This is a genomic window from Christiangramia oceanisediminis (genome assembly GCF_022570735.2).
GTDB lineage: Bacteria > Bacteroidota > Bacteroidia > Flavobacteriales > Flavobacteriaceae > Christiangramia > Christiangramia oceanisediminis.
In genome coordinates, this window is sequence record NZ_JANCNS010000001.1 from 1,382,064 (window position 1) to 1,439,734 (window position 57,671).

The window sequence follows — 57,671 nt, forward strand, 5'->3', positions numbered from 1 at the left end:
AGCAGTGGTATCCATGGCCTTTTCAGCAGATTCTTCCGCATCCTGTTCCGTTCTGCAGGAAAAGATTGAGAAAATGCTAAGGAAAATGATGAATTTCTTCATGTTTTAATTTCAGCTTCTTACAAAGTTATTGATTATTTGCCGTTTTAACTTGCGAAAATCGAATTGTTGATTTCCTAAAAAGTAACCCGAAGAAAATTAGTTTATTGCGATTTCCGGCCTATAATTAAATATATTTGCAAAAAATTTAATGTATGGCGCGAAAAATTTTGATCATTGGTGCTTGCGGGCAAATTGGGACAGAATTAACGATGAAGTTAAGAGAGATGCATGGCAACGAAAATGTGGTTGCCAGTGACATCAGGGAAGGAAGCAGGGAACTGATGCAATCTGGCCCTTTTGAAATTCTGAACGCTACCGATGAGCCTCATATTCGTGAGATCGTTGAAAAATATGATATCAGGGAAGTTTACCTAATGGCCGCCATGCTGAGCGCCACAGCCGAAAAAGCGCCTATGAAAGCCTGGGACCTGAATATGGATTCCCTTTTTCACATTCTGAAACTGGGAAGAGAAGGGATGCTGGATAAGATCTTCTGGCCTTCCAGTATCGCGGTTTTTGGACCTTCCACGCCAAAAGAGGGGACTCCCCAGACCACCATTATGGAACCTACCACCGTTTACGGGATAAGTAAACAAACCGGGGAAAGATGGTGTGAGTATTTTCACAGGAAATTCGGGGTAGACGTACGAAGTATCAGGTATCCCGGGATCATCAGTTATAAAACCCTGCCTGGTGGTGGAACTACAGATTATGCCATCGAGATCTTTCATGAAGCCCTCAAGAATTCAGAATATACCAGTTTCCTTGCAAAGGATGCTGCCTTGCCAATGATGTACATGGATGATGCCATCAAGGCTACCATCGATATCATGGAAGCTCCCGCTGAAAAGATAAAGGTAAGATCGTCCTACAATCTTGCGGCGATTAGCTTTACTCCTGAAATTCTTGCGGAAGAGATCAAAAAACATATCGAAGACTTTAAAATATCTTACGAGCCTGATTTTCGCCAGAGCATAGCAGAATCCTGGCCTTCCAGCATAGATGACTCGGCTGCCCGCGAAGACTGGGGTTGGGAACACGAGTTTGATCTGGAAAAAATGACAGAGGAGATGCTCAAGGGAGTTCAGGAAAGCCTGAAGGAGAACGCCTGAAAAAGTATTAAAAAAGATAAGGTCTAAAATAAGAAATGCCCCACGCTGCAGCGTGGGGCATTTTTACTCGGTACTCAGAAAAAATTATATTATTCGATCACGCGTACTTCTGTAGCGTTCACTCCTTTTCTTCCTTCTGTTTCTTCGTACTCAACTCTGTCACCTTCCTGGATAGTTTCTCCATTCAAGCCGGTTACGTGTACGAAAATGTCTCTTTTGGTGTCGTCGTTGGTAATGAATCCATAACCTTTTGATTCATTAAAAAATTTAACTGTGCCTTGCATAAAAATAATAAATTAATAAAGCACAAACATACAGGTAAAAAATTTAGAATCGACTGAAAATCAGAATTTTTTGTAAAATTTTTTTGATTATCTTTTAATCAATTCCCCTGTCTCTCATTTTTTTCATGTTCTCTTCAGATAGGGTATAGTCCTTCAGTCTCTTACCTTTCCAACGCACATATAGGAATATGGGCATGAAGATAAACGCACTCACGAGAACCGAAATTCCTATGATTCTGTCACCTGTTAGAATCTCACCCGTCAGGCGAAAATAGAATCCAACTCCAATGGCAATTAGAATGGAAATTCCCAGGATCTTCATAAATAGCTTCATTTTACCAGTATTTTTTTGATTTTTCTATCAAACCGTAACTTCGATCAATTTCTTACGGTAGGCCGTTAGCATTTTAGATTTGGAAATAAAACCTACATATTTTCCCTCTTTGACCACCGGAAGATTCCAGGCATCGCTTTCCTGGAACTTTTGCATGATATTTTTCATGCGATCTGTATCGAGGTCGATGATCTCAGGCGCCTGTTGCATGATGTCCTGAACTTTTACCTCATCATACAACTTTTCATTGAACATGATGGGGCGAATATCATCTAAAAGTATAATACCCATGAAATTACGATTTTCATCGACCACGGGAAAAATATTTCGGGAAGATTTTACCACTCCCTGGTGGATCACATCTCCAAGGTTCATATTGATATCCAGAGGAATGAAATTCTTTTCGATGACCTGGGAAATGTTCATCAGGGTGAGAACTGTATGGTCCTTATCATGGGTTAACAGGTCTCCTCTTTGAGCGAGTTCCATGGTGTAGACCGAATGTGGCTGGAATTTACTGGTGATCATATACGATATCGCCGCTGTGATCATGAGGGGAATGAACAGCTCATAACCATGGGTGAGCTCAGCGATCAGGAAAATTGCGGTAAGGGGGGCATGCAGCACTCCGGCCATGAGGCCAGCCATACCCACAAGTGTGAAATTACTAACCGAAATTTGATTATTGAACAATCCCAGGTTGTTAAGTAGTAATGCAAAACCGTGACCCATGGCACTCCCCATGAACATCACAGGTGCAAAGATACCGCCAATTCCTCCAGCACTAAGTGTAAGTGAGGTGGCAATGATCTTAAAGATCACCAAACCTGTTAACAGGAAGATGACCACCCAGATGTTTTCCAGGTAAGCATTAAAAAGATTGGTACCAAGGGCCTCCAGGTAATTTTCCTGAAGTAAATTGTTTACCACGCTGTAACCCTCACCATATAGGGGTGGTATAAAAAATATGATGAGTCCCAGCAGTAAACCGGATGTAAGGAGCCTGAGGATCTTAGACCGAATCCTGAACATTATTTTCATCAGGCTAAAATGAACCCAGGTGAAATAAATAGAACAGACCGCCGCCAGTGTACCCAGCAACATATAATAGGGGACTTCGGAAATGGTGAAAGCGTCCTCTAGGTAAAAAGGCAAAATGATGTCACTTCCGTAGAAGAAATAGGAGGTAAGCACAGCAGAGACCGACGCGATAAGCAAGGGCAATAACGAGGCCAGTGTTAGGTCCAGGCTAAACACTTCGATGGCGAATATGATCGCAGCGACCGGAGCATTAAAAATGGAAGACATCGCGCCCGCAGCGGCACATCCAATTAACAGGGTCCTGGTGGTTTGATTTAACAGGAAAAGTCTTGAAAGATTTGAACCTATGGAAGCACCGGTTGCTACCGTGGGTGCCTCGAGACCTACCGATCCTCCAAATCCCACCGTTATCGGTGCGGTAATAAGGGAGGAATACATCTGGAAACGTTTCATGATCCCCTTTTGCCGCGAAATAGCGTATAGAGTGGAAGGGATCCCCTGTCCAATCTTTTTTCGGATTATGAATTTAAAGATCAGGTAAACGATCAAAAGCCCGATCACAGGAAAAATGAAATAAAAGGCGTTGTGATAGCTTATAAACGTATCACCTTTTAGCAGAACCTGAATAAAATGGGTAAGGTTCTTAATGGTAACAGCACAGATCCCGGCTATAAAACCTATAATGGCACTGATGATCATCAGGAACTGCCGATGCGAAAGATTCCTGGATTTCCAGTTCAGGAATTTATGCAACAAAGATCTGCGGAATTTTGGCACTATTCAGGGAATTAGCCTGTGAATATAAAAAATCCCGCGATAAGCGGGATGTGATATTTATAATTTCAATTGAAGATGTAATTCGTCTAATTGCTCTTTGTCCAGGTTGGCCGGGGCATCGATCATTACATCGCGTCCTGCGTTATTTTTAGGGAATGCAATGAAGTCCCTGATGCTTTCCTGACCACCAAGAATGGCAACCAGCCTGTCAAAACCAAAGGCGATACCTCCGTGCGGCGGAGCTCCATACTGGAAGGCATCCATTAAAAATCCAAATTGCTCTTTCGCCTCTTCAGGTGTAAATCCAAGATATTTGAACATTTGAGACTGGGTTTCTTTGTCATGAATCCTGATTGATCCTCCGCCAATTTCGTTTCCGTTCAAAACAAGGTCGTATGCATTAGCGCGTACTTTTCCTGGCTCTGTTTCCAGAAGCGCGAAATCTTCCTTTTTAGGGGAGGTAAATGGATGGTGCATCGCATGGAATCTTTCGGTTTCCTCATCCCATTCCAGCAATGGAAAATCAACAACCCATAGCGGGGCGAATTCATCAGCTTTTCTTAAGCCAAGTTCATTCCCCAGGTGCATTCTAAGTGCGCTAAGTTGAGTTCGCGTCTTAGTGGCATCTCCGGCCATTACCAGGATAAGATCTCCCGGATTTGCTCCGGTGGCTTCTGCCCAGGCTTTAAGGTCTTCTTCAGTATAGAATTTATCTACTGAGGATTTCAGGCTTCCATCTTCGTTATATTTTGCCCATACCAGTCCGTTTGCACCAACCTGAGGTCTTTTAACCCATGAAATAAGGTTGTCTATCTCTTTCCTGGTAAACGAAGCGGCTCCTGGAACGGCGATCCCAACTACCAGTTCCTGCTGGTCGAATACATTGAAACCTTTGTTTTTAGCAAGTTCATTCAATTCTGCGAATTCCATCCCGAACCTGATGTCTGGCTTATCATTCCCGTATTTTCTCATGGCCTCTTCGTAGGTCATACGTGGGAAATCGGAAACTTCAACTCCTTTTATTTCTTTCAGTAGATGCCTGGTAATGCCTTCAAAAATGTTTAGAATGTCTTCCTGCTCCACAAAAGCCATTTCGCAGTCGATCTGGGTAAATTCCGGCTGGCGGTCGGCACGAAGGTCTTCATCGCGGAAGCACTTCACGATCTGGAAATATTTATCCATTCCACCCACCATCAACAATTGTTTGAAGGTTTGAGGAGATTGCGGAAGGGCATAAAACTGGCCTTCGTTCATCCTGCTAGGTACCACGAAATCACGGGCACCTTCTGGAGTGGATTTTATCAAATAGGGAGTTTCAATTTCGATGAAACCCTTGTTAGAAAGGTAATTCCTTACTTTCATGCCCACCTGGTGGCGGAACATTAGCTTGTTCTTCACCGGATTTCGTCTAATGTCAAGGTACCGGTATTTCATTCTAAGGTCCTCTCCACCATCTGTATCATCTTCAATGGTAAAAGGTGGTGTTTTAGAAGAATTGAGGATCTTGAAATCCTCAACCAGGACTTCAATCTCGCCGGTGGCGATATTCGGGTTTTTAGACTCCCGTTCAATTACTGTTCCCTCAACCTGAATAACAAATTCACGAGCCAGGCTTCCGGCCTTTTCCATAAGCTCTTTAGAAGATCGTTCTTCATCAAATATCAACTGGGTGATGCCGTAGCGATCACGAAGATCAACCCAGATCATAAATCCCTTGTTCCTAACCTTTTGAACCCATCCGGATAGGGTTACTTTATTTTCAATTTGCTGAGCATTGAGTTCACCGCAGGTATGACTTCTGTACATGTTATTCTTTAATAATTTAGAATGGGCACAAAAGTAAGAAGTTAAACAGTTTTACTGAACCTTTGGAGCTTAAAAATTATCTCATTTTCCGCTGATCTTCGGTTTAGGTTAAATCATAAAAAATGTAAATCAGCTAAAAAGCGCTCCAATGTTAACTTAATGTTACCTAAATATTGATTGTTTGTAAACTTTCGTTATATTTGTAAGTATAAGGTTAACAAAAGAAGCTATGAAGACTATAAAAAATATCATATTAGGGGCACTGTTCGTATGCGGAAGTGCTGCTATTGGACAGAACGAAGCTCCTAAACCTGTTTTTGAAAAGCAGGGTGATCTAATTAAAGGAACATTTTATTATGAAGACGGAAGTATTAGACAGGAAGGTACGTACAAGGATGGAAAACTCCATGGAGAGTGGGTTTCTTACGACCAAAACGGTGAAAAGACAGCCATCGCAACTTACCACCAGGGAGAAAAAGACGGAAAATGGTTTTTTTGGAATGGTGATAAACTTACTGAAGTAGATTATGATAACAGCGTGATCGCTGCGGTTAACAGTTGGAAAAGCGAAAGCGCCATCGTTAAGAACTAATCGAGCTTAGATATATAAAAAAACCCCGCCAATTGGCGGGGTTTTTTTATTTTATCAGGCTTCTACGAGTTTTTGTTCTTTTTTCTGCTCCTGCTCAGATTTCGGCTTTTTGAACTTTAATTTAGCTCTGTTCACCAGGTAGAACATCACTGGTACCACAACCAGGGTAAGGAAAGTGGCGAATACCAGTCCGAAGATCACGGTCCAGGCCAGTGGTCCCCAGAAGATCACGTTGTCTCCTCCAATATAGATTGCCGGATCATAATCTGTGATCAGGCCAAAGAAGTCAATATTCAGACCTACAGCCAGGGGGATCAATCCCAGTACAGTGGTGATCGCAGTTAGAAGAACCGGCCTTAGCCTGGATTTTCCGCCTGCGACGATCACATCAAAATACTGCTTACGCGTTAACATTTCATCCTCTTCCAGGCCTAATTCGATCTTTTTCCGGTCTATAAGTATCTGGGTGTAATCGATCAATACAATCGCATTGTTCACCACGATACCCGCGAGGGAAATGATTCCCATCATGGTCATGATGATGATGAAATCCATCTGGAAGATGATAAGACCCAGGAAAACGCCCACCAGGCTCAGCACCACCGCCATTAAAATAATGATAGGTTTGGATACCGAGTTAAATTGTGCTACAAGTATCAAAAGGATCCCGCCAATTGCGATCAAAAGCGCTTTTAACAGGAAGTCCATGTTCTTTTGCTGCTCTTCCTGTTCTCCTGTAAAGGAAAGGCTCATGCTTTCCGGAAGATCGTAGCTCTTTAAGGCAGTTTGGAGCTGCTCCACGATCTGGTTTCCGTTATAGCCCTGCAACACATTCGAATAAATCGTAATTACCTTTTTGAGGTCCTTTCGTTTTATAGAACTGAAGGAGGAACTAACATTCGTTTCTACCAGTGAAGAAATTGGTACCTGCTTGATCTGGCCGGAATTCTGGTCTCTGAACGTGATAGGCTGATTAAACAGGGCGCTTTCGTTATACCTGTATTCTTCACCAAAGCGAACGTTCACCTCGTAGTCATCTTCACCTTCCTTATAAGTGGAAACTTCTTCCCCATAGATCGCTCTACGCAGGGTTTGTCCAACCTGTGAAGTGGAAATACCTAATTGTCCAGCTTTTTTGCGGTCTACCCGAACATCCAACTCGGGTTTGGATTTGTTCACATCTATATTGAGTTCCTCGATACCCGGGATATTTAGATCATTGATGTAGGAACGAATGTTCTCGGCTTCGGCGAGCATCTGCTCGTAATCTTCACCCTTTATCTCAATATTGATCGGGTAACCTGCAGGTGGACCTGCGGCATCTTTTTCAACTATAATCGAAGCTCCGGGGAACTGGCTTACGGCTTCCCGAACTTCACTTAGAACCTGGGAACTTGGAACACCTCGCCGCTCCTTGAATTCTCTCATGACTATGGTAACCTTACCTTTGTGAGGCATGGCGTTTTGCTGGCCTCCATCGGTTTGAGGGTTTCCGGCACCTTCACCAACCTGTGAGATCACAGATTCCACCATAAAGTTATAGCCGTCCTCGTCCTTGTACTTTTCAACAACCTCGAAGATCTGCTTTTCAACTTTTTTAGTGAGCTCATTGGTTTTCTTGATATCGGTACCTTCAGGATATTCGATATAAGTGATCACCTGTTTGGGTTGGTTTTCCGGGAAGAATAAAACATTTGGCTGAACGAGTCCAACCAGGATAAACGAAACTATCAATAACAGAACGGTTCCGAAGAAAAAGCCGTAAGCCTTTCTTCCACGAAGTGCGAACTTCAAAAATCGTTCATAATTAGATTCCAGCTTTTTCAATGCCTTGAACTGGAAATAATCCACAGCCCTTGAAAGAACATATTTATAGAACCACAGCAAAATGACGCCTAATAACAGCAGGTTTCCCAGTGCTCTTAAGATTCCCATGGAGATCATATAACCGGCTGTTAGAAGAATAAATCCTATTCCTCCCATAATAATACTGGTCCTGATCATTTTTCTTTTGGAGATGCGTCCTTCTTCGGTCTTCATGAACTGCGAGGTTAACATCGAGTTGATGATGAGGGCCACAAAAAGGGAGGAGCCCAGGACTATGGAAAGAGTAATCGGGAAGATTACCATGAATTTACCAATCGTACCCGGCCAGAGTCCCAGCGGGAAGAAGGCCATAAGGGTAGTAGCCGTGGATGCGATAATTGGCCAGGCAATTTCACCCAGCCCCTGTTTTGCCGCCTTGATTCGTGGCATGCCCTGGTCCATAAGGCTATACACGTTCTCTACCACCACAATACCGTTATCTACCAGCATCCCCAGCCCCATTACCAGTGCGAACAGCACCATAGTGTTAAGGGTATATCCCAAACTTGACAGGATCACGTAAGACAGGAACATAGATAACGGAATCGCAAGTCCAACGAACAGGGAGTTCCTGAAACCAAGGAAGAACATCAGTACAAGAACCACCAGGATCACCCCAAAGATGATATTGTTCACCAGGTCGTTCACCTGGTTTCGTGTATCTGTAGAAAGATCGTTCGTAAGGCTAATATGAAGGGATTCCGGAAGGTATTCTTCCTGTTCGGTCTTGATGATCTCCTTGATCATGTCTACCGCTTCGATCATGTTCTTGCCGCTGCGTTTCTTTACATCCAGCATTACAACCGGCTCGCCATATTCTCTTGCATAAGTGGTTGGATCTTTTTCCTGAAAATTGATGTCTGCAATGTCTTTCAGAAAAATATTTCCACCGTCCTGTTTTACCACTACGTTTTCCAGTTCTTTAGGATTTTCGATCTCCCCTATGATCCGGATGTTCTTCTGGACTCCGCTGGTAATGATGTTTCCTCCTGAAATGGTTCGGTTTTCAGCGCTAACCGCGTTGATGATATCCTGGAAACTCACTTTGGAAGCGCTCATTTTGTAGATATCCACTGCAATTTCCACTTCCATTTCTTCAGCTCCGCGAATACTCGCCTCCTTGATCTGCGGAAGCAATTCGATCTTTTCCTGAAGGTATTCGGCATAGTCCTTTAATTGCTGCACCGTATAATCTCCAGTTAGGTTGATGTTCAGGATTGGCTGCTCTTCTGAAATGTTGAGATCAAAAACGTTTGGTTCAACTTTGGCGCCGTTATCCAGGGTAGGCCAGGTGGTTTCGGCCTTCACCATATCTACCTTATCCTTGATCTTTTGTTTTGCAACGTCTACATTTATATCTTCCTCGAATTCCACGATCACCAGGGAATAATCCTGCAGGGTGGTGGAAGAGATCTCTCGCACGCCGCCAACATCATTGAATTCTTCTTCCAAAGGCTCGGTAATGAACTTTTCAACATCCTCTGCCGAGTTACCCGGGTTGATCGAGCTTACGTAAATCTTGGTTTCGATGATCTCTGGGAATGACTCCCGCGGCATACTGTAATATGATAACAATCCACCAACAAGCAGGATCCCTATGATGACGTAGACCGTCATCTTATTGTCGATCGCCCAGGAGGAGAGTTTAAATTCTCTATCTATCTTATTCATTCTCCATTGCTTTTTTGGTTCTCACTTCCTGTCCTTCCCTGAGATTTTTGGCTCCTTCGGTAATAAGGATATCTCCAGATTCGAGTCCGCTTTTCACTTCGATGGAATCGTCATAAGTATATCCAACTTCTATCACCGCTTTTTCAGCTTCGCCACCATTTCCAGAATCTTTAGGGTTTAAAATATAAACCAGGCTTTCTCCCAGGGAATTCTTTTGAATGGTATTCTCTGGAATCACGATCGCATTTTCTGATGTATAATCGTTCAGCTTTATGGTCGCGATCTGGTTTGGTTTTATTAAGTTCTTTTCGTTGGGGATCTTGACCTCGATCCTGAATGTTCTGTTAGAAGGATTGATATTGTTCCCAACAAGGCTAACTTCTCCATCGAATTCCTTTCCTACCGAAGAGATAAGGATTTTCACATCGGTACCTTTCTCGATCTTGCTGAGGTAGTTTTCAGGAACATCGGCCTCTACATACATATTATCCAGGCTTATCAACCTGAAAAGCATATTTTGTCCCGGGCCAACAACTTCTCCCTGCTCGCTCATTACGTCATCTATCACACCGCTAAATGGTGCTTTTACTACCGTTTTCGCCAGCTGGGATTCCAGCCTTTTAACAGAACTCTGCAGGGCTTCATAATTGGTCCTGGCTTCCAGGTATTGAATTTCAGACCCGATATTCTGGTTCCAGAGACGTTCCTGTTTTTCGAATGTAGTTTTGGCAAGTTGCGCCTGCGCCTGTAATTCTGATAGCTGGTTGCGTAAACCTCCGTCATCTATGGTTGCCAGAACCTGTCCTTTAGTAACGCGGTCTCCTTCATCAACCTTCACGCTGGTTAAGATTCCAGAATATTCCGGGTAGATCACAATGTTCTCATCGGTTGCCACGTTACCCTGAACTTCTGCATAATGCTTAAAAGTGGTTGTATTTAGGGTGTCTACACTTACAAGGGTGTAATTCCTGTTCTTATCCAGTTTTTTTATGGCCTCATCCAACTGGTCTATTTCTTTTGAAAGCTGGCTTTGTTCGTCGCTAAGCTCAGACTTCTTGGCTCTTATCTGGGCAAGATCGCCTGTTTCTATGATATCCTCGATAGATTGGTCCTGCTTGTCTCCACAAGCGATAAAAAGACCAAAAATACCAGTTAACAGAATTAATTTTTTCATGGGATGTATAGGATATTTAGTTTTCATTGTCATAGGTTCTAGTGTCTAGTAAATTTTCCAATTGGACTTTGGCAGTGATCACTTCCAGCATTGCCTGGAGGTAGTTTTGCTGAGCCGAGTATAATTGTCTTTGAGCTTCGTTGAGTTCAAAACTGCTGGCGATCCCTTCGAAGAATTTGACCTCGTTTTTCTTTTCAATTCGTTCTGCCAGTTCAAGGTTGCGAATGGCATTCTCATAATTCTCAAGGCTGAACTCATATTCGTTCTTGGCCATATTGATCTGCCTTTTTACTTCATTCTCGGTACGTTCCAGGTCCAGAAGTGCCTGTTCGTACTCGATCTCTCGTTGCTGGGTGAGTGAGCTTCTCATTCCGCTACTGAAAATGGGGATGTTAAGGCTTACCCCAAGAATGGACTGCCCAAAATATTCCTGGTCGTTGTTAAAGAACGTAAAGTCGTCGCTAAAGCCCTGGTAACCGTAGTTAACGAAACCGCTTAAGGTAGGCAGCGCCTTAGCTTTTTGTAATCTAACCTGGATAGCTGCAGATTCAGCAGTGTTCTTGGCAATGCGGTAATCGATGTTCTCTTCGATCGGGATCTGCTTGTTGAGAAGAGACAGGTCGTAATATTGCATGGTGAGTTCGTTGAGTTCTTCTTCCAGCCTTACTTCGGTCTCTACCGGGATTCCCAGGCTAAGGTTCAGCATTTCATAAGCGATCTCGCGCATTCTTCGGCTTCGCTGAAGATTATTTTTAAGACCTATGAGGGTGATTTCCAGCTGCTCCACGTCTTCCTGCTCTGTTAGGCCATTCTCGTAGATCTTTTTAGTGTCTTCATAATTTTTCTCAAGGGCGCTAACATTATTTTCCAGGATTTCAACGCTTTCCTCGTTCAGCAACACATTTCCATAAGCGTTGATTACGGCTTCCTTGATTTGAAGGTCGGTCTTGGTCTTCGCATTTTTGGAGATCTGCAGCAGGGTCTTGACCGATTGGATCCCTACGATATAGGAGCCGTCAAAAATAAGCTGTCTCCAGGTTGCCGTGGCGTTCACACTTTGTTTGGTTCCAAACCTAACCGGGATAAAACCTTCGGGTGCGTTTACCGGAACATCATTACGCTGTGCCCCGTCAAAATACTCTTCGACCACATCGATGGTGCTTTGTGTATTATCAAAAGCAGCGGCTGGTAATAGCGTTACTGGCTGTTGTAAATAATTCTGGTAGTCAACCGCACCATCAATTTGCGGCAATCCCTGTGAGATGATCTCCCATTTTTGCTGAAGGGATTTATCTACATCTTTTTGGGCTATTTGCGACTGATAATTATTTTCCAGCGCAAACTCTATAGCTTCCCGGAGCGTGAACCGGTAACCCGTTAAACTGTCTTCCTGGGCAGTAAGGCCTCCAAACGTAAGGCCAAGAAAACTTAATATCAGGAGTGTTCTATTTTTCATTCTGAATGTATTCTTCTAAATTCTTTAATCCTTTGGGAGTGCAAATGGCGCGTAAGTGATAGTTGAGAAACATATCGGCCAGGTCTTTTTCACTAAAATGTTCCACTGGAAAAATGTTCTTATCCTTCACGCCCATCATGCCAACAAAATGAATCCGGCATACAAAGGGGATATTGATGTCTTCCCTGTAATCCCCTGATGCAATACCACGGCTTATATTCTCTCCTACGCAACTTTGCAATACATTAAACTGCTCATTGATGAGGTTATGGAAAATCTTGGGGTAATACTTTTTTAGCTGAAAATGGGGAGATGTCTTTTCACCTTTCAAATGCTGATTGACGAATTTCTTGATCTCGAAATTTTCTACCACCGGATTCAGGTTCTTTTCGATCACCTTGTCGATACCTTTGGAGATGGTATCCAGTAAATGGGAGCTCGAAGCCTGAACTAATTTAGACTTGGTCGCAAAATGTGCGTATATGGTTTTTTTGGACATTCCCAGTTTTTCGGCAATATCATCCATAGTAACACTCTTGAAACCATAAGTAAGAAACATATCGGTAGATGTTTCCAGGATTTTATCTTTCACTACTTAAAATTTTGCGCAAAAATAAGGCGAGGAAACTTTATAAACAAAATAAGTTTCCTAAGTTTTAAGTTTATTTAACTTTTGCTTAAAATTTGAAATATTCTCAATTATGGTATTTTAGCTGAAAATTTTTTGATTCATGCTCTCTATTCCCCAGTACAGACAGGCTATAACTGATTATTTACACGAAAAAGTTCAGGTTAAAGAGCCGGTTAACCTGTATGAGCCTATGGTCTATATTCTTGAACAGGGAGGTAAGCGACTAAGGCCGGTGCTGGTTCTAATGGCTACTGAGATCTTCGAATGCGATTATAAAAAGGCCCTGGATGCTGCACTCGCGATAGAGATATTTCATAATTTTTCACTGGTGCACGATGATATTATGGATGATGCTCCTATACGCAGGGGAAAGGAAACCGTTCATGAAAAATGGGATCTTAACACGGGGATACTTTCTGGTGATGCCATGTTAATCAACGCTTATCAGCTCTTTGAAAGTTACGAGGGTGATACCTTTAAGGATCTTTCAAAACTTTTTACCAGAACGGCGATACAGGTTTGTGAAGGGCAACAGTACGACATCGATTTTGAGACTCGCGATAATGTAAGCATTGACGATTATCTTTTGATGATCGAATATAAAACGGCTGTGCTGGTTGGAGCTTCTCTTCAAATGGGTGCGATCGTTGCGGGAACCAGTCAGGAGTGCAGGGATGCTATTTACCAGTACGGAAGATTGCTTGGAATTGCATTTCAACTTCAGGATGATTACCTCGATGCTTTTGGTGATCCTGAAACCTTTGGAAAACAGGCAGGTGGTGATATCATTGAAAATAAGAAAACCTTTTTGTACTTAAAAACCCTGGAGCTTGCCAATCGCAGTGAAGCCCTCCAGCTGGAACATCTTTACAGCATCAACCCTCCCGATAATTCTGGAAAAATAGAGGCGGTAAAAGCACTTTTTGAAAGTTGTGGCGCTGCTGAACTTACCAAAAAGGAAATTGAGAACTATACTCGAATAGCCTTTGAGGTACTGGATAAGATTGAAATTTCTGAAAAGAAAAAAGAGCCCTTACGCAATTTTGGAAAGATGCTCATGGAGCGGCAGGTTTAAGGTTTTAATCAATATTCCTCGGTTTTTGATCAAAATAGCCTGTTAAAATTCCTATAATCCGATAGATAATTATCATAAAGCTTACAAGCTGTTTTTTTTAAATTCTGTATTTTTGCTAATGTTTTTAAAAACAAAAGAAACATTGGTTTCAATTCTATGGATAGATTTTCATTTCTAAATGCTGCTCATACTGCATATTTCGCAGAACTTTACCATCAATACTTAAAACACCCTGATAGTGTAGAGCCCAGTTGGAGGGCTTTTTTTCAAGGATTTGACTTCGGGATGCAACAAAATGGGGTCTCAGAAGAGGTCATGGCCGAAGCGCCAGTTGATTTCGAAGATGGAGAGATTCCCGAGCATGTTGTAAAAGAATTTAAGGTGATTCGTCTTATTGACGGTTACCGCACCCGAGGACATCTTTTTACCAAAACAAACCCTGTTCGGGAAAGAAGGAAATACAGTCCTACTCTGGATATTTCAAATTACGGCCTGGAAGAAGGCGATCTTGAAAAAACCTTTAACGCAGGGGATATTGTTGGCCTGGGGCCTGCCACGCTTAAGGAGATCATCAGGCATTTGGAGAAGATCTACTGTGACTCCATCGGTATCGAGTATATGTATATTCGTAAGCCGGAGGAGATCGAATGGATCCAGAATAAACTGAACGTTAACGAAAATCATCCCGATTTTGACGCCGCCCAGAAGAAGCAAATCTTAAAAAAGCTGAACGAGGCCGTATCATTCGAATCTTTTCTGCACACCAAATATGTTGGGCAGAAGCGATTTTCACTGGAAGGTGGAGAGAGTTTAATTCCTGCTTTGGACGCTCTTATCGAAAAAGCGGCTGAGCTTGGAGTAAAGGATTTTGTTATGGGAATGGCGCACCGGGGAAGGTTGAACACTCTTACCAACATTTTCGGAAAAAGTGCCAAGGATATTTTCAGTGAATTTGACGGGAAGGACTACGAACAGGATATTTTTGATGGAGATGTAAAATATCACCTGGGCTGGACCTCCTGCCGTACTACCGATAACGGGAACGAAATAAATATCAATATCGCACCTAATCCTTCTCATCTGGAAGCTGTGGGAGCAGTGGTTGAGGGGATCGCAAGGGCCAAGCAGGATCGTCATTACGATCGTGATAATTCAAAGGTCTTGCCCATTCTGGTTCATGGAGATGCCGCAATTGCTGGCCAGGGACTGGTTTACGAGATCGTACAGATGGCCCAGCTGGAAGGATACCAAACCGGAGGGACTATACATATCGTGGTGAATAACCAGATTGGTTTTACCACAAACTACCTGGATGCTAGAAGTTCTACTTACTGTACAGATGTGGGGAAAGTGACCCTTTCACCGGTACTTCATGTGAATGCTGATGACGCCGAAGCAGTAGTTCATGCTATTCTTTTTGCGCTTGATTTCAGGATGAAATTCAAAAGAGATGTTTTCATCGACCTTCTTGGATACAGGAAATACGGGCACAATGAAGGGGATGAGCCAAGATTTACCCAGCCAAAATTATATAAGGCGATCTCGAAACATGAGAATGCCCGTGATATATATGCTGAAAAACTCAAGAAAGCCGGAGTGATCGATGATGATTACCTGAAAGATCTTGAGAAAAAATATAAAGATTCCCTCGAAGAGAAACTCGAGGATTCCAGAAAGGAAGAAACCACCAGGATCACCCCGTTCATGGAGGATGAGTGGGAAGGTTTTGAGAATGTACAGGAAGATTCGATGATGAAAGAAATCGATACCACCTTCGATCTTGAAAAGTTGGATAAGGTAGCAGAGGCGATCTCGGAACTGCCGGAAGGCAAAAAGTTCATGAGAAAGATCAAGAAGCTGGTTGATGGTCGCAAGAAGATGTACTTCGAGGACAATAAACTGGACTGGGCGATGGCCGAACATCTTGCTTACGGATCGCTTATGACCGAAGGTTACAATGTTCGTATCACCGGCCAGGATGTGGAAAGAGGTACTTTCTCTCACAGGCATGCCATAGTAAAAGTTGAAGACAGTGAAGAAGAGATCATTCTTCACAACAATATAAAAGACAGGGAAGGAGATTTCTTTATTTATAATTCCCTGCTTTCAGAATACGGAGTGGTAGGATTTGATTATGGTTACGCTATGGCTAGCCCTACCACGCTGGCGATCTGGGAAGCTCAGTTCGGTGATTTCGTGAACGGAGCACAGATCATGATAGACCAGTATATTTCGGCAGCTGAAGATAAGTGGAAGCTTCAGAACGGACTGGTTATGCTTTTGCCACATGGTTATGAAGGACAGGGAGCTGAACACTCTTCAGCAAGAATGGAGCGATTCCTTCAGCTCTGTGCAAAAGATAATATGTATGTGGCCGATGTTACCACACCGGCGAACATGTTCCATATATTAAGGAGGCAGATGAAAGCCAAGTTCAGAAAACCGTTAATCATCTTCACTCCAAAAAGTTTGCTGCGTCATCCAAAGGTGATCTCTACTAAAGAAGAATTTGCGAATGGAAGCTTCCAAACGCTTATAGATGATTCAGAAGCCAAGGTAGATAAGATAAAAAGCCTGGTGTTCTGTACCGGTAAGTTTTATTATGACCTGCTGAAGCATCGTGAGGAGAATGAAAGGGAAGATGTCGCTCTGGTTCGAATTGAACAATTATTCCCATTGCCAACCTCAGGAATGAAGGAGATCATGGAGAAATATAAAAATGCCGAAGATGTGGTATGGGCGCAGGAAGAACCTAGAAATATGGGAGCTTATGCACACCTGCTACTACATTTCCCGGAGGCAAGACATTTTAGGGTTTGCAGCCGTAAGTTTTACGGGTCACCTGCTGCCGGTAGCGCCGTACGCTTTAAAAAGCGTCATGAACGTGTTATAAACAGTGTGTTTGACAAAGATCTGAACGAAGAAGAAAACAATTAAGAATTAAATTTCCTGAAATCAGGAACCAAAATAGACAACAATCATGGCCTTAGAAATGAAAGTTCCTTCACCCGGGGAATCCATCACTGAAGTGGAAATAGCCCAGTGGCTGGTAGAAGACGGGGATTACGTTGAAAAAGATCAGGCAATAGCCGAAGTAGATAGCGATAAAGCAACCCTTGAGCTTCCGGCTGAAGCCAGTGGTATTATCACTCTTAAAGCCGAAGAAGGCGATGTGGTAGAAGTTGGTGAGGTGGTTTGTTTGATCGATACCGAAGCTGATAAGCCTGGAGGTGGAGATGATGACGATTCAGATGATAAACCTGCTGAAGAGGAAGAAAAGGAGCGCCAGGAAGAGAAAGAGGATAAAAAGGACAGCGATAAGGCTGAACCAAAGACCGAAGAGCCTTCCAAATCAAGTACTCCCCAGCAAAAACAGGATTCTTACGCAAAAGGGAGTCCCTCTCCTGCAGCCAAGAAAATACTGGATGAGAAAGGTATCGATCCAAAAGAGGTTAAAGGTTCGGGTAAAGACGGCAGGGTGACCAAAGAAGATGCCGTTGAAGCCAAAGCTTCTATGGGATCACCAGGAAATGGTTCCAGAGCCGAGGAGCGTAAGAAAATGTCGATGTTCCGTCGCAAACTTGCAGAACGTTTAGTTAGTGCGAAGAACGATACGGCTATGTTGACTACTTTCAACGAGGTAGACATGAGTGCTATCTTCAGCCTTAGAAAGAAATACAAGGAAGAATTTAAAGAGAAACACGGGGTAAGCCTAGGTTTCATGTCTTTCTTCACACTTGCGGTGATACGTGCCCTTGAAGAATATCCGGCCGTGAATTCCATGATAGATGGAGATTATATGGTGAGTTATGATTACAAGGATATCAGTATCGCTGTTTCCGGTCCAAAAGGTCTTACCGTACCGGTAATTAGGAATGCTGAAAACCTTACTTTCCGTGGGGTGGAGGCAGAGGTTAAACGACTGGCTCTAAAAGCACGTGATGGAAAGATCACAGTAGATGAGATGACAGGAGGTACCTTTACTATAACCAACGGTGGAGTATTTGGATCAATGTTATCTACACCAATCATCAATCCACCACAGAGTGCTATCCTTGGGATGCATAATATCGTGGAAAGACCGGTAGCGGTAGATGGACATGTAGAGATCAGGCCAATAATGTATGTGGCGTTATCTTATGACCACCGAATCATAGACGGAAAAGAATCTGTTGGATTCCTGGTTGCGGTGAAGGAAGCTATCGAAAATCCTGAAGAACTACTGATGGATAATGATGTGAAAAGAGCGCTTGAACTGTAATTACACGAAGCCAGAAAAGAATAAAAAGGGTCTGCGAAAGCTGACCCTTTTTATTTCTAACAAAATTAAAACAAAACTAACAAACGAATAAGATTCAAAGCCAGGACTCCTGCAACCAGTGCGGCTAGGATTAGGAAAATGAACCGGTGAAAGAGTTTACTTTTAGTCATACCTGGAATTAAATTCGTAACCACTCAAAACTAATTATTTAAAGAATACAGGTCAAAGGGGATTTTTCCCCTAAATGCTATGTGAGCATTCACAGACTGTCTTCTTAACAAAATTATAGCTATACCGAAACCTTCATTTTAACAGCATATTAAAATGCTAATAATCAGCATTTTGTAAGTTTGACTAAACCAAAAAAAGAACTAAAAATGAAAAAGTATCTAATGATCCTGTTAGTGGCTATACTGGCTACTGCAGCTAGTGAAGATGACAATAAGAAGGTTCAGGAAGATCTGGATAAATTAATGAGCCAGAACGACAGTATTGAAAAAGTTCATTCCAATTTTGAGGACGTTCATCAGCAAATGACGAGTCAATACCAGGGTTTATCTCAAAGGCTTGAAGGAGCTGCAATAGAAGATTCCTCCATGTTGGAAAACCTGGCCGCACATGAAGTAATCTTACAAAAGCATGAAACCTGGATGAAATCTCACCAGGAAGTGATTTCGAGTCATAATGAGCTAAAGGCAGATTTTGAAACTATGACAGATGCAGAAAAAGAAGCCCAGATCTCAAAAATGAGAACAGACCATCAGAATATCATGATGGAGCATAAAACGATGAGAAGTGAACATGATAAGATGCAAAAGGATTTCGAAGATATAAGTAAACAACTGAGTGAGATGGAGACGAATTCTGAATCAACCTCATAAGCAAAAACAAAAAGTAAGTATTGATAAAAACCCGCCTTTGAGCGGGTTTTTATTTTCCTTATTTAAGGTAGATGCATTTGCTTTTATAGTCGATAATAGCCTTCCCGCGCTTGAGAAGATCAGCGCCTATAATTCCCTGTACCTTTTCAGCTTTATGATTAACAAGTGCTTCATTGACATGTTTTAGATCGAAAACCACCAGGTCTACTTTTTTCTTCTTCCAATCTTCGATCTCGAAGGTATTTTTTTGTGAGATCTGGGTAAGCATATTGGAGGCTCCGGCTCCGGCAGCCTTGATGTCACTGTCTTCTGAAAGTAACTCGAAGTGTTCTATGGCTTCGATGCCTACGCAAGTACTCGAAGCTCCGGTGTCTACCAGGAAAGTACCTTCAATCCCGTTGATCTTTGCATGAATTTCGAGGTGATTGGTTTTTGTAATGGTAAGTTTAAAGCGATGATATCCTTTATCTTTCAGAAGCTTTTTCAAAGACATTTTTCTTTTTCTACAAATATAGGATTTTCAATAGGTATGCTCTTATTATGGACCTGAAATAGTCATTCTTAAAAAATTAGTTCATTAATCGAATTCATATTTTTTGTAACTTAAGTGGTTCTAACCAAAAACTTAATAATATGAAAGGTTCATCAGGTAAACGCAGGTTGGTAAAGAGATACGTCTCTGATTTTATTTTTTCAGAAAAGACCAGGTTCGTCCTGGAAGGCACCAATTATCATTTCCCCAGTGATGAGCCGGCCGGGAAATTCATCAAGTTCAAATTTGAGAAAGATCCTGCCAGAAAGAAACGAAAACTCGTTTTTAAATGTATCTATAAAATGATGAAGAACTTTCAGTCTTCTCTTAATTGAATAAAGAAAGCTCCCTCACTTGAAGGAGCTTTTTTTGTATCTACCTTTTCCTATTAAAATGAAAAAAGGCATGTTATGAAGTTCAGGTTTTTGTTATTTTTCATTTCGATCTTGCTTTTTTCCTGTGCCCGCTCACAGGCAGAACAGGAATACAGACTGGTTGGCGGACCTTGCGAAGGTTGCGAGGCTGTGCTGGAATACGAAGAAGATCTAACGGCCGTTGATACCCTGCCTGAATTCAAAACGGCAGAAAAGAAGCTTAAAATCACCGGAACTATCTTCAGGCCCGATGGGAAAACTCCGGCCAGCGATGTGATCCTTTATATTCACCATACAAATGCCAGGGGAGTTTATCCTTCCAAAGACGGTGAAACCGGCTGGGCGGCCCGGCATGGTTATTTGCGAGGCTGGATAAAAACCGGAAAGGATGGTCGATTCACTTTTTATACGCAGATGCCAGGCGCATACCCTGATGGTAAAAATCCTGCTCATATCCATCCTATTGTCCTGGAACCAGATGGCCGATATTATTATCTGTCGGGCTATTTTTTTGAGGGAGATCCACTTCTAACAGAACATCATATGGAAGATCCGCCAAGAGGTAGTGACGGTGTGGTGAAATTGCAGGAGCAGGATGGAATGACTCTAATTGAAAGAAATTTTGTACTTGGAAAGGGTGTTCCAGGATATAACTAAATATTTTTATGTTCCATTTATAGTTAAGACTGTTTTCAAGACGTTTCGTAAAGTGTCTTACTATTTGCCTGGTTGATTTTGAAGTGTTTTTTAAGTCTTAAAAAGGGCATTTCAATAAGCCTGTACGATAACCAGCTAAGTAAGATAAGTATTATAAAATCGGTTAACAGTACCATATTTTGATTTTCGAATACTGGTTTTAATGAAGGAAGGATTCCCTGTAATTTGAATCTGATCATCCATGTGAAACTGGGAAGGATCTTATGATATAAATAAATGCCATAACTAATCTTACCAAAGAATATCAATGCAGGCTGATTCAGTAAAAATCTGAAAACAGGGCTGCCGGAATCTCTATTAAGATATATAAAGCTTATGCCCAGGGTTGCTATGATCGAATCTATAGTGCCCTGGGGAATGGGGATCCAGTAACCTTCTTCATAGAAGAGAAAATACAGGATATAATTGAACAAAACCAAAATGGATAAGACCTTTATCCATTTATAAAACCTGGGTAGTAGACTAACCTTATATACCGTGAACCAGGAAAGCATCGCGCCAAGACCAAGCGAGTCGAAGCACGAGGTCGTTAGAATCCTATTCCAGTCATAATCCATAAAAATGAATCGCGATCCCAGGCCAATAAGGATAAACGCGGAGATCATATGAATTAGGTATTTTCTCCTGATAAAAATGATGAGCCAGGGCCAGATTAGGTAAAATTGCTCCTCCACTGCCAGCGACCATAAATGGGATAACATCCCATCCCATTTTTCGTTTAAAATAAAATTGAAGTTGGTGGTATAGGTCAAATAATAAATGAAGTCTTCCTCTATATTGGTCTTTGTGTATTCATGAAGTAATAGCAGCGTAAATATCGTGAGATAGTAGATAGGAAATATCCTCAATACTCTACGGGCGTAAAAAGATCTTATGATGGTGCTGTTCGAAACCTCGCTTTTGTTTTTGTTTTGAAAAAGTATCGAGGTGATCAGGAATCCGCTTAGAACAAAGAAAATATTCACACCGGTTACCCCAATTGGAAATTGGTTGAGTGGAAAGCTCTTTGGTAACCAGTGGCTTATGATAACCAGTAAAACTGCAATGGCGCGTACACTGTCCAGTTGTTTGATATATTTCATCTATCTAAGGTCACGGCATTGGTAATGAAAATTCTTTTTTGGTAATTAGGAAACAAGCAGTTGAACTAATATAGGAAAAACCGGAAAATTGAATTTTAAAGCTGTTATTCGCTGCCTATTGAAGTTCAGAAATAAAAAACCCACCTTCTTAAAGGTGGGTCTAACAATTTAAAATTCAGGTGATTCCTAGAAGAAATCTTCCTGGTAGCTACCCTTTCTAGGTTTATAGCTTCCAGTCACGATCCCAATGAAATCAACGAGTGCCCAGATTCCAAGTCCGCCCAGCGTGAGAATGTAAAGCACGTTCCAGTACCATGGACTACCAAGGTACCATCTGTGTGCCGCTACGATCCCAGCAAAAAGCAATAGCAACATGGCTACACCCTGACTTTTTTCCCCATCCACTGCAGCTGGTGAAAAAAGGTCATCTCCTTCTTCAACTTCTACGCTCACCGTTTCGGAAGCAGCAAGTGTGCGTTGAACAGGAAATGATGCGTAGCTGGAATTCAAGGCTAACGCGAACATTAGAATGCTTAGAAAGAATTTTAATTTCATATTTAAACATTAACGGTTAGGTGTGCAAGCTAAATAAAATTCTAAAGCGAAGGCCTGAAAAATACTGACTCTTTTAATAATTTTATCGCATTAAATCAGGTGAGTTTGGCAACGTGCTGATTTTCAGATAAAGTGTGATTTTAGAGGATATATCCTATCTCTTCGAAAATGATATTTGATATATAAATGAAAGTATGTGTTAGACCTTTGAAGAAGGGATGGTAAAGGTAAAGCCAAGAAAATAGACCCGGAATTAATTGAAAAATCCCGTCTTAAGACGGGATTTATATGATTGGACGTAAGGCTGGATTCTAGAAGAAGCTGTCCTTATAGGATCCGTTTCTGGGTGCATATCTACCGGTTATAATACCAATGATATCTATGATCCACCAGATTCCCGCGCCACCTGCGGTAACGATAAACAGTAAGTTCCAGTACCACTTGCTGCCAAGATACCATTTGTGACCTGCTACAAATCCAAGGAAAATCGCGAGTAATAATGCCACTCCTTTACTTTTTTGGTTCTGGGCGGCTGCCGGGGAAAAAAGTTCTCCACCTTCATCTGCTTGAGCTGCTACATTTTCAGTGGCTGTTAAACTTCGTTGCACCGGAAAGGATGCATAACTTAGGTTAACGGCCAACGAAAAAACGAAAATCGAAAGTAATAGTTTTAGTTTCATAGTTGCCTTTTTAACGTTATGTTTATTAAATTAAGAAAAAAATACGGTTTGGGATACAGGAGTATTACACTATTAACATTTTTTATAGGTTTGTGGGGTTTTTCGCAGCAAAATTCTGATTTTATGGGAGTTATAAAACTCAATGACTCTTCTTTCATCTCCTATAGGATCGCTTTTGAAATTAAGAATGACAGTATCTCGGGTTACTCAATAACCGATATGGGAGGCCCTCATGAGACCAAATCCAATCTAGAAGGTTTTTACAATGAAGAAAGCCGGGAACTCAGTTTCCAGGAGGCCAATATCATTTATACCAAATCGCCTATTATTGAAAATGATTTCTGTTTTGTCAATTTCAAGGGTCGGGTCAAGGATATTTATGATGTAGAGGAGATCGAAGGGATCTTCAGAGGCTTATATAGCGATGGGCAGAGTTGCCTGGATGGCGATATCAAAATGGTTAGTATTGAAAAAATAAAAAAGAAAGCCGAAAAGGTCGACAGGAAAATTCAGAGGGTGAAACGCCTGGACGAAGATATCAAGAAAAAGGTAAGCCTTGCGAAGACCATGGACACCCTAAGTATGAACATCATTGCCAGTAATGAGAACCTGAACATACTTACCTCAGACGAGGAGATAGAGCTCACTATCTATGATGCCGGGAAAGAAGACGATGACCGGATAGACCTGATCATTAATGGAAAAAAAATATTAGAGAATTTCGTGGTGACCAGGGAAAAAAAGATCATTCCTATTAAATTGAAAGATGAACAAACCCAGATAGATGTGGTTGCTCTGAACGTTGGAACTTCGCCGCCTAATACGGTAAAGATTCACTTCGAGGATTCCAGGAACTATGTGACCACACTCACCAATTTGAAGGAGGGTGAGAAAGCAGGTATCAATATTGTAAAGCGCAAATAAAAAAAGCCCCCGCTTTCGCGAAGGCTTCTAATTTTATTTTAGATCTAAAACTTCAGATCTTTTTAGTACCTGTAATATTCAGGTTTGAAAGGTCCCTGGACCTCAACCCCAATATATTCAGCCTGGTCTGGTCTAAGCTCTGTAAGCTCAACACCAATTCTTTCCAGGTGAAGTTTTGCAACCTTTTCATCAAGATGTTTTGGAAGCATATAAACCTCATTCTTGTATTGATCTGTATTATTCCAAAGTTCGATTTGCGCAAGGGTCTGGTTGGTAAATGAGTTACTCATTACAAAACTTGGGTGACCAGTAGCACAACCAAGGTTTACCAGGCGACCTTCAGCCAGAAGAATAATGTCTTTCCCGTTGATGGTATATTTATCTACCTGAGGTTTGATCTCTACTTTTGTGTCTCCGTGATTCTGGTTCAACCAGGCAACAGCGATCTCATTATCAAAATGACCAATATTGGCAACAATAGTCTTGTCTTTCATCGCTTCAAAATGCTCCCCGCGAACTATATCTTTATTTCCAGTAGTAGTGATCACGATATCAGCTTTTGGAAGAACTGTTTCCAGTTTCTTCACTTCGAACCCGTCCATAGCTGCCTGAAGGGCACAGATAGGATCGATCTCGGTAACAGTTACGATAGAACCAGCTCCTTTAAAAGACTGGGCTGTTCCTTTTCCAACATCACCATAACCGCAAACAACTACTCGTTTACCGGCAAGCATCACATCTGTAGCACGACGAATCGCGTCTACCGCACTTTCACGACATCCGTATTTATTGTCAAATTTCGACTTGGTAACCGAATCGTTCACGTTGATCGCAGGCATAGGAAGCGTTCCTTTTTTCATGCGCTCATACAGTCTGTGAACTCCGGTGGTAGTTTCTTCTGAAAGTCCTTTGATACCTTTTCCAAGTTCAGGATATTCATCAAGCACCATATTGGTAAGGTCTCCACCGTCATCAAGGATCATGTTCAACGGCTTGCGTTCTTCTCCGAAGAAAAGAGTTTGCTCGATACACCAGTTGAATTCCTCTTCGGTCATTCCCTTCCAGGCATAAACCGAAATCCCTGCAGCAGCAATAGCAGCAGCGGCGTGATCCTGCGTAGAGAAGATATTACATGAACTCCAGGTAACTTCAGCACCAAGCTCCACTAGTGTTTCGATAAGCACGGCAGTCTGGATGGTCATATGTAAACATCCCGCAATTCTCGCTCCTTTTAAAGGTTTAGATTCTCCATATTCTTCACGAAGTGCCATCAAACCTGGCATTTCGGCTTCAGCAAGTTCGATCTCACGACGGCCGTATTCGGCCAGCTCAATATCTTTTACTTTATAGGCGGTATACGGTACTGTTTTAGTCGACATATTATTATATTTGAATATTAGCAATTTTGTGCCTGCAAAAATAAGGAAAAGCTTAGAAAATATATGCCTCTTTATAAAACAATAACAGTTGATGAACACACTAAAGTCTTCATTTGGAAGGTGGAAGAATCTTTGGAATGGCTTTCAAAGGATGTGGAACTAACCGATCACTGCCGCAGGCGTGTCCTCGGAATGAAGTCAGAAATACATCAGCGTGGTTTTATGAGTATCAGGCATTTGCTGGCCGAAGCAGGTTATACAGATCATGACCTGTATTATGATGATTATGGTAAGCCGCATTTAAGGGATGATAAATATATCTCGATCACTCACTCTTTCAATTTTACTGCGATCATCGTAAGTAACCGGGATGTAGGCATCGATATTGAAAAACAGCGGAACAAGATCCTGACCATCGCTAATAAATTCACACCACTGGATGAATATCATACCCTGGCCAATGAGGAGGCACTAATTCGGAAACTCACCATTGTCTGGGGTGCTAAAGAATCGGTTTATAAATTGATCGCCCAGCCAGGAGTTGGCTTTTTGCAGCACATCAATGTGACCGATTTTGATTTTGATGATCTTAAGACCACTACACACGTTAGATTTAATGGTCTTGACGCCTGGTTTGATGTAGCCTTTCTCGAATTCGAAAATTTCACCTGTGTCTATGCCATGCCTTCTAATTCTAATTTGACAGCCTGATGATCGAGGTGCAATCCTACCTGGAAGAGATCCGGCAGGCCAGCATTGAAAACCGGAAATTACTATCGGTTCTTGTAGATCCCGATAAATTCGATGAAAATAATGCTTCTGAATTCATTCAAAAATTACCAGCAGAAGCCAGCCATATTTTTGTTGGCGGGAGCACTGTAGAAAAAGGACGTACCTGTGAGGTGGTGAAAGTTATTAAGAATCTTAGCCAGTTACCGGTCATTCTTTTCCCCGGTGATCACTCCCAGATCTCTCCTTATGCCGATGCCCTGCTTTTTCTAAGTCTTATTTCCGGAAGAAACCCAGAATTCCTGATCGAACAACAGGTGCGATCGGTAGAAAAAATTAAGAATACGAATCTTGAAATTATTCCAACGGGTTATATCCTAATCGATGGGGGTAATGAGACCTCTGTTCAGAAGGTGAGTAAAACCATTCCATTGCATCAGGATCAAATCCCGCAAATCGTGAATACGGCACTGGCAGGTCAATATTCAGGAAAAAAGCTACTCTATCTCGAAGCAGGAAGTGGTGCGGTATTCCCGGTTTCTGCTGAAATTATTGAGAATGTAAAGTCAGCACTGGATATTCCGGTGATTGTAGGAGGAGGTATCCGCAGCATACAACAACTTCAGAAGGCGTATGAGGCGGGCGCCGATATGGTTGTGATCGGGACCGCTTTTGAAAATGGTTCTTTTCAAGGATAACTGTCATCCAGAGCGCAGTCGAAGGGTATTTTTGCTGAACTTTTGATCCTGCTCCATTCGACTGCAAGATTTTTTTCTGACAAAAAATCAGCAAAAACTCCACTTTTCTTTCAGTCATAAAAAAGCTTAATTTAAACCTGTATAATTCTTAATCAATAAGTTATGAAAGATGTAAATCCCGTGGTCTGGTTCGAGATCTATTGCAACGACCTGGAACGTGCTAAATCATTTTATGAAAAAGTATTTCAAACTACTTTATCCCCCCTGGGGAACCCTGTTCAGGATGACGATCTTAAAATGCTGGCTTTTCCCGGCGATATGGAAACCAAAGGAAAAACTTCGGGCGCGCTGGTACATACTAAAGGAATGGAAGCTGGAGGGAATAGTGTGGTGATCTATTTTTCAAGTGAAGATTGCAGCGTTGAAGAGAACAGGGTAAAGGATGCCGGCGGAGAAGTGCTTAGATCAAAAATGTCTATCGGTGAATTCGGATTTGTAAGTATTATTAAGGATTCTGAAGGGAATATGATCGGGATACATTCTATGGAATAAATGGGCACTTCGACAGGCTCAGTGCAGCAACTTTTTCGTCAGCCTAAACTATTTTCAGGGTCTCAGGAGATGCTCAAGCAGTTTCAGCATGATGTGAATATTCTTAATTGAACATTTCGACCTCATGTAAAAATCTCTTTCCTATTATTCAATTATCAATTGCCGGTTTCCATTCAGTTTTGGCTAAATTTGGATTGAAAATAGAATTATATGAAGATTTCAGTAGAACTAACCTTAACACCCATTCAGGATAATTACGAACCGGCGATCATCAATTTCATCAAAAAAATGCGTGAATCGGGGCTTACAGTAAAGGAAAATCCTCTTAGTACTCAGGTTTACGGCGATTATGATGAGGTGATGGGATTGTTGAACAAAGAGATCAAAAACGCTTTTGAAGCCATTGATCGTGGACTAATGTATGTGAAGATCGTAAAATCTGACCGCAGCGAGTATGCAGCCGATTTTTGATTTTTTCTTTGATCAGTATTCAGGATACCCAACTTTATACATAATTCTTGAGATCATTGCGGTGATCTTTGGTTTTTTATCGGTCTGGTATTCCAAGCAAAACAACATCCTTGTATACCCAACCGGTATTGTGAGTACGCTCATATTTGTATACCTGCTCTGGCAATGGGAATTGCTTGGGGATATGATGATCAACGCCTATTATTTCTCTATGAGTATTTATGGCTGGTACATCTGGACCCGCAAGGTAGATCCTAATCATTATACTCCTATTACTTCTACAACCCGGAAAGAGCAGGTGAAATCGGTATTTATTTTTATCGGGACATTGCTGTTCGTCTTCGCGGTCTATGAATATTTCGAAAAATGGAATAACTGGACCGCCTATGTAGATACTGTCACAACCGCGATTTTTTTCGTAGGAATGTGGCTGATGGCGAAGCGGAAGATCGAGAACTGGATCTACTGGATCATTGGGGACCTTATTTCGGTACCGCTGTATTTCTATAAAGGTCTTACCTTTACCAGTCTGCAATACCTGGCCTTCACCATTATTGCGATATATGGTTATCAAGCATGGAAGAAAAACTTGCGCAACGACCTGCGTCCTGCATAAAAATCGTCCTTTTTGGACCAGAATCTACCGGTAAGACCACCCTTTCTGAAGATCTTGCTGAATATTTCAATGCACCCATGGTGAAGGAATATATGCGGGAGTATCTACAGCAGGTATGGGAAACCGAAAAGCGCATCTGCGAACCCAGGGATATTATTCCTATCGCGGAAGGACAAATGGAAGCTGAAAACCAACTCGCGGAACAGGCAGATGAGCTGTTGATCTGTGATACAGACCTGCTGGAGCTAAAGGTGTATTCCGAAGCTTATTATGAGGGATACTGCGACCCCCAACTTCTTAAACATGCGTTAAACAATCGCTACGATCTCTACTTTTTAACGTATATTGATGTGCCCTGGACGCCAGATGATCTAAGGGACAGGCCGAACGATCGGGAAGCCATGTTTGACCGATTCAAAAGTTCGCTGGATCAATATCAAAAACCTTATTTCATTCTCAAGGGTGACCGGGAAAAACGCCTGAAAATGGCCGTGAATAAAATTAACCAACTTTTAAAAAGATAGAATCGTGAGTTTCACTGAAAAGGATGTTTTACAAATCAAGAAGAAAGGAATAACCACCGGGGAAGTAGAAGAGCAAATAGCCATATTCAAACGGGGAAACATCAAGGTAAATATTACGGAAGCTGCTACGGTAGGCAACGGGATCAGCAGGATTAGCGAGGAGGATAAGAAGAAATTACTTTCTGTTTATGAAGGAGAAAAGGAGCAGCACAGTATATTGAAATTCGTACCTGCCTCTGGTGCGGCAACCAGAATGTTCAAGGCCTTACATAATTTTGCAGATGAATTTGATCCTGAAAAACATGAATTAAGAGAATATCTCGATTCTACCGGGGATAAGGATCTTCAACGATTCTTCAGGCACCTGGAGAAGCTTCCTTTTTATGAGCATGCTTTAGAAAAGGCCCGGAATAACCATCCCGATTATGAAGAAAGAACTTCAGAGGTTCAAACACAATTACTGGTAAAAACAATTCTGGAATCCAATGGACTTTATTTGAGCAATCTACCAAAAGGCCTGGTTCCTTTTCATAAATACAACACCCATATTGCAACGGCTTTTGAGGAACATCTTATTGAAGCCGCCCGGTATATTAGCGTAAACGGGGTCGCGAAGGTGCATTTTACCGTTGCCGAGGAAGACGAAGAAAAGTTCAGATCTGAATGGAAGCAGGTAAAATCCAGGGTTGAGGATAAGACAGGTGTGAAATTCGAGATCGAATATTCATTCCAGGATCCCAAAACCGATACCATCGCCGTAGACAACGATTTCAATCCGTTCAGAACTCAGGAAGATAAGCTGTTTTTCAGGCCCGGTGGTCATGGGGCGCTAATCGAGAACCTGGACCGACTCAAAGAGGAGATCGTTTTTATCAAGAATATCGATAATGTGGTGACCGAATCCAACATCGGGAAAGTCGTGGAGTATAAAAAAATGCTTGGCGGAAAACTCTTCCAGGTGCAACGCAGTATTTTCCAGTATCTGAAAATGCTGGACACCGGGGATGTTACCAGGGATAAATTACATGAAATTCAAAGTTTTTTAAAGAAGGAGCTATTTCTGGAAACCGAATCTGAAAAAGAGATCACAGCCGAATACCTTAAAAATAAACTACACAGGCCTTTGCGTGTCTGCGGAATGGTCAAAAATGAAGGAGAGCCCGGCGGAGGTCCTTTCCTTGTAAAAGATAAGGATGGTGAGATCTCGCTTCAGATCATCGAGGGTGCCCAGATCGATAGCGACAATCCCGAACAGGCTAAGATCGCAAGAGAAGCGACTCATTTTAATCCTGTAGATATCGTTTGCAGCCTGAAGGATCACAACGGGAAATCCTTTGATCTTAACGAATATGTAGACGAAGACATGAGTTTTATTGCCGATAAAACTAAGGATGGGAAGCCACTGAAAGCCCTGGAAAGACCCGGTTTATGGAATGGCGGAATGGCAAAATGGAATACGATCTTTGTAGAAGTTCCCGTTGAAACGTTCAATCCGGTAAAGACGGTTTCAGACCTGTTGAAGGATTCCCACCAGCCGGCCTAATATGGAGGAAGCTATATTACTGAACGAGCTCGAGTTTAAAGCGGTGCGAAGTTCCGGACCCGGAGGGCAGCATGCGAATAAGACCGCGACCAAAGTTGAGCTTAGTTTTGATGTCCAGGCATCTGAAGCTCTTTCAGAACCCGAGAAAGAAAGGATAATTCGAAAACTCGCTTCCAGGATCAATAAAGAAGGGATTCTTAAAATGAGCAGCGAGGAATCACGAAGTCAGCATACCAACCGGGAGATCGTTATTCAGAATTTTATTGAAGAACTGAAGAAAGCCCTTAAAAGATCCAAGCCCAGGAAAAAAACAAAACCTACAAAAGCTTCCAGGATAAAAAGATTGAAAGCCAAAAAGAAAAAGTCTGAGATCAAGGCAAACCGAAAAGATCCGCTCAAGTAAGACGGGGAAAATTTCTACACTTTTTGGGGTTGCTCTACAGCGATACACAGTTATGAATGGGATCATAGAAATCACTAATATTCCTTAAAGCCTTATTTTTCAGTAACTAATCGAAAATGATTGGCCTTTCTTTCAAATGGTACAGTTTTTACAATAGTCTCTATAGGTTAGTATTGGGAATGGAATAAATTACTAACTAGTAATTATTCTGTTTTATAATTTAGATTTTCGGATTGAAAAGGCTCCTTTACGGGAGCCTTTTTCTATTTAGATAAACTAAGTAGCACAAAACAGCAATCACATGTGTGTTATTTTCCACATTTTTGACAGGTAAAATCTTAAAATTCTACATAATATTTTGTGAAAATGGAAGGTTGAATTTTAATAATGCACTGAATACAAGGCTTTATTGAGAATTGTGCAAATTCGGCATAATTATTTATCTATATAGTTCATCAATTCTTAAATGATAGAAATTATGAAAAAGTTTGTTTTAAGTATTATGTGTACCGGTGCGTTGTTCTTTGCAACCCAGAACATGAGCGCCCAAGTAGAGGAAGTAGAAGAGATTTCAACAGAGGTCGAAATGCAGGAGGAATATGCAAGTGTAGAGGTAAGTGAGCTTCCACAGGCGGTTAAGGATGCTATTGAAGCCGATTACAGCGGGGCAGTAGCTACTGAAGCCTGGATGAAGACCAAAGAGGGCAAAAAAGTATATAAGCTTAAACTCGATGTGGATGGTAAAACCGAAAAGGTTTATATAGATCAGGACGGTAACTGGATGAAAAAAGATAAAAATAAAGATACCAAATAATAAAGCCCTGTAGACCGAGAAACCAACTCCGGGCAGGCAGATGAATGAAATAATTGAGGGAATTCTACCCCGGCAGCAACAAACAAAAAGGTGGGCAACTTCAGGAATACCTGAACTATAAAGCTAACTAACAATAAACCTCCACTTTTTTGTTTGTTTTTAATGAAATTGGAAATCTGCAAAATGGAATTCAGGACAGGAATATCTGTCTTTAAAGGGAAGTTAAAATTAACTTCCCTTTTTTATGTTTTATTTTAAAATTTTATGATTTAAAGATTCTTACCTTTGCCGTGCTATAAAACTCGTGTATGTCTAAAGTTCTGGTAGTTGAAGACGATGTGGCCTTTGGTACCATGTTAAAAACCTTTCTAGAGAAAAGGGATTATCAGGTTAGTTTGGTTTATTCGGCTGCAGAGGCCTTCAGTAAAATATCAGCAAATAAGTTCGATCTGGTTCTAACCGATGTTCGGTTGCCTGATAATGACGGTTTGGAGATCCTTCAGAGAGTGAAGAATGAGAATCCTGCCACCCAGGTAATCGTCATGACTAGTTATGCCGAGATCAGTATGGCAGTAAAGGCGATGAAAGAAGGCGCCTTCGATTATGTTTCAAAACCTTTTAGACCGGAATCCATACTTCAGACAATAAATAATGCCCTGGAAAGTGGGGAGGTAATCGTGGAGCCTGCTAAGCCTAAAACGGTTAAGAGATCTGGTTCGACCTATCTGAATGATGATTCAGAAATGGTTAAAGGAGTTAGTGAAGCATCCAGGCGTCTCAATGATTATGTGGAACTGGTAGCACCCACCAATATGTCTGTTCTTATTACGGGTGAAAGTGGTACCGGAAAGGAGCAGATCGCCAAAAGCATACACCTTCAAAGCAAAAGAAGTTCAGCTCCATTCATCGCGGTAGACTGCGGTGCGATTCCAAAGGAGATCGCTTCCAGTGAATTCTTTGGCCATATAAAAGGTTCATTTACCGGGGCGATTAGTGATAAAACCGGGCATTTTGAAGCAGCTAACGGTGGAACATTATTTCTCGATGAGATTGGAAACCTTACTTATGAACTACAGGTACAGTTGCTGCGCGCACTTCAGGAAAGAAGGGTAAAACCAGTAGGGAGCAATACCGAGATACAGGTAGACATCAGGGTAGTCACAGCTACCAATGAAGACCTTTCACAGGCGGTAAAAGACGGAGAATTCAGGGAAGACCTTTATCACAGGCTGAACGAATTTTCGATCAAGGTACCGGCACTAAGAGAAAGAAAAGAAGATCTTATGCTATTTGCCAACCAGTTTCTGGATGAAGCGAATAAGGATCTTGAAAAGGATGTGGTTGGTTTTTCAGATGAAGCCATACATGCTTTTAAAAATTACAACTGGCCCGGGAATTTGCGGGAGTTGAAAAATATGGTGAAAAGGGCAGTTTTGCTTACCAGGGATGATTTAATCCCGTTAAAGGTTTTGCCACACGAGATCGCAACGGCTACTCGAAATAATGATAACGATTACGGCCTGTTCAAAAACAGGAATGAAGAACAGCTTATTCTGGACGCACTCGAAAAGACTGGCGGAAATAAAAGCAAAGCGGCACGAATGCTCTCCATAGACCGGAAAACCCTTTACAATAAACTGAAGCAATACGGTATTAAACTGTAGTTTCGGTTCTAAGATCAGCCATCAGGCTGTTCAATCGGTTTTTCAGGTCTTTGAATTCTGCAGGTTTTACTGGTTGCCTTTCCTCGATTTTCATAAGGATCTGAACGATACTCCTGGCTTTCATTTGCCGCAGCATAGGTAACATTCTATGAGCCAGTTTTCCCATTCTATCCTGGTCCTCATTTTTATAAGCCTGCTCGAGTTCTCTTAAACTTTCGCCGGCGCCTTCGAGAAATGCCTGTAAAATGGTTTGCATGGCGGCCTCATCCTGGCCTGAAAACTCGAAAATCTCACTAAGATCATAGGTATCACCTACCAGCTTTTCGCTTTTAGATTTTTCTATAGTATCCTCTTTGCGATATCTTATTTCCAGCAATTCAGCAATTGCCTTTTTTAGGTCCCCGGGTTTATAGGGTTTCAGAAGATTATTATTAAAGCCAACCCTGGAATAAACCTCTTTGGAAACATCGGTTCTGCCCGAAAGCGCAATTACGGGAAGGTCTTTTAATTCTTCCTGCTCACGGATGATCTCGATGAGATCGAATCCGTCGAGAACAGGCATTTGAATATCGGTAAGGATAATATCATATTCCTTTTCTGAAAGTTTCTCCAGGGCGATCTTCCCGTTGCTGGCAGTATCTATCTCGAATCCCATGGATTTAGCCAGTTCTACTGTGAGCGAAAGCTGTCCTGGCTCATCGTCTACGATAAGTGCGCTTAGACCTATATTTTCAAACTTTTTAGGCATGGTGATCTCTGGCTCCTGTTCTTCCTTTTCAATTTCTTCCCGTGCTCCTGAAAGTTTTTTAACCGGGATGGAAATAACGAATTCACTTCCCTTTCCAGGTTCACTATCCACTTTTATAGATCCTTCCAGAAGCTCTGTGAGCCTTTTAGTAATAGCAAGCCCCAGGCCAGAACCGCCAAAACGCTTTTCTATACTGCTGTTTTCCTGGGAGAATTCTTCGAAAATATTTTCCTGCATCGCTTTGGAAATGCCTATTCCCGTGTCTTTTACCTTCAGTTTTAGTATATGGTCATCGGCTTGTTTTTCAATAAGTTCGGCACTGATGAGAATGTGGCCTTTTTCGGTGAATTTCCACGCATTTGAGATCAAATTCGCCAGTATCTGTTTGATCCTGAATGGATCACCCTGTATTTGAGCATTTGTAGCCGGTGAGAACTCAACCTTTATTTCCACATCTTTGTTCTTCTCGGCAGGGATCACATTGTTGATGGTATCCTCGATCAGTTTTTTCGGATTAAATGAGATCTTTTCGATCAACATTTTCCCGGCTTCCAGCTTCGAAAGATCCAGCAGGTCATTAACAAGGTGTAGAATGAACTGTGATGATTTCTTGATCTGGGTGAGATAGTGTTTTTGCTTTTCATCCAGCCCTGTTTTCTGGATCAGATCGGTATATCCCATAACGGTGGTAAGCGGACTTCGAAGATCGTGTGTGATCGCCGCCATGAACTGTTCGCGCCTGGCTAGCAGGGATTCGGCAAACTCCTTTGCTTCTTCGAGTTCCATTCGGTATCGCTGACTTCTGGTTATATCCCCAATGATATTGATAATGAAGAAGATAATAATGATCGCGATGATGGAACCTCCAAAAATGATGATAGTTTGAGTCTCGTTCAGCATCTCCTGGAAAACCTGAGCCCGCTGTACCGAATTTTCACGTTCCTTTTGTTCAAGTCCAGAAAGCAATCTCCTTAACTGCTGGTTCACGATCATATCGTTGTTGAGCAGCTGATTTTCCTTCTGGATGACCTCATTCTGAAATTGACGGTTTGCAAATTCCAGGTCGGTAAGTACCCGTTTCACCGATTGCACCAGTGAATCCAGGCGCTGGCTCGTGATCTGCTCAGCATTGTCTTCGCGGGAATATTCCAGCCACTTAATAAGGACGTCTTTCTGGTAAGGTTTAAGATTTCTGAACCTGTTCTCGTAATTATAATCCTTGAAAGAGGCGTCAATATTTCGTAATTCGGCAAGAGCCTTTGAGTAATAATTGGTATTTCTGTCGGTATCACGAAGGGCTACCAGTTCCTTAAGGTTTTCGGTCTTTTTTTCCAGAAGTTTGGACATGCTGTCCACTTCGGTTTCCAAATCTATATCCTGGTAGGTCTGCTCCAGTTCCCTTAATTTATTGCGAATGGTATCTATCTGGGCATTATAGAGATCCAGTTCATCTTCGTTGCCGGTCTGTATCAAACGACGGCTTATATTTTCAGATTCGTTGAGGTCGGTAGAAATTTCACTAACCAGAATAAGTTGTTGGTTATTCTCGGTATTGGACTGTGCAATTTCTGAGTAGGCAATTACCTGGTTGTAGATATACCACACAGCCAAACCAGCCAGAATGGCTACGATAAGGTAACCAGCAACTACTTTAACCGTGATGTTGCGCTTGGTGTTGGACATTGCTGTAAAATTTAACCAAAATTAAGCCAATTCTGTGAAATCTGACGATTTGTATTGCTTTTCTGAAAAAGCATGTTACATTTGCGCAAAATCTCAAAGGGGTGCCATGTTTATGACATGGCTGAGATCATACCCAATGAACCTGGGCAGGTAATGCTGCCAAGGGAATGTGCGAAAGCACAGTGTATGCACTCCTGTTATTGCGCCATGCAGTATCAGGATTTTTTATTTTAAACCAAAACCAAAGAATAATCGCCCCTTTTATTCGTAAAAATCTTTACGGATGAAATTTGTATTATCTTTTTTGGGTCTTTTCTTTTTGACATTACAGGCCCAGTCCCAGGAATTTACCGTTTCTGGCACAGTTACCGAAAATGGCGTTCCTATTGAGGAAGCCTCAGTTTATGTGAGGAGTATAGGCTCCGGAACCCTTACCGATGAAAACGGAAATTACCAGATCAACCTCCAGGAAGGTGAATATGTACTGGTCTTTTCCTTCGGAAATCAAAAAATAAAAGAGATTGACCTGAACGGAGACATGGAAGTGAATGTTGATCTTTCCGGTGCCAGGGAATCTCTGGAGGAGGTCTTTTTATCCTCGGTTAGGGTGAATGCACAGTCACCTATTACCTACAGTAACTTAACCAATGAGGAGATCGAAGACCGGAACCTTGGGCAGGATATCCCGGTTTTGATGAGCTATATGCCCAACGTGGTGACCACAACCGATGCTGGAAACGGGGTAGGATACACAGGCATAAGGGTTCGTGGTAGCGACGCCACCCGTGTAAATGTTACCATTAACGGGATTCCTTATAACGATGCGGAAAGCCAGGGAACCTTTTGGGTGAACCTGGGGGATTTTGCCTCTTCAGTAGAGAACTTACAGCTTCAAAGAGGTGTTGGAACTTCTACCAATGGTGCTGGTGCCTTTGGAGCGAGTTTGAACATACTTACCGATTCCTATAAAAAGGAAGCCCAGGCCGAGCTTGCCAATAGTATTGGTTCCTATAATACTTTTAAACACACCCTTAAGTTCAGCACAGGACTTATCAATGACCACTGGGAAGTTGCCGGAAGGGCTTCAAAGATCAGAAGTGACGGGTATATTGACAGGGCGAGTTCAGATCTGAAATCTTATTTCCTGCAGGGGACCTATGTAGATGAAAATACGCTGGTGAAAGCGTTAGGATTTGGCGGAAGTGAACGTACCTACCAGGCCTGGTATGGGATAGATGCCGAAACCCTTGAAAATGACCGAACCTTCAACCCGGCTGGGATGTATACCGATGAGAATGGGAATACCCAGTTCTATGATAATCAAACCGATAATTATAAGCAGGATCACTACCAGCTGCTCTGGAACCAGGAGTACGGTGGTAACTGGTCTTCGAATATCGCGCTTCATTATACCTACGGAAGGGGTTATTATGAAGAATATAACGAGGATGCCGATCTAACTGAATTTGGTCTTCAGCCTTTCATCGCCAACGGGGAAGAGATGACCACTACAGATATAGTGGGTACGAAATGGCTGGATAATCATTTCTACGGAAGTGTTTTCAGCCTGAATTATCAAAACACTAACTGGGATATCACACTGGGTGGTGGCTGGAACAAGTATAAAGGAGATCATTTTGGAGAAGTGCTTTACACCAGATTTGCACGAAATAACGATCCTTACGAGCCGTATTACTTTAACCAGGCAGATAAAACCGATTTCAATATCTACGGAAAGGCCAATTTCGCCATCACCGAAAAACTGGCTGGTTATGCCGATCTGCAGTTAAGAACCATTAATTACGAGACAGATGGCTTGCTGGACGATCAAAGCAGGTTTTTGAATGAAGATAACTTTAGTTTTTTCAACCCGAAGGCTGGTTTAACTTATGAACTAAATAGCGCTAACCAGTTCTATTTTTCGTACGCAAGGGCTCACCGCGAACCCAGCCGTAACGATTATGAGAATGGTGACCCGGAGCCGGAAGAGCTGAACGATTTTGAGCTTGGATGGAGGATAAGTAAACCTTCATTTCAGATCAATTCCAACCTGTATTTTATGGATTACCAGAACCAGCTGGTGTTAACCGGTGGGATAGACGACGTGGGAGCATTTATAAGGGCTAATAGTGGTAACAGTTATAGGCTTGGACTGGAAATCGATGCTGCGTTCAGGCTTTCAGAAAAGTTCAGTGTCAGGCCAAATATCTCACTGAGCAGAAATAAAAATGTGGATTTTGTCTCCACTTTTAACGGAGAGCTGGTGAACTATGGAGATACCGATATTTCATACTCTCCAGAGATCGTAGCCGGAAATATGATCGAGTTCAGGCCGGTAAATGGCCTGGAGCTAAAGCTACTTACCAAATATGTGGGTGAGCAGTACATGAGCAATATTGAGGCTGAAAATTCCAGGCTGGATGCTTACTTCGTGAACGACTTCAATGTACAGTACAGTCTTGGTGATTTCTGGGAATTCAGGGAAGTGATCTTTACCGGGCTGGTGAACAACGTTTTTAACGAAAAGTATGTTTCCAACGGTTATTATTACACCTTTGATGTGCCTAATGAAGATTTGCCTTCAGGCGTGCAGACCTTAGATGGTGCCGGTTATTATCCGCAGGCGACCACCAACTTTTTGCTGGGGCTAAGCCTGAAACTTTAAATATTGTGTTTGAATTTGAAATGCCTCCTTTCCCCGGTCTAAATACCGGGAGAGGAGGTTTTTTAATTCCATACTTCTACGGTGTTACCCGATCTTTGAACCCGGTATGGCTTCATGGTATACTGGCCCTGACCTTCTGAAAGTTCACCCGTTATGATATTATAGGAATTCCCTTCGCAATCGCAGGTTGCGATGATCCCCTCGACCGTCATCCCGGAACATTGACTTGGCGGATGATTGGGATCGCTCAATTCAAATGCCGAAAACTGGGAGCCATTGATGTTGTAAACCACAACGCCTTTTACGCCCTGCTGGTAAGTCACAAATGAGTTTCCTGCGTACTGAAGATCGTTATATTGAGGCAGATTGAGATTATATTGGAGTCTTACCGTAAGATCCGGCAAATTGGGGTTATTCCTGAAATTGTCATCAGAATCTGAGCAGCTTAAGAGCATTAGAAAAACAAGTAAAACCAGATTGATTTTTTTCATCTTAAATCTTTGTGAGGCGAAAATAATATAATTGTTCCTAAAGATTAAATTTCATACATTTGTTAAAGGAAATCCCGCTGAGACTGGGATTTTTTCAGTTAATGACATTAGTTTAAACCTTCCGAACTAGGCTGTTAGATTCGGATTGATCCCGATCCAGGGAGTCTGAAATTTTACTAAAAATCATTATTAGCGATTTTAAGGAACAGGAATTTATTTCCTGGTTCCCGAGTATTAAAACGACAAAGTTATGAGTAAAGTATCTTATTATACCCCTGAAGGGTTGAAAAAGCTCAGAGATGAACTAAATCATCTTAAAGATGTGGAACGGCCAAAAGCTTCTCAGGCTATTGCTGAAGCCAGAGATAAAGGAGATCTAAGTGAAAATGCTGAATACGATGCTGCAAAAGAGGCTCAGGGCTTGCTGGAAATGAAAATATCGAAGCTGGAAGAAGTGGTTGCCAATGCACGGGTGATCGATGAATCTCAGTTAGATACTTCTAAGGTATTGGTTCACTCGCATGTGAAGATAAAGAATAAGACCAATGGCGCCGAAATGGAATACAAGCTGGTAGCTCAGAGTGAAGCCGACCTTAAGTCGGGAAAGATATCTGTAGATTCTCCTATTGGGAAAGGTCTTTTGGGTAAACAGGTTGGTGATACGGCCGAAATTGAAGTGCCTAACGGTACGGTAAAGTTCGAAGTGATCGAGATCTGGAGAGATTAGCAGTTCTGTCTTAATAAACTTTAATCCTTTTCTAACATCTATAATTTTAGATTTGAGAAAAGGATTTTTAATTTTAGTGAAAACCAACCAGTTATGTCAACATTATTCACCAAAATCATAAAGGGAGAGATCCCTTCGTACAAAGTTGCAGAGAATAGCCAGTTTTTGGCTTTTCTGGACATCAGGCCTAATGCAAAAGGGCATACCCTCTGTATTCCCAAAAAGGAAGTAGATAAGGTCTGGGACCTCGATGCCGAAGTATATCAGGAATTGATGCGATTTTCGCGTTGTGTGGCGATCGCGCTGGAAGAGATCGTACCGTGTAAACGGGTTGGAATGGCCGTAGTTGGGCTGGAAGTTCCACATGTTCATGTGCACCTCATTCCTTTGAATAAAATGAGTGATATGGACTTTTCCAACAATGTTGAAATGAGCGAGGAAGAATTTAAAGAACTTGCCGCAAAGATCGCCTCAAGAGTAGACCTGTGAGCACCGAAAAAGATTTCAAATTAAGTCTCGAGATTCGAATAGACTGGAGTGACCTGGATATGTATGAGCATGTGAACAATGTTTCATATATGAGATATCTTCAAAGCGGGAGGGTAAACTTTTGGGAAGCTAGCGGGATCCACGAATTTTATCGAAATTCAGACCAGGGTACCATGCTCGTATCCACAAAGTGCGATTTCAGAAAACCGCTCTTCTACCCGGGGAATGCGGTGATTAAAACCCGGCTGGACTTTATAGGCAATAAAAGCTTCGGGCTTGAGCATATCATCCTGAACGAAAAGAACGAGATCTGTGCAGAAGGAAAGGATGTGGTAGTTTGCTTTGATTTCAGCAAAAATGAAACCTTCGTCATTCCAGACTGGCTACGGGAAAAGATCTCAGAATATTAAACCTTTTTCAGGCTTATCTGGAAAGTGGAGCCTTTATTGATCTCACTTTTTGCCACTTTGATCTTGCCGCGGTGATACTCTTCAATGATCCGCTTTGCAAGGGAAAGGCCCAGTCCCCAACCTCTCTTCTTACTGGTTTGACCAGGTTCGAATATAGACCTAAACCGATTCTTTTCGATCCCTTTTCCCGTATCGCTGATATAGATATGCGCCTGTTTTTGGTCCTGTTTGATCTCGATTCGTAAACTACCTTTCCCTCTCATGGCATCGATCGCATTCTTCACCAGGTTTTCGATGGTCCAGCTGTAGAGTTGTTCATTCAGGTTCACATAGATGGGTTGCCTGGGTGTTTTAAGACTGAAGTCTATGAGGGTCGAACTTCGGGCCTTCAGGTATTCGAAGCTATTTCTGGTGGCTGCTACAATATCGGTTTCCGGAAGATTAGGTAGCGAGCCTATTTTTGAGAAACGCTCGGTAATGGTCTTTAAACGCTCTATATCCTTCTCCATTTCTTCTACATAAGAAGGATTCACGTTTTCAGCTTTCAGAATTTCGGTCCAGCCTATAAGTGAACTTAATGGTGTACCTATCTGGTGAGCGGTTTCCTTGGCCATCCCCGCCCATAATTTGTTTTGTTCACTGCTTTTAGTAGTGGTGTAGAAAAAATAGACTACTCCTACGAATAGAAAACCAATAAGGGTAAGGCCAATAGGATAATACTTGAGTTTATTCAGAGCCGGTGAATTGCCGTAATAGACATACTGGATTTGCCCGTCGCCAAGATCAATGTCTATAGGCTCATTTTCATCCCTAAGATCTTCAAAGTAATCCTGCAATCTTTCCCGGTCTTCCAGGATTTCAGGATCGATATTGGTGGTATACTCGATCTCGCCATGCTCATTGGTGTGAATGATAGGAATACTGGTGTTATTGTTCAGAATTTCCAGGACAAGGTCCAGGTCGGCATCTTCAGGGGCATGTGCCAGTTCTTCCTGGGCCTTGGCCCAGATGTTCATTTTAGCCCGTTCATCTTCTTTGAGTCGCTGGAAAAAGATGCTGGTGTTCCACAATACGAGAATGATGACCGCAAGACAGGATATAATGATAAACCAGCGGTTGAAGTTGCGCTCGTCGGGTAGATGCATGAATGATTCCGGCTTTTTAACGAAAATAAATATAAGCGTTTTAAATCTATTTTTATTGTGAGACATCGCTTTTCATTCCTTGGCTGTTTCTTTATCTTTGGCAAAAATCGAAATTATGCTCAGCCTGGAACCTAAAGACCTTAGCGTTGGAAAACTGCATCAATACCTGTTGGGAGCTGTTGGGCCCCGGCCTATTGCCTTTGCCAGCACTATAGATGAAAAAGGACGGCCAAATCTTTCGCCATTTAGCTTTTTCAATGTTTTTGGATCCAATCCGCCTGTATTGATCTTTTCTCCTGCAAGAAGGGGAAGGGATAATACCACGAAACATACCTTTGAAAATGCCAGGAAAGTAGATGAGGTAGTGATCAATATCGTGAATTTTGATATCGTTCAGCAAATGTCATTATCCAGTACAGAATATGCTGAAGGCGTTAACGAATTCGATAAGGCAGGTCTTACCATGCTGAAATCTGATCGGGTGAAACCATTCAGGGTTGCTGAATCTCCTGTACAATTCGAATGTAAGATCAAGGAAGTGGTGGAAACTGGATCTGAAGGAGGAGCGGGAAACCTGGTGATCTGTCATGTGGTAAAAATGCACATCAGGGAGGAGATCCTGGATGATAATGGCTACATAGACCAGTATAAGATAGACCAGGTGGCTAGAATGGGAGGGAACTGGTATACCAGGGCCCGTGAGGGAATGTTTGAAGTTCCAAAGCCGCTATCCACCCTGGGAATAGGAATTGATGCTATTCCTGAACATATCAGGACCAGCCGTGTTCTAACGGGGAATGATCTTGGTAAACTAGGAAATGTGGAGGCACTGCCAGAAAATGGTGAAATTGAAACTTTTCTGAATGAGAATAATGCAGAAGCATCTCTGGTTAAAGAAGGAAAAGTAGAAGAAATTCATAAGAGAGCTCAGGTATACTTGGAAAGGAATGAACCGGAAAATGCCTGGAAAATATTATTAGCAAAATAGAAGAAATGGAAGTACAAGGAAAGATCAAAATCATTGGAGAAACAAAAACCTTTGGAAACAATGGTTTTCAGAAGAGAGAGGTAGTGATTACTACAGAAGAGCAATACCCACAAACCTTAATGATAGAATTCGTTCAGGACAAGACCAGCCTTTTGGATAGTTATAAAGTTGGTCAGCCTGTAAAAATTGGGATTAACCTGAGGGGCCGCGAATGGGTAAGTCCGCAGGGGGAGACCAAATACTTTAATTCTATTCAGGGTTGGAGAATTGAAAATCTTGCCGCTCAGCAGCCAGGTGGGCAAAATGTGCCGCCACCAGACCAGTTCGAGCCTGCTAGCGATCTCAACGAGGAGGATTATGATGACCTTCCTTTCTAAAATTTGACGTTCTGAAGTGATTTCAGAATCTCAGGTTTAAATTATTTAGGCCATACAACTCCCAATGTTGGGATGACAGAAGAAAAAATTTAAGTCCGGTGCTTCCATGTAACCGGACTTTTATATTTTAAGGAGCATTAAAATCTACAGTTTTTGTATTTCATAGGACCAAATGATGAATTGCCCTCGGCCAGCCTGGCAGATGAGGATGGGTTGCTGGCAGCAGGCAGGGATTTAAGTCCTCAACGCCTTAAGGAGGCGTATAATAAGGGTATATTTCCATGGTATAGCGAAGGTCAGCCCGTGCTTTGGTGGTCGCCAGATCCGCGAATGGTGCTTTTTCCGGAAAATCTTAAGATCAGGAAAAGCATGAGGCCTTTATTGAAAAGAGAAAGATTCCGGGTAAGCTTTAACCATGAATTCGAAAGAGTGATCGATGAATGCGGGAAGATCGATCGGAAAGGCCAGGACGGCACCTGGATCACTCCTGAAATTAAAGAAAGTTACCTTCAGCTGCATCAGGAGGGCATTGCCATCTCGGTTGAAGTCTGGGATAACGAACAGCTTGCGGGTGGCCTGTATGGAGTCTATTTAAAGGAGAAAAAAATGTTCTGCGGCGAAAGTATGTTCTCCCGGGTGAGCAATGCTTCAAAATTCGGTTTTATCAGGCTGGTTCAGCATTTAGAAAAAGAGGGAGTGAGGATGATAGATTGCCAGGTTTATACCCGTCACCTGGAAAGTCTAGGCGCCGAGGAGATTTCAAGGAAAGAATTCCTGGAATACCTTAAATGATCATAAACTGATGTTCAGGCCGGTGTAAAAGAACAATTCGTGCCTGGTAATTTGATTATAATTGGCCAGGCGGTATTCAGTTCCCATATCCAATTTGGTGCCTTTGGCGAGTTCTCTCCCCAGGCTCAAGCCAATTCTTTGCTCCAGTCCCGGTTTACGGTCAGATCCAAAACTTAAAAGGGCTTCGGTATTTCCAACGAGGAAAAATTCATTTTGATCCAGTCGTTCTCCGCTTAAAGGCAGCTCTAAAGTAAACTGATATCGGGTCCTGTAGCTGGTAGTTGCCCGGAATCGTTGCTCAAACCGGAATCGTTGCGCCACTTTTAAAGCATTATACTTCCTGGACCTGCTGTATTGCTCGGTAAGTCTTATTTCGTCTGCAGAATTATCCTCAAGAAGTTCATTGAATCGATAACGGACTCCAAGACTTAACTTGCCGTAAAAACCAACCTCGTAACTAGTAAAATGACTTAATTCCAAAAACCTGGCGTCGAATAGTGTCTCACCTTCTGAATGGATCAGGTTACGGTTGGCGATTCCAAAATTGAAGGACCACCGGTTGGGCCTGTCAAGGTTCAGGCTAACATCTGGTTCAAGAAATGAGCTGAAATTCTGGGATTGAGCCTGGAAGCCCAGGGTCATAAAAAGGACAAGAAGACCAGTTCTAAAAAATGAGGTAGTCATAGGAATTCCTGATTATTTCACGTTCGCTCACAAAATTTCCATCGGAATCAAACAGCATTTCGAATTTCTTCAGTTTTCCGTCGTTCTTGGTGGCGACAATTAGCTCGTAATTATCTGGGGTGACATTTTCGTTTATACCACCTGGTAACACTGCTGAAGTATGTTTGTTTCCGGCGAGATACTGTGCCTGTATCTTTTCGATCTTGAACCTGTCATGTTGAGTTTCGAGGTAATTTTCAATTTTTTCAAGCAAATCCTTTTGGAGTTCCCTCTTTTTTAAAGTCACTTCAATATCTTCAAGTTTGCCGTTCTTATTGAACTCAACACTATACCTGTTTCCCTGAAATTTGAATTTGGATTCATAACTTTCCTTTTCACCATCTGTTTCGTAATAATTTCTCAACTTACGATGATTCTCTGGTAGATTATCCTGAATATATCTCTGAGCAGCTTTTGGCATTTCCAGTAGGTCAATATCTTTTTCCCGCTCAATCTTTTTGTCCTGCGAGAGTGCAAAAATGGGCAGAAAAAGTAAAAAGCTCAGTAACATTTGTTTCATAGGACTTCTATTTTGCTTCCAAGTTCCTTTATTCTTTCATGCCTGAAGCATTCTTTTTCATGATCGTTCACCATTCCGGTTGCCTGCATATGGGCGTAGATCACGGTAGATCCAACGAATTTAAAACCTCTTTTTTTAAGATCTTTGCTCAAAGTATCACTTACTTCAGTAGTTGAAGGGGCTTTTTTGTAATCTTCGATTTTGTTCTGCATGGGCTTGCCCTCTACAAACCGCCAGATATACTTGCAAAAACTACCAAATTCGTCCTGTATCTTCATAAAAGCCTGGGCGTTGGTAATGGTGGCCTTTATTTTCATCTGGTTCCTGATGATTCCAGCATTCTGCATTAATTCACTCACTTTCGGCTCTTTGTATTGTGCAATTTTCCGGTAATCGAAATTATCGAACGCTTCCCTGAAATTATTTCGTTTTCTCAAAACGGTAATCCAACTTAAGCCAGCCTGAAAGGTTTCAAGGATCAGGAATTCGAACATTTTGTCATCTTCCAGAACAGGTACTCCCCATTCCAGGTCGTGATAGGCCTCGTAAAGATCATCGCCTTCGCACCAACCGCATCTTTTGGGTTCTTGCATAGTATCAGGATTTAAAATAATAGGTAATAGTTCCAGGCTGTGAATCCCTGCCGGCAAGTTTTGTGAATTTTGCACCTGCCGAATATTCAAGGGCGCGTTCCAACAGGCATTCGTTAGTAGTATTGGAACTACGCCGATTAATAGAAGTGTCTATGACGTAACCACTGGCGTCAACGGTGATATTGACCACCACTTTACCTGGCGTGTCACAGGTATAAACAGGATTAGGGATTTTTACCGCATTTCTGCCCTTCAGCGAAAAAGAGATCGAACTATAATCGTAGGCCGCTGAAGCCTGCGATTGCTCCTTTTCGGAATTATCGCCATCAGATCGCTGTTGCTTTTTATCAGAATTCTTTTTGTTTACCGCAATGCGACCTTCAGAATCAGCTGTATTCTCATTTTCGGTTTCTTCCTGCTGTGCACTGTTCTTTTCGAAGATCTCGTTCAGCCTTTTATTAAAATCGGCTTCCCGGGTTTCTTTGTCCTGGTTGTAGGCCTGGTGGGTCTGTACATTCCTGCGGGATTTAGGTTGGGGTGTTTCTTCTTCTGGTTTAAGCTCTTCTTTTTCTTCCACCTTGAACTGTTCCAGGTCTACCAGCATTTCGGCGGTCTCCTGGTTCCCGCTGGCCAGCTTGAAATTGTACAATGCCAGTATCAAAACGGCAAAGGACAGCGTGGTAAGGATAAGCGCCTTGTGCTTATCGAAAAACTTATCGAAAAACTCCATATCTAATTAACAGTCAGGGGACTTAATTATTCTCTCGTGAAGGTAGCAATTTTTCGAAAGATTCGATGCTCATGGCATTTTCTACGGAAAAATCTCCAATGGCCGTTCTTCTTAAGGCTGAAAGATGGGCGCCACTGTTAAGGGCTTGCCCGAATTCGTTGGCAAGGCTCCTGATGTAGGTTCCCTTGCTGCAAACCACCCTGAAATGAACCTTCGGAAACTCCTGGGTTTTGATCTCGAATTCCGAAATATCCACCTTCCTTTTCTTAACCTCAACTTCCTTGCCTTCCCGGGCATATTCGTAAAGTCTTTTTCCGTCTTTTTTTAAAGCCGAGAAAACAGGCGGGGTTTGCTCAATTTCGCCGATGAATTTTTTGACTGTTTCCTGAAGCAGCTCTTCAGTGATATGATCTATGGGGAATTTCTGGTCAATTTCGGTCTCCAGGTCAAAGGAAGGCGTAGTAGCGCCAATGGTAAAAGTCCCGGTATATTCCTTTACCTGTCCCTGGAGCTCCGGAATGGTCTTGGTGGACTTCCCGGTACAGATGATCAGTAGACCGGTGGCAAGCGGATCCAGTGTCCCGGCATGGCCAACCTTGATCTTTTTGATCTTGCAGCTTCTTTTAATGAGCCACCTCACTTTATTCACGAGCTGGAAAGAGGTCCAGTTCAGGGGCTTATCGAAAAGGAGGGTTTCTCCGGTTTTAAAATCTTCCAGGCTGAATTCCTTATTGCGCATATGCAAAAATAATGGCCCCGAGCCCCACTACAAAACAATATACCGCAAACCAGGAAAGTTTGCTCTTTCTTACCAGGGCGATCATCCAGGTACAGGCAGCAAGACCGGCTACGAATGCGGCCACAAAACCGATGGCCAGGATAGAGAATTCGGTGGAGCTTTCCATTAGTTCGCCGCTAAGGAGGTCTTTAGCGATCTTTCCGAAAATAAGCGGAACAACCATCAGGAATGAAAATCTTGCAGCTTTGGTCTTGTCGTTGCCGAGCAGAACCGAGGTAGAGATCGTGGCACCGCTTCGGGAAATTCCCGGAAGCATGGCTATGGCCTGTGAAACCCCAATCACAAAGGCGTTGAGGTAACTCACTTTTTTGCCAGTGTCTTTTGCCTTATCTGCCAGCCAAAGGAGGAGTGCAGTGATCAAAAGCATAAAGCCTACAAAAAGTATATTTCCGCCAAATAAAGCTTCTAATTGCTCTTCGAACAATAAACCTACGATCACAGCAGGTATCATCGAGATAATGATCTTGAGTGAAAACTGGGTTTCCTCGTTCCATTTGAAGCTGAACAGGCCTTTGATGATATCAAAAACATCCTTTCTAAATACTACAAGCGTGCTCAAAGCGGTTGCGAAATGAAGCACGACGGTAAACATCAGGGATTCTTCAGGAACGCTGGTGTCTCCTAAAATAGCTTTTCCCAGTTCTAAATGTCCGCTGGATGAAACAGGTAAAAATTCGGTAAGTCCCTGGATGATCCCAAGGATGGCAGCATCAAATGCGTTCAATTCAATTATTTTTTATGGGGATTCAACAAGATAGCGTAGACCTCGATCCCGAATCCAATCAGGACAAGAGCAGGGGCAAGCCGGATTCTCTGAAAATTATAGATCGCGTCATTGAATTCATTAGGATCTTCGCTCCCGCCGCCAGACATCAGGATAAAACCCAGGGCAATGACTGCCAGGCCAATGAACATGAAGGTGTAGTTCTTTTTTCCGAATACGAATCCAGTATTGAAACTTCCTTTTTTTCTATTTTCTGCCATATTATTATTTTATGCCACGAATGCACCAATAAACTATAAAACAATTCTTTGATGCGTTAATCTTTCGGGTTCAAAATTAGCTAATATCGCCAACTTATTGCCTGAAACCTTGAGATAATTAATACATTGAGCCACGTGCCTGTCATTTAAGGCCGCGACCGATTTAATTTCCAGGATGATTTTATCGTATACCACAAAATCTGCGATGTATTGATGAGGTAGTGCTAATTCCTTATAAATTACCTGATATTTCTTCTCTCTTTCGAACGGAATTTTCCTGGATCTCAATTCGTATTCTATAGCATCGGAATAAACTGCTTCCAGAAATCCGCCGCCTAATTCATTATGAAAGTCAAAAAGAACACCTATCAATTCGTAACTTTCTTTTTTATAGGTGAGATTTGCCATAATGCCCAATAAAACATTCGTGAATTAGTGGCCTGATGAAATATTAGTAGTAAAGTTCATCAGTTTTCAGGTTCAGGAACCGTGTGGTCGCAAAATACGTACTTATCCAGGTTATCACAATTCCCATCAGGAAAATACCTATGAACAGGCCTGCAAGCAGTTTTACATCACCAAGGATATTTAATTCTGAAAAGCTGTTATTCAGGTAATAAAGCACTGCAGCCATTCCTATTAACGCAAGTGCCGCACCAATTAGTCCCAGTTTAACGCTTTGCCATATAAATGGCCTTCGTATGAAGCCTTTGGTGGCTCCCACCATCTGCATGGTTTTAATGATGAATCTTTTTGAATACACCGCCAGGCGTATGCTGCTGTTGATTAGCAATACCGCGATAAAGGTAAAAACGGCACTCGCGATCAACACCCAGAAACTGATCTTTTTGACATTATCATTCAAAAGGGCGATCAGGGGTTTGTCGTACACCACTTCGTCTACGAAGTTCTTGGAGGTTAGATCATTGGCGATCTTATCAACCTGTTCTGAAGAAACAAAATCGGCTTTCATATATACATCTATAGAATTCTGCAGCGGGTTATACCCGAGAAATTCCATAAAATCCTCCCCGATTTCCTTACTATGCGCCTCGGCCGCATCTTCTTTTGAAACATAGGTGGTAGATTTTGTGTAATCTGCCATGGCCAGGCTTTTCTTAAGCTGCTCGATCTCCACTTCCTTGGCGTTGTCTTTCAGGTAAACCGTAAGTGCGATCTGTTCCTTAAAATGATCGGCCACTTTTTTGGTATTTAAGACCAATAGGCCCAGCATTCCCAATAGGAATAGAACCAGTGAAATACTGATAACTACAGAAAAATAGGAAGATATGAGTCGGCGTTTCTGATACCTTTCAAAAGATGTGGTCATATAAAGACTTCAGATTTTGTGTAAAAATAAGAAAGTTCAGGTTTCTCGAAATTAAAACGTTCAAAGTTTTGAAAATATTGGGAAACGCTCTTTTTAATATGATAATGCCATGCTGAGCATGTGAAAGCAGGTCGTTAAAAAGAGCACTTCGACAAGCTCAGTGCGACAGAAGATTTTCGAATTGTATGTCAGGTCGAGCGGAGTCGAAACCTATTTTTCATGGATTGGCTGAAAAAGAGGACTTCGACAAGCTCAGTGCGACAGTTAATTCTCGAATGGTATGTCAGGTCGAGCGGAGTCGAGACCTATAACTTAAAATAAACCAGTTTTACGTGAGAGTCATGCTTAGCCTGTCGAAGCATGAGATTAATAAATGCACTTCGACAAGCTCAGTGGGACAGATAAGTCATAAATCTTTAGTCATTTCGAGCGAAGCGAGAAATCTATTTGATACGACCAGATTTCTCAGTCGTCCCGAAGCGCCGGGACTCCTTCGAAATGACTTAAAGGATTAGTGTCAGGTCGAGCGCCTGCCTGCCAGTAGGTAGGGAGTCGAGACCTATTATTGATGGATTGGCTGAAAAAGAGGACTTCGACAAGCTCAGTGCGACATTTAGATTGTAGATCTTTAGTCATTTCGAGCGAAGCGAGAAATCTATTTAATATGACCAGATTTCTAAGTCGTCCCGAATCGTCGGGACTTTTTCGAAATGACTTAAGGTTTAGTGTCAGGTCGAGCGCCTGCCTGCCAGTAGGTAGGGAGTCGAGACCTAAGACTGGCAGCAGCTTTATAATTGAGCCAGTTTCGAACATGGCTGATTTTCGATTGGCGACTTTAGAAATAAAGAGTCATGCTAAGCCTGTCGAAGCATGAGGCCTAGAAAAAAAGCACTTCGACAAGCTCAGTGGGACAGATAAGTCATAAATCTTTAGTCATTTCGAGCGAAGCGAGAAATCTATTTAATATGACCAGATTTCTAAGTCGTCCCGAAGCACCGGGACTCCTTCGAAATGACTTAAAGGATTAGTGTCAGGTCGAGCGCCTACCTACTGGCAGGCAGGCGCTCGAGGTGAACTTTGGATTCGTATTTGGAACTGTGGGTAAAACTATTTTTTGTTTCCTAAATTTGATAAAAACAGAAATATGGAAATCCTGGTTTACGGAGTTGGAGGAGTTGGCGGTTATTTCGGTGGAAGATTGGCTGATGCAGGGCTGAATGTAAGCATGGTCGCCCGCGGTGAGCATCTAAAAGCCATTCAGGAAAACGGACTCGAAGTTGAAAGCATCAAGGGTAATTTCAAAGTCAACCCAAAGATGGTGACTTCAGAAGTTTCTGAAGTTCCGAAACCAGATCTCATTATTTTGGGTATCAAATCGTGGCAAATTCCAGAGGTAGCCATCGAGCTTCGACCCATCATCGGTGAAAATACGATCATTCTTCCCTTGCAAAATGGAGCCGATAATTATGAAAAATTGGTGGAGATCCTTCCGCAGAGGAATATTCTGGCCGGGCTATGTTTTATCGTGAGTTTTGTGGAGAAGCCAGGAAAGATCAGGCATGCTTCCTATGAGCCAAAGATCGTGTTTGGTGAGAAGGATAATTCTAAATCTGAAAGAATCCTGAAAATCCATGATATCCTTGACGAAGCCGGGATCGAAAACAAGATTCCAGACAATATCGACCTGGAGATCTGGAAAAAGTTCCTGTTCATTTGTACGGTTAGTGGCATTGGTGGGTTGACTCGCGTTCCCATCGACAAAATTAGGGAAAGCGAATTTTTGTACGGGATGATGCGCGATTCGGCCAAAGAGATCATCGAGGTAGGTAAGGCGAAAGGAATTCCACTAGATAATGAACACCTGGAGATGGTCTTCGAGATCATCAACGGGCAGCCAAGGGGGACTACTGCCTCAACCCAGCGAGATATCATGAACGGCAAAGCTTCTGAACTTGAAAATTTCAATGGATATATCGTTCGGGAAGGAGCCAGACTTGGTGTAAAAACTCCTGTGAACCGCTATATCTACGAATGCCTGAAACCCATGGAAGAGGCCGCGCGTAGGTCTTCACAATAGAGCTTCCAATCATTCCTTATAAGTCCCTGAAAATTGTATTTTTGCAGGCGATTACTCTAAGAGGTCGCTGCGAGGCAATAAAATGACCGAGGCAGTCTCTTAAATTTCAGAGATTGCGTCGCTTTGCTCGCAATGACTCTTATGAATATTGATAATAGTAAGATAGAAGATGAGTTACCACTTTAACAAGATCGAAGAGAAATGGCAGAAATACTGGGCGAAGAACCAGACCTTCCAAGCCAAGAACGATTCAGATAAACCAAAATATTATGTGCTGGACATGTTTCCTTATCCTTCGGGAGCAGGACTCCATGTAGGGCACCCGCTGGGATATATTGCCAGCGACATTTATGCCCGTTTCAAAAGGCATAAAGGATTCAATGTGCTGCATCCACAGGGTTATGATAGTTTCGGACTTCCTGCTGAGCAGTATGCCATTCAAACCGGTCAGCACCCGGCGGTAACCACCGAAAATAATATTGCCCGTTACCGTGAACAGCTCGATAAGATCGGGTTTTCGTTTGATTGGAGTCGCGAGGTGAGAACCAGTGATCCCGATTATTATAAGTGGACGCAATGGATCTTTATTCAGCTTTTCGAGAGCTGGTATGATCTGGAAGCTGAAAAGTCCAGACCGATCACCGAGCTTGAAAAGACCTTTTCTTCGGAAGGTAACTCTAGAGTAAACGCGGCCTGCGATGATGATATTGAAGAATTTTCTGCGGAAGACTGGAAAACTTATTCAGAAGACGAAAAGGAACGAATTTTATTAAAATACAGGCTTACATACCTGGCGGAAGCCGAAGTGAACTGGTGTCCTCAACTCGGAACCGTGCTTGCGAACGACGAGATCGTGAATGGAGTTTCTGAAAGAGGTGGATACCCGGTGGTTCGAAAGAAAATGACCCAATGGAGTATGCGAATTTCGGCTTTTTCTGAAAGGCTGCTTCAGGATCTTAATAAGATCGACTGGACCGAAAGTCTGAAGGAGAGTCAGCGTAACTGGATCGGGAAATCGGTTGGTGCCATGGTTCATTTTAATCTTTATGGAGAGACCCTGAAACAGGTTCAGGGTGACGGTCCTGCTGAACTCGTTTCAGCATCTCAGCCAAAAATCTCTGTATTCACCACCCGTCCAGACACCATTTTCGGGGTTTCCTTTATGACGCTTGCGCCGGAACATGACCTGGTTGAAAAGATCACTACCGAAGATCAGAAGGCAGAAGTCCAGGCTTATATTGAAGCGACGGCGAAGCGAAGTGAACGTGAGCGTATGGCTGATGTAAAGACCATTAGTGGTGTTTTCACCGGTGCTTATGCCGAGCATCCATTCACTAAAGAACCGGTGCCTATCTGGATCGGTGACTATGTTTTGGCAGGCTACGGAACCGGCGCCGTAATGGCGGTGCCCTGTGGTGACCAGCGTGACCATGATTTTGCAAGGCATTTCGATCTGCCTATCCCAAATATTTTTGAAAACGTGGACGTTTCGCAGGAAGCTTATGCGGGAAAAGAGGGCACGGTGATCGCTAATTCAGATTTTCTAAGCGGACTCAAATATAAAGAAGCGCTTCAAAAAGTGATCCTGGAACTGGAAAAAACAGGTCATGGTTACGGAAAAACCAATTACCGGCTTAGGGATGCGGTCTTCAGCAGACAAAGATACTGGGGAGAGCCATTCCCGGTTTATTATGTGAATGGTCTTCCAAAGATGATCGATCCAAAGCATCTTCCGTTAAGACTGCCGGAGGTTGAAAAATATCTACCAACCGAAACCGGTGAACCGCCACTTGGTAATGCGTCCGATTGGGCCTGGGACACAAAAAATAACAAAGTTGTTTCCAATAAGATGCTGAAACAAGTTCAGCATGATGAAAAAGGGGATGTCACGCCGAGCGGAGTCGAGGCGCATGAAGATAACGGAGTTTATCCTTTAGAGCTGAATACCATGCCTGGTTGGGCTGGAAGCAGCTGGTACCTGTTCAGGTATATGGATGCCGGAAACCCGGATAAATTTGTTTCAGAAGAAGCCCAGAAATACTGGGAAAATGTAGACCTGTATATCGGAGGTAGCGAACATGCCACCGGACACTTGCTATATTCAAGGTTCTGGACCAAATTTCTGCATGACCGCGGTTACTTGACCGTTGAAGAGCCTTTCAAAAAACTGATCAACCAGGGGATGATCCTTGGGACCAGCGCTTTTGTTTACAGGCTGGAAGGAGAGAACGTATTTGTTTCTAAGAACCAGATCAAGGGAAATAATGTACAGCCTATTCATGCCGATGTTTCTCTGGTAAATGCCTCAGATGAACTGGATATTGAAGGCTTTAAGAAATGGCGTCCGGAATTTGCTGATGCTAAATTTCTGACCGAAGATGGGAAATATATCGTTGGCAGGGAAGTGGAGAAAATGTCCAAGTCTAAGTATAACGTGGTGAACCCTGATGATATCTGCGAGGATTATGGTGCCGATACTTTAAGAATGTACGAGATGTTCCTGGGTCCGCTGGAGCAGGCCAAGCCATGGAACACGGCTGGTATTACAGGAGTTCATAACTTCCTGAAAAAGCTTTGGAAATTATATCATAATGGTGAGGAATTCGCGGTTTCAGATGATAAGGCTTCAGCCGATTCGTTGAAGACATTTCACAAGACCATCAAGAAAGTAACAGAGGACATTGAAGAATTCAGTTTCAATACTTCTGTTTCAACTTTTATGATCTGCGTGAATGAATTAACAGCACAAAGATGCAATAGCCGCGAGGTGCTTGAACCTTTGGCGGTGCTAATCGCACCCTATGCTCCGCATATCGCTGAAGAGTTATGGGAAAAACTTGGAAATTCAGAATCTGTTTCTACAGCAAAATATCCTGAGTACCAAGAAAAATACCTGGTGGAAAGCAAAAAGAACTACCCGGTATCCTTTAACGGAAAAATGAGGTTTACGATGGAGCTTCCCCTGGATATGAGCAAAGATGAGATCGAAAAAAATGTGCTGGAGGATGAACGAACAAAAAATCAGTTAGACGGTTCGACCCCTAAAAAAGTGATAGTCGTTCCGGGTAAAATTGTAAATATCGTAGTTTAACCCCCTTAAAAATATCAAATTGGGGTGTGAAATGTGAATTATTGCATTTTGCACCCCTTTTTTATTTTTCTTTCTTACTTTTCGGAAACCAAAAACTTCTATTATGAAAATCGGCATTCCGAAAGAGATCAAAAACAACGAAAGCCGGGTGGGGATGACTCCTGCCGGTGTCCTGGAACTAACCAAGCTTGGGCATGAAGTATTCATTCAGTCAACAGCTGGCGAAGGCAGTGGCTTCGATGATGAAGATTATCATGTGGCCGGTGCCACGATCCTGCCAACTATAGAGAGGGTTTACGAGCAGGCTGACATGATCGTCAAGGTCAAGGAACCTATCGAGCAGGAGTATCAGCTCATTCGTGAAGACCAGGTCATTTTTACCTATTTTCATTTTGCTTCTAATCAAAACCTTACAGAAGCTATGCTAAGAAGCCGATCAGTATGTATTGCATATGAAACTGTCGAGGACGAAACAGGAGCACTTCCTTTATTGACGCCCATGAGCGAGGTCGCCGGTAGGATGGCGATACAGCAGGGTGCAAAATATCTTGAAAAACCGGTAAAAGGAAAAGGATTGTTGCTGGGTGGTGTGCCAGGAGTTCCGCCGGGGAAAGTACTGGTACTTGGTGCCGGAACTGTAGGGATCCAGGCAGCTAAGATGGCAGCTGGTCTCGGGGCCCAGGTAACCGTTCTTGATGTAAACATGAATAAGTTAAGGTATGTGAACGATATCATGCCCAGTCATGTGGTCACCGAATTTTCCAATGAATATAACATCCGTAAACATATAAAAACAAGTGACCTGATAATAGGTGGAGTGTTGATCACCGGTGCAAAGACTCCCAAACTTATCACTCGTTCCATGTTGAAGGAAATGCAGCCGGGAACGGTGATCGTGGATGTTGCCGTAGACCAGGGAGGTTGTATCGAGACCACCAGGCCAACAACTCATGAAGAACCGGCTTATATCATTGATGATATCGTGCATTATTGTGTGGCCAATATGCCTGGTGCTGTTCCGCATACGTCAACAATCGCATTGACCAATGTAACGCTTCCTTATGTGCTAAGCCTGGCCGAAAACGGTTGGGAAAATGCCTGTGGAAAAGATCCTTCGCTGGCAAAGGGAGTGAATATTGTAAAAGGTAAAATAGTGTATGAGCCTATTCTTAAGGCTTTTGACTGGAATGAAGCTTTTGCCTGATTTTTTTAACCTAGATAAAGGTCGATAAGTCCCTCTGGAGTGATCACCTTTATCTGCTTGTTCTTCTTGTCAACCTTCTGAATGAACTCATCGTTCATTGGGATGAGGATCTGTTTTCCGTCTTTTTCGATCTCGAAAAGGGCCTGGGCTGTTGAATCGTTAATCGAAACGATCTGTCCTATGTTGCCATGTTCCGCATCGATCACGTCGAAACCAATGATCTCGTGGAAGTAGAATTTGTCTTCGGGAAGCTCAGGCAGCATGCTAAGAGGTAGGTAGAGTTCTGCGCCAACCATATCCTCGGCATCATCTTCGGTATCGATATCCTCAAATTTAACCCGGAGCAGAGTGCTTTTGTGAAGGGAGGATCTTTCAATAAAAAATGGAACCAGATTTTCATTGTATTCAATGAAAACTGATTCCATTTCAGTGTAAGTTTCAGGCTCATCGGTGTCCAGTTTTACCAGCACCTCGCCTTTAAAGCTAAATTTTCCAACGATTCTTCCCAGGTAGAAGCATTCTTCCTTTGTGATCATCGCCGGCAGCTATTTTAAGCGTCTTTTTTCTCTTCGGTGTTAGCTTCTTCTGCAGTTGCAGCTCCCACTTCTTCCTCAGCGCTTTCTACAGTAGCCTCATCGGTTGCTGCAGCAGTTCTTTCAGCTTCAGCAGCTTCAGCGGCAGCAGCCTCTGCTTCTTCTTTTGCTTCGGCTTCACGCTTAGCGTTCACTTCTTTTTCAGCTTCAAGAGCTTTTGCTCTTTCTTCTTCTTTAGCTTTTTCTACTGATTCTTTTTTAGAACCAATCTTACCTTCTTTTTCGTCTAACCAGGCCTGGAATTTCTCCTCAGCCTGCTCTTCGGTCAAAGCGCCTTTTCTCACACCTACTGCTAGGTGTTTCTTAAGAAGGGCTCCTTTGTAAGAAAGGATCGCGCGAGCAGTATCTGTTGGCTGGGCACCATTTTGCAACCATGTAACAGCTCCGTCTACATCTAGTTCGATAGTAGCAGGATTCGTGTTAGGGTTGTAGATTCCCAATTTTTCCAAAAATTTACCGTCTCTTTTTGCACGAGCATCAGCAGCGACAATCCAGAAAAAAGGTTTTCCTTTTTTACCGTGTCTTTGTAGTCTTATTTTTACTGGCATAAAAATTAAATTTTGGGGTTCTCGACCCCGGTTATTAATAAGGTCTGCAAAGATACTACATTTTTCTAATTATCAAGGTTTTCTGGGATTAATTTAAAAAGGGCTTAATGCGTGAAAATCCCTACTGGATTTAAGCTTGAATTAGGAAGAATTTTCGTTAAAAATCAGGACTGCTGTTAAAAGAGGTTAATTAATGCTAAACCCTGTTAAATAGGTTGTTAAGTGGGGTTTGCACTTTTATCTTTATCGGAAAGAAAAACCAAAAATTGTTATGAGTTATTCAGATAAAATTGCTGGAAAATTAAATGAATTATTAGAAAAGAATTATGATGCGGAAAAAGGTTATAAACTGGCCGCTGAGAAAGTGAAAAGGGAAGATCTGAAGCGATTCTTCACTCAAAGAGCGCAGGAGCGATATGATTTTGGACATGAATTGAAGTCTGAGATCAAAAATTTTGGAGAGACTCCGGACAAAGGTTCGAGTCTTGCTGCGGATGCTCACCGTTCCTGGATGAATCTCAAAGCCAGCCTCTCTAATGATAAAGATGAGTCAGTGCTTGAAGAAGCTGTACGAGGCGAGAAGAAAGCCGTAGAGGAATACGAGGACGTGATCAATGAATCGGAGATCCCCGTATCTACCAAAC

58 protein-coding genes (2 of these 58 cut by a window edge) are annotated in these 57,671 nt (G+C 42.4%); 30 read left to right on the plus strand and 28 right to left on the minus strand.

Features of this window, described 5'->3' with window-relative positions; all coding sequences use genetic code 11:
- Positions 1-102, minus strand: the start of a protein-coding gene (locus MKO06_RS06235; protein ID WP_241549797.1) for a hypothetical protein. The gene continues 483 nt to the left of window position 1, outside the view; only the first 102 of its 585 coding nucleotides appear in the window; the start codon lies at positions 100-102; its stop codon lies off the left edge, out of view.
- Between the two features lie 152 nt (positions 103-254).
- Here MKO06_RS06235 and MKO06_RS06240 point away from each other — a divergent pair, with 152 nt between their 5' ends.
- Entirely contained in the window at positions 255-1,214 is a 960-nt protein-coding gene (locus tag MKO06_RS06240) for an NAD-dependent epimerase/dehydratase family protein (RefSeq protein ID WP_241549799.1), read from the plus strand.
- A gap of 89 nt (positions 1,215-1,303) precedes the next feature.
- Here MKO06_RS06240 and MKO06_RS06245 read toward each other — a convergent pair whose 3' ends face one another.
- The 4 genes from MKO06_RS06245 to aspS form a co-directional block, all read right to left on the minus strand.
- The gene (locus MKO06_RS06245; RefSeq protein ID WP_107011798.1) at positions 1,304-1,498 is read right to left on the minus strand and encodes a cold-shock protein; all 195 of its coding nucleotides are present in this window, start codon (positions 1,496-1,498) and stop codon (positions 1,304-1,306) included.
- Positions 1,499-1,592: 94 nt separating this feature from the next.
- Positions 1,593-1,832, minus strand: coding sequence for a hypothetical protein (locus tag MKO06_RS06250; protein ID WP_241549801.1), 240 nt, complete (start codon positions 1,830-1,832; stop codon positions 1,593-1,595).
- Positions 1,833-1,859: 27 nt separating this feature from the next.
- A complete protein-coding gene (locus MKO06_RS06255; RefSeq protein ID WP_241551032.1) occupies positions 1,860-3,572 on the minus strand; it encodes a chloride channel protein in 1,713 nt (570 codons plus the stop codon).
- 135 nt (positions 3,573-3,707) lie between these two features.
- Entirely contained in the window at positions 3,708-5,456 is a 1,749-nt protein-coding gene (aspS, locus tag MKO06_RS06260) for an aspartate--tRNA ligase (protein WP_241549803.1), read from the minus strand.
- A gap of 229 nt (positions 5,457-5,685) precedes the next feature.
- Here aspS and MKO06_RS06265 point away from each other — a divergent pair, with 229 nt between their 5' ends.
- A complete protein-coding gene (locus MKO06_RS06265; RefSeq protein WP_241549804.1) occupies positions 5,686-6,048 on the plus strand; it encodes a toxin-antitoxin system YwqK family antitoxin in 363 nt (120 codons plus the stop codon).
- Positions 6,049-6,102: 54 nt separating this feature from the next.
- Here the strand turns inward: MKO06_RS06265 and MKO06_RS06270 are convergent, their stop codons facing one another.
- From MKO06_RS06270 to MKO06_RS06285, 4 genes are read right to left on the minus strand one after another with little or no spacing between them, the layout of a single operon-like run.
- A complete protein-coding gene (locus tag MKO06_RS06270) occupies positions 6,103-9,585 on the minus strand; it encodes an efflux RND transporter permease subunit (RefSeq protein ID WP_241549806.1) in 3,483 nt (1,160 codons plus the stop codon).
- Complete coding sequence (locus tag MKO06_RS06275) at positions 9,578-10,759, minus strand: efflux RND transporter periplasmic adaptor subunit (protein WP_241549808.1); 1,182 nt, start codon at positions 10,757-10,759, stop codon at positions 9,578-9,580. Before MKO06_RS06275 ends, MKO06_RS06270 begins: the two co-directional genes overlap by 8 nt.
- Before the next feature lie 16 nt (positions 10,760-10,775).
- The gene (locus MKO06_RS06280; protein ID WP_241549811.1) at positions 10,776-12,215 is read right to left on the minus strand and encodes a TolC family protein; all 1,440 of its coding nucleotides are present in this window, start codon (positions 12,213-12,215) and stop codon (positions 10,776-10,778) included.
- Complete coding sequence (locus MKO06_RS06285) at positions 12,205-12,807, minus strand: TetR/AcrR family transcriptional regulator (protein WP_241549812.1); 603 nt, start codon at positions 12,805-12,807, stop codon at positions 12,205-12,207. Before MKO06_RS06285 ends, MKO06_RS06280 begins: the two co-directional genes overlap by 11 nt.
- A gap of 139 nt (positions 12,808-12,946) precedes the next feature.
- Here MKO06_RS06285 and MKO06_RS06290 point away from each other — a divergent pair, with 139 nt between their 5' ends.
- The 4 genes from MKO06_RS06290 to MKO06_RS06305 all read left to right on the plus strand — a co-directional run bounded on the left by MKO06_RS06290 (position 12,947) and on the right by MKO06_RS06305 (position 19,063).
- Positions 12,947-13,921 carry a polyprenyl synthetase family protein gene (locus MKO06_RS06290; RefSeq protein WP_241549813.1) on the plus strand — a complete coding sequence of 325 codons (975 nt, stop codon included), beginning with the start codon at positions 12,947-12,949 and terminating at the stop codon, positions 13,919-13,921.
- Positions 13,922-14,077: 156 nt separating this feature from the next.
- On the plus strand, positions 14,078-16,858 hold the full coding sequence (locus tag MKO06_RS06295) for a 2-oxoglutarate dehydrogenase E1 component (RefSeq protein WP_241549815.1): 2,781 nt from the start codon (positions 14,078-14,080) through the stop codon (positions 16,856-16,858).
- Between the two features lie 43 nt (positions 16,859-16,901).
- Positions 16,902-18,182 (plus strand): 2-oxoglutarate dehydrogenase complex dihydrolipoyllysine-residue succinyltransferase, encoded by a 1,281-nt coding sequence (gene odhB, locus MKO06_RS06300; protein WP_241549817.1) that lies wholly within the window; start codon positions 16,902-16,904, stop codon positions 18,180-18,182.
- A gap of 377 nt (positions 18,183-18,559) precedes the next feature.
- Positions 18,560-19,063: a hypothetical protein gene (locus tag MKO06_RS06305; protein ID WP_241549819.1), complete on the plus strand. Its 504-nt coding sequence runs from the start codon at positions 18,560-18,562 to the stop codon at positions 19,061-19,063.
- Positions 19,064-19,121: 58 nt separating this feature from the next.
- Here MKO06_RS06305 and MKO06_RS06310 read toward each other — a convergent pair whose 3' ends face one another.
- A complete protein-coding gene (locus MKO06_RS06310) occupies positions 19,122-19,556 on the minus strand; it encodes a retropepsin-like aspartic protease (protein ID WP_241549820.1) in 435 nt (144 codons plus the stop codon).
- 140 nt (positions 19,557-19,696) lie between these two features.
- Between MKO06_RS06310 and MKO06_RS06315 the strand changes: the two genes are divergently transcribed.
- Positions 19,697-19,930, plus strand: a complete 234-nt coding sequence (locus tag MKO06_RS06315) for a hypothetical protein (protein WP_241549828.1) — start codon at positions 19,697-19,699, stop codon at positions 19,928-19,930.
- 75 nt (positions 19,931-20,005) lie between these two features.
- Positions 20,006-20,626: a peptidase associated/transthyretin-like domain-containing protein gene (locus MKO06_RS06320; RefSeq protein WP_241549830.1), complete on the plus strand. Its 621-nt coding sequence runs from the start codon at positions 20,006-20,008 to the stop codon at positions 20,624-20,626.
- 35 nt (positions 20,627-20,661) lie between these two features.
- On the opposite strand, the gene MKO06_RS06325 is transcribed toward MKO06_RS06320, so the two are convergent.
- The 3 genes from MKO06_RS06325 to MKO06_RS06335 form a co-directional block, all read right to left on the minus strand.
- Entirely contained in the window at positions 20,662-21,768 is a 1,107-nt protein-coding gene (locus MKO06_RS06325) for an acyltransferase family protein (protein ID WP_241549832.1), read from the minus strand.
- Between the two features lie 186 nt (positions 21,769-21,954).
- Positions 21,955-22,323, minus strand: coding sequence for a TM2 domain-containing protein (locus MKO06_RS06330; protein ID WP_241549833.1), 369 nt, complete (start codon positions 22,321-22,323; stop codon positions 21,955-21,957).
- Between the two features lie 311 nt (positions 22,324-22,634).
- A complete protein-coding gene (locus MKO06_RS06335; protein ID WP_241549834.1) occupies positions 22,635-23,003 on the minus strand; it encodes a TM2 domain-containing protein in 369 nt (122 codons plus the stop codon).
- A gap of 123 nt (positions 23,004-23,126) precedes the next feature.
- Here MKO06_RS06335 and MKO06_RS06340 point away from each other — a divergent pair, with 123 nt between their 5' ends.
- Complete coding sequence (locus tag MKO06_RS06340) at positions 23,127-23,927, plus strand: hypothetical protein (RefSeq protein WP_241549836.1); 801 nt, start codon at positions 23,127-23,129, stop codon at positions 23,925-23,927.
- Positions 23,928-23,989: 62 nt separating this feature from the next.
- Here the strand turns inward: MKO06_RS06340 and ahcY are convergent, their stop codons facing one another.
- Positions 23,990-25,306: an adenosylhomocysteinase gene (gene ahcY, locus MKO06_RS06345; RefSeq protein WP_241549838.1), complete on the minus strand. Its 1,317-nt coding sequence runs from the start codon at positions 25,304-25,306 to the stop codon at positions 23,990-23,992.
- 63 nt (positions 25,307-25,369) lie between these two features.
- On the opposite strand from ahcY, the gene MKO06_RS06350 reads away from it, so the two are divergent.
- The 10 genes from MKO06_RS06350 to MKO06_RS06395 all read left to right on the plus strand — a co-directional run bounded on the left by MKO06_RS06350 (position 25,370) and on the right by MKO06_RS06395 (position 33,320).
- On the plus strand, positions 25,370-26,017 hold the full coding sequence (locus MKO06_RS06350) for a 4'-phosphopantetheinyl transferase family protein (RefSeq protein ID WP_241549842.1): 648 nt from the start codon (positions 25,370-25,372) through the stop codon (positions 26,015-26,017).
- A complete protein-coding gene (locus tag MKO06_RS06355; RefSeq protein ID WP_241549846.1) occupies positions 26,017-26,733 on the plus strand; it encodes a phosphoglycerol geranylgeranyltransferase in 717 nt (238 codons plus the stop codon). Before MKO06_RS06350 ends, MKO06_RS06355 begins: the two co-directional genes overlap by 1 nt.
- Positions 26,734-26,895: 162 nt before the next feature.
- The gene (locus tag MKO06_RS06360; protein ID WP_241549847.1) at positions 26,896-27,285 is read left to right on the plus strand and encodes a VOC family protein; all 390 of its coding nucleotides are present in this window, start codon (positions 26,896-26,898) and stop codon (positions 27,283-27,285) included.
- Positions 27,286-27,495: 210 nt separating this feature from the next.
- Positions 27,496-27,756, plus strand: a complete 261-nt coding sequence (locus MKO06_RS06365; RefSeq protein WP_241549852.1) for a thiamine-binding protein — start codon at positions 27,496-27,498, stop codon at positions 27,754-27,756.
- Positions 27,740-28,372, plus strand: a complete 633-nt coding sequence (pnuC, locus tag MKO06_RS06370) for a nicotinamide riboside transporter PnuC (RefSeq protein ID WP_241549862.1) — start codon at positions 27,740-27,742, stop codon at positions 28,370-28,372. Before MKO06_RS06365 ends, pnuC begins: the two co-directional genes overlap by 17 nt.
- Complete coding sequence (locus MKO06_RS06375) at positions 28,333-28,896, plus strand: AAA family ATPase (RefSeq protein WP_241549864.1); 564 nt, start codon at positions 28,333-28,335, stop codon at positions 28,894-28,896. The genes pnuC and MKO06_RS06375 overlap by 40 nt, the downstream gene beginning before the upstream one ends.
- A 4-nt stretch (positions 28,897-28,900) precedes the next feature.
- Positions 28,901-30,439, plus strand: a complete 1,539-nt coding sequence (locus MKO06_RS06380; RefSeq protein WP_241549866.1) for a DUF4301 family protein — start codon at positions 28,901-28,903, stop codon at positions 30,437-30,439.
- A 1-nt stretch (position 30,440) separates the two neighbouring features.
- Complete coding sequence (gene arfB / locus MKO06_RS06385) at positions 30,441-30,842, plus strand: alternative ribosome rescue aminoacyl-tRNA hydrolase ArfB (protein ID WP_241549868.1); 402 nt, start codon at positions 30,441-30,443, stop codon at positions 30,840-30,842.
- A 478-nt stretch (positions 30,843-31,320) separates the two neighbouring features.
- Positions 31,321-31,656, plus strand: coding sequence for a hypothetical protein (locus MKO06_RS06390; RefSeq protein ID WP_241549870.1), 336 nt, complete (start codon positions 31,321-31,323; stop codon positions 31,654-31,656).
- A 308-nt stretch (positions 31,657-31,964) separates the two neighbouring features.
- The gene (locus MKO06_RS06395; protein WP_241549872.1) at positions 31,965-33,320 is read left to right on the plus strand and encodes a sigma-54-dependent transcriptional regulator; all 1,356 of its coding nucleotides are present in this window, start codon (positions 31,965-31,967) and stop codon (positions 33,318-33,320) included.
- Here MKO06_RS06395 and MKO06_RS06400 read toward each other — a convergent pair.
- Positions 33,310-35,751 carry an ATP-binding protein gene (locus MKO06_RS06400; RefSeq protein WP_241549875.1) on the minus strand — a complete coding sequence of 814 codons (2,442 nt, stop codon included), beginning with the start codon at positions 35,749-35,751 and terminating at the stop codon, positions 33,310-33,312. The genes MKO06_RS06395 and MKO06_RS06400 overlap by 11 nt on opposite strands.
- Before the next feature lie 283 nt (positions 35,752-36,034).
- On the opposite strand from MKO06_RS06400, the gene MKO06_RS06405 reads away from it, so the two are divergent.
- Complete coding sequence (locus tag MKO06_RS06405; protein WP_241549877.1) at positions 36,035-38,416, plus strand: TonB-dependent receptor; 2,382 nt, start codon at positions 36,035-36,037, stop codon at positions 38,414-38,416.
- A gap of 62 nt (positions 38,417-38,478) precedes the next feature.
- Here the strand turns inward: MKO06_RS06405 and MKO06_RS06410 are convergent, their stop codons facing one another.
- Complete coding sequence (locus tag MKO06_RS06410) at positions 38,479-38,907, minus strand: Rieske (2Fe-2S) protein (protein WP_241549879.1); 429 nt, start codon at positions 38,905-38,907, stop codon at positions 38,479-38,481.
- A gap of 250 nt (positions 38,908-39,157) precedes the next feature.
- Here MKO06_RS06410 and greA point away from each other — a divergent pair, with 250 nt between their 5' ends.
- From greA to MKO06_RS06425, 3 genes are all read left to right on the plus strand, one after another.
- A complete protein-coding gene (gene greA / locus MKO06_RS06415) occupies positions 39,158-39,634 on the plus strand; it encodes a transcription elongation factor GreA (RefSeq protein ID WP_241549881.1) in 477 nt (158 codons plus the stop codon).
- A gap of 93 nt (positions 39,635-39,727) precedes the next feature.
- A complete protein-coding gene (locus MKO06_RS06420) occupies positions 39,728-40,123 on the plus strand; it encodes an HIT family protein (protein WP_241549883.1) in 396 nt (131 codons plus the stop codon).
- Positions 40,120-40,533 (plus strand): acyl-CoA thioesterase, encoded by a 414-nt coding sequence (locus tag MKO06_RS06425; protein ID WP_241549885.1) that lies wholly within the window; start codon positions 40,120-40,122, stop codon positions 40,531-40,533. Before MKO06_RS06420 ends, MKO06_RS06425 begins: the two co-directional genes overlap by 4 nt.
- Here the strand turns inward: MKO06_RS06425 and MKO06_RS06430 are convergent.
- Complete coding sequence (locus MKO06_RS06430) at positions 40,530-41,678, minus strand: sensor histidine kinase (RefSeq protein ID WP_241549887.1); 1,149 nt, start codon at positions 41,676-41,678, stop codon at positions 40,530-40,532. The genes MKO06_RS06425 and MKO06_RS06430 overlap by 4 nt on opposite strands.
- A gap of 115 nt (positions 41,679-41,793) precedes the next feature.
- Between MKO06_RS06430 and MKO06_RS06435 the strand changes: the two genes are divergently transcribed.
- From MKO06_RS06435 to aat, 3 genes are all read left to right on the plus strand, one after another.
- Positions 41,794-42,666, plus strand: a complete 873-nt coding sequence (locus MKO06_RS06435) for a flavin reductase family protein (protein ID WP_241549888.1) — start codon at positions 41,794-41,796, stop codon at positions 42,664-42,666.
- 5 nt (positions 42,667-42,671) lie between these two features.
- The gene (locus tag MKO06_RS06440) at positions 42,672-43,043 is read left to right on the plus strand and encodes a DUF3127 domain-containing protein (RefSeq protein ID WP_241549890.1); all 372 of its coding nucleotides are present in this window, start codon (positions 42,672-42,674) and stop codon (positions 43,041-43,043) included.
- A 153-nt stretch (positions 43,044-43,196) separates the two neighbouring features.
- Positions 43,197-43,835: a leucyl/phenylalanyl-tRNA--protein transferase gene (gene aat / locus MKO06_RS06445; protein ID WP_241549893.1), complete on the plus strand. Its 639-nt coding sequence runs from the start codon at positions 43,197-43,199 to the stop codon at positions 43,833-43,835.
- Here aat and MKO06_RS06450 read toward each other — a convergent pair whose 3' ends face one another.
- The 9 genes from MKO06_RS06450 to MKO06_RS06490 are packed head-to-tail and all read right to left on the minus strand — an operon-like array spanning position 43,836 to position 49,514.
- Positions 43,836-44,519 (minus strand): DUF2490 domain-containing protein, encoded by a 684-nt coding sequence (locus MKO06_RS06450; protein ID WP_241549895.1) that lies wholly within the window; start codon positions 44,517-44,519, stop codon positions 43,836-43,838.
- On the minus strand, positions 44,500-45,078 hold the full coding sequence (locus tag MKO06_RS06455) for a hypothetical protein (protein ID WP_241549897.1): 579 nt from the start codon (positions 45,076-45,078) through the stop codon (positions 44,500-44,502). Before MKO06_RS06455 ends, MKO06_RS06450 begins: the two co-directional genes overlap by 20 nt.
- Positions 45,075-45,671, minus strand: coding sequence for a DNA-3-methyladenine glycosylase I (locus tag MKO06_RS06460; RefSeq protein ID WP_241549904.1), 597 nt, complete (start codon positions 45,669-45,671; stop codon positions 45,075-45,077). Before MKO06_RS06460 ends, MKO06_RS06455 begins: the two co-directional genes overlap by 4 nt.
- A gap of 4 nt (positions 45,672-45,675) precedes the next feature.
- Positions 45,676-46,401: an energy transducer TonB family protein gene (locus tag MKO06_RS06465; RefSeq protein WP_241549906.1), complete on the minus strand. Its 726-nt coding sequence runs from the start codon at positions 46,399-46,401 to the stop codon at positions 45,676-45,678.
- 22 nt (positions 46,402-46,423) lie between these two features.
- Complete coding sequence (gene truB / locus MKO06_RS06470) at positions 46,424-47,140, minus strand: tRNA pseudouridine(55) synthase TruB (RefSeq protein WP_241549908.1); 717 nt, start codon at positions 47,138-47,140, stop codon at positions 46,424-46,426.
- A complete protein-coding gene (locus MKO06_RS06475; RefSeq protein ID WP_241549910.1) occupies positions 47,130-47,924 on the minus strand; it encodes an undecaprenyl-diphosphate phosphatase in 795 nt (264 codons plus the stop codon). Before MKO06_RS06475 ends, truB begins: the two co-directional genes overlap by 11 nt.
- A gap of 5 nt (positions 47,925-47,929) precedes the next feature.
- Positions 47,930-48,184 (minus strand): DUF3098 domain-containing protein, encoded by a 255-nt coding sequence (locus MKO06_RS06480; protein ID WP_241549911.1) that lies wholly within the window; start codon positions 48,182-48,184, stop codon positions 47,930-47,932.
- A 33-nt stretch (positions 48,185-48,217) separates the two neighbouring features.
- Entirely contained in the window at positions 48,218-48,592 is a 375-nt protein-coding gene (locus tag MKO06_RS06485; RefSeq protein WP_241549913.1) for a GxxExxY protein, read from the minus strand.
- Positions 48,593-48,635: 43 nt separating this feature from the next.
- Positions 48,636-49,514, minus strand: coding sequence for a cell division protein FtsX (locus MKO06_RS06490; protein WP_241549916.1), 879 nt, complete (start codon positions 49,512-49,514; stop codon positions 48,636-48,638).
- Between the two features lie 1,144 nt (positions 49,515-50,658).
- Here MKO06_RS06490 and MKO06_RS06495 point away from each other — a divergent pair.
- The 3 genes from MKO06_RS06495 to ald all read left to right on the plus strand — a co-directional run bounded on the left by MKO06_RS06495 (position 50,659) and on the right by ald (position 55,886).
- Positions 50,659-51,591, plus strand: coding sequence for a ketopantoate reductase family protein (locus MKO06_RS06495; protein WP_241549917.1), 933 nt, complete (start codon positions 50,659-50,661; stop codon positions 51,589-51,591).
- Positions 51,592-51,760: 169 nt separating this feature from the next.
- Positions 51,761-54,682 (plus strand): leucine--tRNA ligase, encoded by a 2,922-nt coding sequence (locus tag MKO06_RS06500; protein WP_241549918.1) that lies wholly within the window; start codon positions 51,761-51,763, stop codon positions 54,680-54,682.
- 103 nt (positions 54,683-54,785) lie between these two features.
- Entirely contained in the window at positions 54,786-55,886 is a 1,101-nt protein-coding gene (gene ald / locus MKO06_RS06505; RefSeq protein ID WP_241549921.1) for an alanine dehydrogenase, read from the plus strand.
- 5 nt (positions 55,887-55,891) lie between these two features.
- On the opposite strand, the gene rimM is transcribed toward ald, so the two are convergent.
- On the minus strand, positions 55,892-56,419 hold the full coding sequence (gene rimM, locus MKO06_RS06510; protein WP_241551033.1) for a ribosome maturation factor RimM: 528 nt from the start codon (positions 56,417-56,419) through the stop codon (positions 55,892-55,894).
- A 17-nt stretch (positions 56,420-56,436) separates the two neighbouring features.
- Complete coding sequence (locus tag MKO06_RS06515) at positions 56,437-57,027, minus strand: 30S ribosomal protein S16 (protein ID WP_241549923.1); 591 nt, start codon at positions 57,025-57,027, stop codon at positions 56,437-56,439.
- 271 nt (positions 57,028-57,298) lie between these two features.
- On the opposite strand from MKO06_RS06515, the gene MKO06_RS06520 reads away from it, so the two are divergent.
- Positions 57,299-57,671, plus strand: partial view of a ferritin-like domain-containing protein gene (locus tag MKO06_RS06520; RefSeq protein ID WP_241549930.1) — the 5' portion only. It continues 74 nt past the right edge of the window; only the first 373 of its 447 coding nucleotides appear in the window; the start codon lies at positions 57,299-57,301; its stop codon lies beyond the right edge, outside the window.

Coding starts and splice junctions, on each gene's coding strand:
- MKO06_RS06240 (WP_241549799.1), top strand. CDS start 255: ATGGCGCGAAAAATTTTGATCATTGGTGCTTGCGGGCAAATTGGGACA.
- MKO06_RS06245 (WP_107011798.1), bottom strand. CDS start 1,498: ATGCAAGGCACAGTTAAATTTTTTAATGAATCAAAAGGTTATGGATTC.
- MKO06_RS06250 (WP_241549801.1), bottom strand. CDS start 1,832: ATGAAGCTATTTATGAAGATCCTGGGAATTTCCATTCTAATTGCCATT.
- MKO06_RS06255 (WP_241551032.1), bottom strand. CDS start 3,572: ATGATCATCAGTGCCATTATAGGTTTTATAGCCGGGATCTGTGCTGTT.
- aspS (WP_241549803.1), bottom strand. CDS start 5,456: ATGTACAGAAGTCATACCTGCGGTGAACTCAATGCTCAGCAAATTGAA.
- MKO06_RS06265 (WP_241549804.1), top strand. CDS start 5,686: ATGAAGACTATAAAAAATATCATATTAGGGGCACTGTTCGTATGCGGA.
- MKO06_RS06270 (WP_241549806.1), bottom strand. CDS start 9,585: ATGAATAAGATAGATAGAGAATTTAAACTCTCCTCCTGGGCGATCGAC.
- MKO06_RS06275 (WP_241549808.1), bottom strand. CDS start 10,759: ATGAAAAAATTAATTCTGTTAACTGGTATTTTTGGTCTTTTTATCGCT.
- MKO06_RS06280 (WP_241549811.1), bottom strand. CDS start 12,215: ATGAAAAATAGAACACTCCTGATATTAAGTTTTCTTGGCCTTACGTTT.
- MKO06_RS06290 (WP_241549813.1), top strand. CDS start 12,947: ATGCTCTCTATTCCCCAGTACAGACAGGCTATAACTGATTATTTACAC.
- MKO06_RS06295 (WP_241549815.1), top strand. CDS start 14,078: ATGGATAGATTTTCATTTCTAAATGCTGCTCATACTGCATATTTCGCA.
- odhB (WP_241549817.1), top strand. CDS start 16,902: ATGGCCTTAGAAATGAAAGTTCCTTCACCCGGGGAATCCATCACTGAA.
- MKO06_RS06305 (WP_241549819.1), top strand. CDS start 18,560: ATGAAAAAGTATCTAATGATCCTGTTAGTGGCTATACTGGCTACTGCA.
- MKO06_RS06310 (WP_241549820.1), bottom strand. CDS start 19,556: ATGTCTTTGAAAAAGCTTCTGAAAGATAAAGGATATCATCGCTTTAAA.
- MKO06_RS06315 (WP_241549828.1), top strand. CDS start 19,697: ATGAAAGGTTCATCAGGTAAACGCAGGTTGGTAAAGAGATACGTCTCT.
- MKO06_RS06320 (WP_241549830.1), top strand. CDS start 20,006: ATGAAGTTCAGGTTTTTGTTATTTTTCATTTCGATCTTGCTTTTTTCC.
- MKO06_RS06325 (WP_241549832.1), bottom strand. CDS start 21,768: ATGAAATATATCAAACAACTGGACAGTGTACGCGCCATTGCAGTTTTA.
- MKO06_RS06330 (WP_241549833.1), bottom strand. CDS start 22,323: ATGAAATTAAAATTCTTTCTAAGCATTCTAATGTTCGCGTTAGCCTTG.
- MKO06_RS06335 (WP_241549834.1), bottom strand. CDS start 23,003: ATGAAACTAAAACTATTACTTTCGATTTTCGTTTTTTCGTTGGCCGTT.
- MKO06_RS06340 (WP_241549836.1), top strand. CDS start 23,127: ATGGGAGTTATAAAACTCAATGACTCTTCTTTCATCTCCTATAGGATC.
- ahcY (WP_241549838.1), bottom strand. CDS start 25,306: ATGTCGACTAAAACAGTACCGTATACCGCCTATAAAGTAAAAGATATT.
- MKO06_RS06350 (WP_241549842.1), top strand. CDS start 25,370: ATGCCTCTTTATAAAACAATAACAGTTGATGAACACACTAAAGTCTTC.
- MKO06_RS06355 (WP_241549846.1), top strand. CDS start 26,017: ATGATCGAGGTGCAATCCTACCTGGAAGAGATCCGGCAGGCCAGCATT.
- MKO06_RS06360 (WP_241549847.1), top strand. CDS start 26,896: ATGAAAGATGTAAATCCCGTGGTCTGGTTCGAGATCTATTGCAACGAC.
- MKO06_RS06365 (WP_241549852.1), top strand. CDS start 27,496: ATGAAGATTTCAGTAGAACTAACCTTAACACCCATTCAGGATAATTAC.
- pnuC (WP_241549862.1), top strand. CDS start 27,740: ATGCAGCCGATTTTTGATTTTTTCTTTGATCAGTATTCAGGATACCCA.
- MKO06_RS06375 (WP_241549864.1), top strand. CDS start 28,333: ATGGAAGAAAAACTTGCGCAACGACCTGCGTCCTGCATAAAAATCGTC.
- arfB (WP_241549868.1), top strand. CDS start 30,441: ATGGAGGAAGCTATATTACTGAACGAGCTCGAGTTTAAAGCGGTGCGA.
- MKO06_RS06390 (WP_241549870.1), top strand. CDS start 31,321: ATGAAAAAGTTTGTTTTAAGTATTATGTGTACCGGTGCGTTGTTCTTT.
- MKO06_RS06395 (WP_241549872.1), top strand. CDS start 31,965: ATGTCTAAAGTTCTGGTAGTTGAAGACGATGTGGCCTTTGGTACCATG.
- MKO06_RS06400 (WP_241549875.1), bottom strand. CDS start 35,751: ATGTCCAACACCAAGCGCAACATCACGGTTAAAGTAGTTGCTGGTTAC.
- MKO06_RS06405 (WP_241549877.1), top strand. CDS start 36,035: ATGAAATTTGTATTATCTTTTTTGGGTCTTTTCTTTTTGACATTACAG.
- MKO06_RS06410 (WP_241549879.1), bottom strand. CDS start 38,907: ATGAAAAAAATCAATCTGGTTTTACTTGTTTTTCTAATGCTCTTAAGC.
- greA (WP_241549881.1), top strand. CDS start 39,158: ATGAGTAAAGTATCTTATTATACCCCTGAAGGGTTGAAAAAGCTCAGA.
- MKO06_RS06420 (WP_241549883.1), top strand. CDS start 39,728: ATGTCAACATTATTCACCAAAATCATAAAGGGAGAGATCCCTTCGTAC.
- MKO06_RS06430 (WP_241549887.1), bottom strand. CDS start 41,678: ATGCATCTACCCGACGAGCGCAACTTCAACCGCTGGTTTATCATTATA.
- MKO06_RS06435 (WP_241549888.1), top strand. CDS start 41,794: ATGCTCAGCCTGGAACCTAAAGACCTTAGCGTTGGAAAACTGCATCAA.
- MKO06_RS06440 (WP_241549890.1), top strand. CDS start 42,672: ATGGAAGTACAAGGAAAGATCAAAATCATTGGAGAAACAAAAACCTTT.
- MKO06_RS06450 (WP_241549895.1), bottom strand. CDS start 44,519: ATGACTACCTCATTTTTTAGAACTGGTCTTCTTGTCCTTTTTATGACC.
- MKO06_RS06455 (WP_241549897.1), bottom strand. CDS start 45,078: ATGAAACAAATGTTACTGAGCTTTTTACTTTTTCTGCCCATTTTTGCA.
- MKO06_RS06460 (WP_241549904.1), bottom strand. CDS start 45,671: ATGCAAGAACCCAAAAGATGCGGTTGGTGCGAAGGCGATGATCTTTAC.
- MKO06_RS06465 (WP_241549906.1), bottom strand. CDS start 46,401: ATGGAGTTTTTCGATAAGTTTTTCGATAAGCACAAGGCGCTTATCCTT.
- truB (WP_241549908.1), bottom strand. CDS start 47,140: ATGCGCAATAAGGAATTCAGCCTGGAAGATTTTAAAACCGGAGAAACC.
- MKO06_RS06480 (WP_241549911.1), bottom strand. CDS start 48,184: ATGGCAGAAAATAGAAAAAAAGGAAGTTTCAATACTGGATTCGTATTC.
- MKO06_RS06485 (WP_241549913.1), bottom strand. CDS start 48,592: ATGGCAAATCTCACCTATAAAAAAGAAAGTTACGAATTGATAGGTGTT.
- MKO06_RS06490 (WP_241549916.1), bottom strand. CDS start 49,514: ATGACCACATCTTTTGAAAGGTATCAGAAACGCCGACTCATATCTTCC.
- MKO06_RS06495 (WP_241549917.1), top strand. CDS start 50,659: ATGGAAATCCTGGTTTACGGAGTTGGAGGAGTTGGCGGTTATTTCGGT.
- MKO06_RS06500 (WP_241549918.1), top strand. CDS start 51,761: ATGAGTTACCACTTTAACAAGATCGAAGAGAAATGGCAGAAATACTGG.
- ald (WP_241549921.1), top strand. CDS start 54,786: ATGAAAATCGGCATTCCGAAAGAGATCAAAAACAACGAAAGCCGGGTG.
- MKO06_RS06515 (WP_241549923.1), bottom strand. CDS start 57,027: ATGCCAGTAAAAATAAGACTACAAAGACACGGTAAAAAAGGAAAACCT.